Raw genomic sequence first — 55389 nt, 5'->3', positions numbered from 1 at the left:
CGATCGACTTCGTGCAAGGCCTGGGCTGGGACGCGATCGCCGCACACGAACGCGCGCTGCTCGAACTGGCGCAGGAGGAGCTCTCGCACATCCCCGGGCTTCGCATCTATGGCACGGTGGCGGGCAAGATCGGCGTCGTCTCGTTCAACGTCGACGGCCTTCACGCCCACGACCTCGGCACCATCGTCGACACCGAGGGTGTCGCGATACGCGCCGGCCACCACTGCGCGATGCCGCTGATGCAACGCTACGGCGTGGCGGCGATGGCGCGGGCGTCGCTCGGCGTCTACAACACCGAGGACGACGTGCACGCGCTGGCGCGCGCGGTGCGCAAGGCCCACGCCATGTTCTCAGCTTGAACACGAAAGCGATCGAGCCATGTCCGAAACTCCATCCAGCGACGCCACGCCTGACTTGCGCGATCTGTATCAGGACGTGATCTTCGACCATTACCGCAGACCGCGCCACTTCGGCCATCTGCCGCATCCCAACCGCAGCGCCGCGGGCCACAACCCGCTGTGCGGCGACCGCCTCGAACTCGAATTGCAGGTGGGCGACGACGGCTGCATCGAGGACGTGGCCTTCACCGGCGAGGGTTGCGCGATTTCCACCGCGTCGGCCTCGCTGCTGACCGAAGCGGTCAAGGGCAAGCGCGTGCGCGAGGCACTGGCCTTGTTCGAACAGATGCACGGCGCCCTGGTCGAGAGCCGCGCCGTGCCTGCCGATGCACTCGGCAAGCTGCACGTGCTCGAAGGCGTCAGGCAGTTCCCGGCGCGGGTGAAATGCGCCATGCTGGCCTGGCACACCCTGCGCAATGCCTTGACCCAGATCGGCACGGTCGCCAACACCGAAGAGCAGAACGAAACGGGTGCGCGGCCATGAGTGACGCCAGCACCGGTGCGACTTTGACTCTCGAGCGGGACACGCCAGCGACCCTCGTTCCGATCGGCACCGCCGGCGTTCTGCGCAAAGGCAGCGAAGTGCGCATCACCCAGCGCCTGGGCAGCCACATCACCGTGGTGTCGGATGGCTGCATGTACCGCATCGACGGCCGCCATGCCGACGCGCTGGGCCTGAACGACGGGCCGTCCGAAGCGATGACCGCGCCGACCACGCGCGAGGAAGCGGAGAAGGCGGTCATCGAGCAGCTCGCGACCTGTTACGACCCTGAAATCCCGGTCAACATCGTCGAGCTCGGCCTTGTCTACCGCTGCGAGGTCCGGCGCACCGACGACAGCGACATCGGCTGGACGGTCGACATCGACATGACGCTCACCGCGCCCGGCTGCGGCATGGGTTCGATTCTGACCCAGGAAGTGCATGACAAGCTCAGCCGCATTCCGGGTATCAGTCAGGTGAACGTGGAACTCGTGTGGGATCCACCGTGGAGCCTGGAGCGCATGTCTGACGCAGCCAAGCTGCAGGCGGGGCTGTGGTGAGCGCGTGATCCGGCGCGGCGAAGCGGGTCGCCGCACCGGGGCTGCGGGGCCGGTCCCGCGGCTCAGGCTCCGTTTTGCACGTGGAAGTCGATGCGCACGCCTTCGTGCGAGCGGGTCACGTATTCGATGCGCACCTTGTCGCCGAAATGCTGCTCGATCTGCGCCAGTAGGGGCAAGGGATCGTGGTCGTTGAAAAACGCCATGGTTTCGCCGGGCTCCAGCGCGCTGAGCGCGCCGAAAATCGCGGCGTGGCGGAAGCGCTTGGCGATGCCGCTGGCATCGAAGGGATAGGTGCTGTCGGCACGGCGGTGGGAATGCGGTTGGTTGACGACGTTCAGGGGTTCCATGGTCGGCTCCTTGGGTTGGTGTGGTGGGAAAGATGGCCCCGCGGCGCGAAGGCTTCAGCCCCGGCCTTCGAATTGCGGGAAAAGAATGTTGTTTTCGGTGTGGACGTGCTGCATGAAGTCGGCGACGAATTTGTCCAGGCCGGCATACAGCGCGCGCCAGGTGTTGCATGCCTCGGCGGGCAAGCGCAGATCGTGGGTGAGGTCCTGCACGCGCCGCAGCATGAGGCCGTGGTCGTCGTGTTCTTCGCGCATGCGCGCGATCGGCGGCGCGAGAAAGCCGCCCGGATTGCGGCGCATCATCGGAAACAGAATCTGCTCCTCCTTTTGCATATGCGCCTGCAATTCGTCCTGCATCTTTTGCAGCAACGCGGCCAGGCCCGCGGGGACGTCGGGATGGCTTTGGTGCACGCGCTCGACCTTGGCGGCGAGGGTGATCAGTTCGGGAAGCTCGCGCCGGTGCACGTCGTGGAAGCGGCTGACGATGAGGTCGATCAGGGTGTTCGGATCATGCGGCGTCTCGGCCGGCGCTTGAACATCCAGAGCGAGAAGCTCGCGCTCGATCTCGGCGATGTCGAGTTGCAGCGCGCGCGCTGCGGCTTCGAGGGTGGTCTCGCCGCCGCAGCAGAAATCCAGGCGATGGCGGCGAAACACGGCGGTGGCGCCTGGCAAATCACGCGCCAGATGGCCCAAGGGGCGGGTGGCAAGGGGCAAGCTCGGGCTGGCCTGGCGATCGGGGTTCGGCATGGTGGGCTCTCCTATCCGGAGGATGTGGGGGGAAACGCTTAAACAGGTATGGTGGATTCCACTATAAAATTCTTTAGTGGCATTTGCAATACCCATTTTGTCGTCCCCTCGCGAACAGGCCCCATCATGCGACTGACATCCTTCTCCGATTTCGGCTTGCGCGCCCTGCTCGTGCTGGCCGGCAGCGAGCGCGAAACCTGGTCGAGCGTGGATCTCGCGGCCAAGCTCGACATTTCGCGCGATCACCTCATCAAGGTGCTGCAACGCCTCGCCGTGGGCGGCTACGTGCAGGCCACGCGCGGCGTGGGCGGCGGCGTCAAGCTGGCGAAACGCGCAACGGCGATCCGGCTTGGCGACGCGCTGGAATGGCTGGAAGACGATCCCGCGCTGGCCGAGTGCTTTCGCGACGACGGCGGCCGGTGCCTGCTCACCGGCTTTTGCGCCTTGCGCCCGAAACTCGAGCGCGCGCGCCGCGCGTTCTATGCCGAACTCAACGCCACGACCCTGGCGGACTGCTTGAATCCCGCGCTGCGCGAGTTCGTCGCCGCGCCACTTTCCGCGGCTTGAGCACACCTCAGCGCCGGGTTTCGATCAACAAGCCCTTTTCTTCGCGCTCTAAATGATGTTCGAGCAGGTGCTGCATGAGCAAAGAGGCATCGAGCAACGCCAGGCGCTGTTCGGGCTGGTCGAGTCGGGCTGGCTGGCGGGCCAATGTGTCGCGCCACTCACCGAGCATCGCCGCCAGCTTGGCATGCTCGGCCAGATAGACCTTTGCCGGCCAGCGCGCGGCGGCAGGCAGCTGCGGAATCAGCTCTGTCTCCTCGATCGCGATATGCGCCGCGTGCAGGCCTTGCAGCACGTCGCGCGCGGCACGCGCTTCGGTCACGTCGCCGGCGAGCAGACCCAGGCGCATGCGCTGCATCGCCGCCAGCATCGCGACATGCTGGGCGGGTAAATCGTCATCCAGATTCCGGGCCATGTTCAGGCTCCTCCTGTGCATGCGTGTTGCGAATCGAGGTGGCCGGCGTCTTTGAGCCGCTTGAGCAGAATGTGGAAATACACCATCCCGGCATAGGGCTGCCAGCGCGCCATCAGCGCTTGGGTGGACTGCGCATCCAGCCGTTCGGGCAAGCCCAGCCACAAGGCCAGATGTTTATGCGCGCCGACATCGTCCACCGGAAACACCGTCAAGCGGCCGAGCCCGCGCAAGGCCACGTATTGGGCACTCCAGCGCTTGATGCCGTGCAGTCGCGACAGCAGCCGCAGCACTTGCGCATCGTCGGTCTGCGCGAGTTGCGCGTCACACAACGCGCCATTCTCGATCGCGGCGGCGGCTGCAAGCAGGTAATCGGTTTTCTGCCGGCTCCAGCCCAGATCGCGCAGGAATTCGGGACCTGCAGCCAGCACCGCCCGCGGTTGCGGGAACGCAAGCACGCCCGCGTCGCATTGGGTCTGCGGGGCCAATGCCGACGCCAGCTTGCCGAGCATGGCGATGCCACTGGCCAGACTCACTTGTTGGCAGGCGATGGCATTGGCCAGCGCCTCGAACAAAGCGGGAAAACGTGGCGGCTTCATGCCGCGGAAACGCGCCGCCAGCGGCGCGAGTGCAGCGTCGCTGGCGGCGAAACGGTAAAAACCTTCGAGATCGATGTCCAACCCCAGCGCGCGGCGCAGCAGACCGGATACCAGCTCCTGCGCCACGTCGCGCCGGCCTTCCGGGCCCTGGACCGCGACCAAGAGTCTGGGTGCCGCGGGCACTCCACCCTGCTCGACCGCGATACGCAAGACCGAAGCGCCCAACGCCACGCCGCGCGCATAGCGCCTGCCGTCCCAGGCGTCGATGCGGTTGCCCTGCTGCCTGCGCAAAGCCCAGACAGTTAGGTCCAGCCTGAACGGCGGGCGAGGCGTCAGTTCGAACTCGAATGTCATGCCGCACGCTTGCGCCGCAGACACGCCTTGTCCAGGCCGAAGTCCCGCACCGCGAGTCGATCGGCGCGCAGGCGAAAGCCCTCGCTTGCCTCCACAGCTTCTTCGACGCGCTTGACAGCGGGACGTGCAGTCATGATGCTTTTCGGGTTGAAGCGATCCGCCTCCGGAATCAAACATGCATTGTGCATGCTTCTTTAATGCTCTAGGCTGCCATGACTTGCATGCCAGTGCGCACGTCACGCGCCAACTTCTGTGCTGGTGACAGCGGAACTGCCCTGGCCATGGGTAGAGCCCGCGCCAGTGAGCGTCGCCTTTTCAACGAGATTCGACATGGATATCAGCCTTCTTCCCGGAACGTCCCCTGCCGCGGGATTCGACGCGCCGCTGGACATGCTTTCGGCCTGCCACGGACGCATCGAAAAACAATGCTCGACGCTGCGGCGCCTGGCGCCTCACTTGGCGGAACACGGGGCCGATGCGGACGCCAGACAAGCCGCCGCCAACGTGATGCGCTATTTCGACACGGCGGGGCGCGATCACCACGCGGACGAAGAGCAAGATCTGTTCCCCGCGCTGCTGGAATCGATGGCGGGATCCGACGCCGTGTGCCTGCGCGACATCACCATGGCCTTGACAGGCGAGCATCGCGAACTCCATGCCGCCTGGGCGGCGTTGCGCACGCAGTTGGACAGCGTGGCGCGGGGCGATGCGAGCGCGCTCGACGCCGCCGCCGTGGACGATTTCATCGTTCGTCATCTGCGCCACATCGCGCGAGAAGAAAACGAACTCATCCCGATGGCCAAACGGCTCTTGAGCGAGGTGCAACTCCAAGACCTCGGCAAAGCCATGCGCGCGCGGCGCGGGGTGTGAGTGCGTGCCATGACGATGCGCTTGACGGTTCCCCCGCGCGGGGAATTGTCGTGCCGTCAAGAAGAGCCTCCGCCTCACGCGCCCAGGCCCCCGCCGCGGGCAAGAAAAAACCCCTAGGCTGTTGAATTCCTAGGGGTTTTTTCACTGCTGCGCACAGGGACGCACACGGATCTGGTAGGCGGTATTGGAATCGAACCAACGACCTCTTGCATGTCAAGCAAGCGCTCTAACCATCTGAGCTAACCGCCTGCGAACCCGCAATCTTAGCATCACGCGCTAGCGGCGCGCAGCCTTGCGTACGCCTTTGACTTCACGCAGCATGTTCAGCGCGTGCTGCAGCTTCTCGAGACCGCGCAGCTCCACGGTAAAAAGCATGTGCGCGGCGTCGCCTCGGCTTTGGGTCTGGACGCCGATGACGTTGATTTTTTCCTTGGAGAACACCTCGGAAATATCGCGCAGCAAGCCTTGCCGGTCGGCTGCCTCGACAAACAGATCGACCGGGTAAGCGGTTTCACCCGGCTGGCCCCAGGTCACCGGGATGACGCGCTCGGCATGCTGCAAGGCCAGGTTGCGCGCGTTCGGGCAATCGGCCCGGTGCACCGATACGCCGCGCCCGCGGGTGATGAAACCGCGAATCGAATCCGGCGGCGCGGGTTTGCAGCACTTGGCCAGTTGAGTCAGCAGGGCATCGACACCGACGACGAGAACGCCGCCCGACTGCTGGGTTTTGGCCGCTTTGAGTGGCATGCCAAGCTCGGCGTCCATGCCCGCGGCCGGGTCCTGACCGCGCAAATGGGCTTCGATCTGCCGCAACGACAGCGCATCGCTGCCGACGCGCTCGAACAGTTGCTCGGCGCTTCGAAAACCGAGACCGCCGGCCAGTTCCTGCAGGCTCAGGCCGGTCTTGCCCTCGCGCTGCAGCAGTTTCTCCACCTGGGCGCGGCCGTTGGCCAGCGTTTGCTCGAGGTGCTGGGCGTTGAACCAGGCGCGGACCTTGGCGCGCGCGCGCTGGGTGCGCAAAAAGCCGAGCTCGGGATTGAGCCAGTCGCGCGAGGGACCTCCCTGCTTGGCGGCGACGATCTCCACCGTCTGGCCGTTGCGCAGCGGCGTGTTGAGCGGGACCAGCACGCCTTCCACGCGCGCGCCGCGGCAGTGATGCCCGAGCTCGGTATGCAGGGCGTAAGCGAAGTCCACCGGCGTGGACCCGCTGGCCAGCTCGACGATGCGGGCCTGGGGCGTGAGCACGTAGATGCGGTCGTCGAAAGGGCTGGCCTCGTCGGGCGCGGGGGCCGTCGGGCGGCGCGGCGCGCCCTGGCCCACCAGTTCGCCGTGCAGGGTAAGAAGCTGCCTGGCCAGGGCGATTTTCGCGTCGTAGTCGGATGCCGCGCTGACGCCCTTGTACCCCTGCGTGCCGGCCTCCTTGTAGGCCCAGTGCGCGGCAATGCCCTGCTCGGCGTGGTCGTGCATGGCCTGGGTGCGGATCTGGATCTCGATCGGCACGCCCCTGGGGCCGCGCACCACGGTATGCAAGGACTGGTAGCCGTTGGGCTTGGGTTTGGCGATGTAGTCGTCGTACTCCGCGTCCAGCGGAACCCACAACGCATGCACGGCGCTGAGCGCGGCATAGCAGGCGTCGACCGACGGCACGATGAGACGCAGCGCCAGCAGGTCCATGACCTCGTCCACGTCGAGCGATTTGCCCTGCATCTTGCGCCAGATGCTGTAGATGTGCTTGCTGCGGCCGCTGATGCCCGCCTCGATGCCTTGCAGCGCCAACGCGTTGCGCAGCTGCTCGATGGCCTGCGTGATCAGCGCCTCGCGCTGGGCGCCGTGCTGGTTGAGCCATTGCGCAATGCGCGCATAGGCCTCGGGCTGGGCGAAACGAAAGGCCAGATCCTCGATTTCCCATTTGATCGGCCAAAGGCCAAGGCGGTTGGCGAGCGGCGCGTACACCTGCAGGGATTCGTGGGTAAACGCCGGCTCGGGCCGGCCGCCGGTTTGCGCGTAGTGGCGCAGCGATTGCAGGCGCGATGCCAGGCGCAGCAGCACGACGCGCAGGTCCTGCGAAAACGCCAGCAGCAGGCGCCGCATCAATTCCAGGTGGCGCGCGGACTCCTGCTCGCCCATGCCGCGCGCGGCGCGAAACACGTCGACCAGCTTGCGATTCTCCATGGCCAGCATGGTCATCTCGCGGCCGAAAGCCTTCGTGAGCTGCTCCTCGGGTTTGGCGAGCTGGGTTGCCGCCTGGCTGAGGTAGGCGGCGGCGCAGGTGGGTGCATCGGCGCCGATGGAGGCCAGAATGGCGCTTGCGCCGTCGGCATGGCGCAGCGCGGGCTCGCCGGTTTCCATCGCGATGCCTTCGAGCAAGGCGGCGGCGAAAGCGCGGGCCTTGGCCTGCAGACTGCCGGCCTGGGGTTCGCCAGCTGCCGGAAGATGGGCTGGAGACGTCATAGTGCGGGCAGCCGGGACGTGAGGAATGCGACGACCGGCTCGATCTGATCGGCGTGCACAAGCATCGGCGCATGGCCGACGCCGCCGAACTCGACCAGCTGCGCCCCGGGTCCGCGCGTCGTCATGGCCTGGGCTGTGGCGGGCGCCAGGATGTCGGATTCGGCACCGCGCAGCACCAGGGTCGGCGCCTTGATCCCATCGTAAAGCGCCCACAGCGCCTGCTCGCCCGTCTGCGCCGCCTCGGGGGTGACTTGCGCCAGGGCCACGCCGATGCGCGGGTCGTAGTGGAGGCGCCAGCCGGCGCCGTCGGGCACCAGCATGGGCCGGCTGAATTCCAGCCATTCCTGCGGCGTGCGGGGCCCGAAGCCCGCAGAAATGGAGGCGAGGTAATCGGCACCTTCCTGGACCGTGCCAAAGCGCAGCGGCTGGCCGACGTAGCCGCCGATGCGTTGCAGGCCGCTGGGCGCGACGGACGGGCCGATGTCGTTGAGCACGAGCGCGTCGATCGGGCTGTTGCGCAAGCCCGCCAGCCCCATGCCGATGAGCCCGCCCATGGACGTTCCGACCCAGCCCAGCCGACGTGCATCGAGCCGCGCCAGCAGCGTGACCATGTCGGCGCCGTACTGCGGGAGCTGGTAGTGCAGCGGCTGCTCCAGCCAGTCGGAACGGCCGCGGCCAGCCACGTCCGGGCAGACGACGCGGAAGCGCCCCTGCAAGGCCCGCGCGAGATGGTCGAAATCGCGCCCTTGCCGGGACAGGCCGTGCACGCAGACGACCACGTCGGGGTTGTCGGCGACGCCCCACTCCCAATAGGCCATGCGATGCAATCCGCCCGGATGCAGGCATTGCACAAAGCGGAGCCGGGGCTGGGTCGTATCGAGCATGGCTTGGTCATCCATCGTGGGGTTGGCGAGGTCTGATCTTAGGTCGCCGCGCCGCGTCCCGCCCAACATCAATACACTGCATGGCTTGCGCATCCGCGCGCCGTCGAACCCGCGCGCCGGCATGACCGGCGCGCTCCAGAGGCGACCAGCCCATCATGTCCAGTTCCATCATTCCGAGTCCCTACGAAGACCTGCTGCGCCAAGTCCTGAGCCACGGGGCCGACAAGGCCGACCGCACCGGCACCGGAACGCGCAGCGTGTTCGGCGCGCAGTTGCGTTTCGACCTGCGCCAGGGCTTCCCCCTCGTCACGACCAAGAAGGTGCACCTCAAGAGCATCATCGTCGAGTTGCTGTGGTTCCTGCGCGGCGACAGCAATGTGGGCTTCCTGCGCGAGCACGGCGTGACCATCTGGGACGAATGGGCACGCCCCGACGGGGAACTCGGGCCGGTTTACGGCGTGCAATGGCGCGCCTGGCCGACCCCGGACGGGCGGCATATCGACCAGATCGCCCTGCTGCTGGACGGCCTCAAGCGCAACCCCGACTCGCGCCGCCACATCGTCAGCGCCTGGAACGTGGGCCAGCTCGAGCAGATGGCCCTGCCGCCTTGCCACCTGCTGTTCCAGTTCTATGTCGGCCCGCCCGCGAGACCCGGCGGCCGGCCGCTGCTGAGTTGCCAGCTCTACCAGCGCAGCGCCGACCTGTTCCTCGGCGTGCCGTTCAATATCGCCAGCTACGCCCTGCTCACCCACATGGTGGCGCAGCAATGCGACATGGACGTGGCCGACTTCATCTGGACCGGGGGCGACTGCCACATCTATCACAATCACTTCGAGCAGGTGCGCCTGCAGCTCTCACGCCCCCCCTATCCCGCGCCCACGCTGCGTTTCAAGCGCCGGCCGGACAGCCTGTTCAGCTACACCCTGGACGACATCGAAGTCGCCGGCTACCAGCATCACGCGCCGATCAAGGCGCCCGTGGCTGTCTGAAGGTTCCACCATGAATGCAATGCAAACCCAGGCGAAGCAAGCACTGCCGCGCGTCGCGGTCATCGCCGCGGTGGCCGGCAACGGCGTGATCGGTCGCGGCAACGGCCTGATCTGGCATCTTCCCGCCGATCTGGCCCACTTCAAGCGCGTCACCCTGGGCCATCCCATCCTCATGGGCCGCAAGACCTGGGAGTCCATCGGCAGGCCGCTTCCTGGCCGGCGCAACATCGTCATCAGCCGCGACCCGGGTTATGTCGCGCGCGGCGCCGAATCAGCCGGGTCGCTGCAGGAAGCGCTGGCCCTGTGCACCGACGTCCCCGAGGTCTTCGTCGTCGGCGGAGCGCAGATTTACGCCGAAGCCCTGCCCCTGGCCCAACAGCTCTGGCTGACCGAAATCCACGCCGAACCGCAGGGCGACGCGCGCTTCCCGGCCTGGAACCGGGCCGACTTCATCGAGGCCAGCCGCGACCCGCATCCGGCCCAGGGCGACCTTCCGGCGTTCGACTTCGTCCTCTACGAGCGCAGCGTGCGAACCGCATGAAAAAGCCGCCCGCAGGGGCGGCTCGGGTCGTGCGCGCTGGCCGCGTTTTTACAGCTTGCGCGTCATCATGAAGCGGTCGAACTCGTTTTCGGCGACACGGAACCAGAGAATGTCGTCGTTGCGGAACTTGGCCCAGTCGGTATAGACCTTTCTCCAGTTCGGATTGGATGCCGACAACTCGCCGTAGATGTCGCTTGCCGCCTTGTACGACGCTTCCATGACCGCCTTGGGAAAAGGCTGCAGTTTGGTGCCCTTGCCGACCAGTTCGCGCAGCGCGTCGGGGTTCTTCGCATCGTAAGTCGCCTGCATGTTCACATGGGCATGCGACGCGGCCACCTCGACCACGGCCTTGTATTCGGCAGGCAGTGCGTTCCAAGCCTTGGTGTTGACGAACAGGTCGAGTTCCGGGCCGCCTTCCCACCAGCCGGGATAGAGGTAGTTCTTGGCCACCTTGTAGAAACCCAGTTTGAGGTCGTCGTAGGGGCCGACCCATTCCGCGGCGTCGATCGTGCCTTTTTCCAGGGACGGATAGATATCGCCGCCCGGGATGTTCTGCGGAATCACGCCGATGCGCTCCATCACCTTGCCGGCAAAGCCGCCGATTCGCATCTTCAGGCCTTTCATGTCGGCCAGGCTCGTGATGGGCTTGCGGAACCAGCCGCCCATCTGCGCCCCCGTGTTGCCCATCGGGAAACTGATGATGTTGTAACCGGCATAGAACTCGCGCATGAGCTTCAAGCCGTTGCCCTGGTACATCCAGGCGGTCATCTGGCGTGAGTTCATGCCGAAGGGCACGGCGCAGCCGAGAGCGAAGGTCGGATCCTTGCCGAAGAAGTAGTAAGGCGCGGTGTGGCAGCATTCGACCGTGCCTTGCTGGACGGCGTCGACCACGCCGAACGGCGGCACCAGTTCTCCGCCCGCATGCACGGAAATCTCGAACTTGCCGTTCGTGGCTTCCTTGACCTTCTGCGCGAACACGTGGGCCGCGCCGAAAATCGTGTCCAGGGAATTCGGAAAACTCGACGCCAGGCGCCAACGGATGGCCTGTTGTGCCATGACGGCTGGCGCGGCGCCAGCGGCGAGGATGCCGGCCAGGCCGGCATTTTTGACGAATGAACGACGTTTCATGAGGTCTCCCGTGATGTTTGTGTGAAATGGCAACCTGCTTTGACACCAGCAGCGTCGAATCCGGTGCAGGTTGAAACGTATTGTAGATATTGGTTACACGCGATCCACAGGAGTTTCCCGGGCACCGCTGGCGGCCGATGGCGATCAGCGGTGCGCGTTCATCTCAATGACCGGCCACGGTCATCGAGTCGATCAGCACCGAACCGGTCGAACGGCTTCCGCTTTGGTACACGTCCGCGCCCACGGCGGCCATGCCGAGCAGCATGCTGCGCAGATTTCCCGCGATGGTGATTTCCTGCACCGGGTATTGGATGACGCCGCCGTCGACCCAGAAGCCCATGACCCCGCGGGAATAGTCGCCGGTGACGTAGTTGACGCCATGGCCCATGAGTTCGATGACGAACAGGCCGCGATGCATCTTGCGCAACATCGCCGGGAGGTCGTCCCCCGGGCGGGTGAGCCGGCTGCTCAGCGTGAGGTTGTGCGGTCCGCCCGCGTTGCCCGTGGTGGGCATGCCGAGCTTGCGGCCCGAATAGGTGGACAGGAAATAGCCTTCGAGCCGCCCTGCCCTGACCACGCGGCGCGCGCGCGTGCGCACGCCCTCGTCGTCGAACGGCGCCGTGCCCATGCCATCGGGCACCTTGGGGTCTTCCAGCAGGTCGATGTGGCCGGGCATGATCTGCTTGCCCAGATGGTCGACCAGGAAGGATGCCTTGCGATACAGCGTGCCGCCACTGGCTGCATGCACAAGCGACCCGATCAGCCCGGCGGCGAGCGGCGCCTCGAACAGCACCGGGTATTGCCCGGTCGGCATCTTGCGTGCGCGCAGACGCGACAGCGCACGTTCGGCCGCATAGCGCCCCACCGCCTCCGGCGCAGCCAAATCATCCGCGCTGCGCTTGCTGCTGTACCAGTAGTCGCGCTGCATGTCGTTGCCTCGGCCGGCGATCGGAACGCACGACAGGCTGTGGCGCGACGTGGCGTAGCCGTTCGAAAATCCTCGCGAATTCGCCAGCACGAAGTGCATATGCTGCGCCGACACGCTGGCGCCTTCGCTGTTGCGGATGCGCGGATCCGTGGCGAAAGCGGCGTCCTCGGCCCGGCGCGCCAGTTCGGCCGCGGCCTCCACGCTCACATCCCAGGGGTGGTAGAGAAGCGGATCACGCGCCGACTTGGCCAACAGTTCGGGTTCGGGAAGACCCGCGCAATCGTCCTCGGCCGTGTAACGGGCAATATCGAATGCGGCGAGCACGGTGCGGCGTATGGCTTCGGGCGAGAAGTCGGATGTGCTGGCATGCCCCTTGCGTTGACCGGCGTAGACCGTGATGTCCAGCCCCTTGTCCGTGTTGTGCTCGACCTGCTCGATCTTGCCGCGGCGCACGTTGACGCTCAGGCCCTGGCCCTCGGAAATCTCCACGGCCGCGTCGCTGGCGCCGGCCTGGCGCGCTTCCTTGAGCGCCAGAGCGGCGAGGTCTTGGAATTGGGTTTTGGTGTATGCGAATTGACCCACGTTGAACCTTTATTCGTATCGAGAAGGGAGATAAGCGCCCGGGAACCGCGGCAAACCGGGCTCCGAACCGAGAACCCGGGGTGCGGACGATAATACGGGCCGATGAAATCCCCCTCCCACCTTGCCGCCGCGCCGCATGACGCCGACGCCCGGTCGCTTGCCGACCTGCCGCCCAGCAAGAGCCAGCTCAAACGCGACATGCAAGCCTTGCAGGATCTCGGCGAGCAGCTTGCCGCCCTGCCCGCGCACCGCATCGACGTGCTCGACGCGCCCGACCCCCTGCGCCAGGCCCTGCGCGAGATGCAGCGCATCCGCTCCCACGAGGGCCGCAGGCGCCATGCCCAGTACATCGGCAAGCTCATGCGCAAGATTGATCCCGCGCCACTGCGCCAGGCGCTGGCCGATGCCACCGGCGAAAGCCGCGAGGCGGTGGCTCGCATGCATGCGCTCGAAGACTGGCGCACCCGGCTCCTGCAGGACGACGCGGCGCTGACCGCGTTCCTGCACGACCACCCGCACGCCGATGCCCTCTCCTTGCGCCAACTGGTGCGGGCCGCGCGCGCAGAGCAGGCCGCCGGCAAGCCGCCACGCCAATACAGGGCGCTCTACCAACATCTCAAGACCTTCCTCGACCCGTCCGACCATGACCCAGACAAATCCTGACCCCCGGCAAGGCGCCGAGTTCGATCCCGTCCACATCGGTCTGGTGTCCATCAGCGACCGCGCCTCCAGCGGCGTCTACGCCGACCAGGGTCTTCCCGCGCTGCGCGAATGGCTCGACCGCGCCCTGCTCAACCCCGTGCGCTACACCGAACGGCTGATTCCGGACGTGCGCGCCACCATCGCCGAAACCCTGCGCGAGCTGGTGGACGTGGCCGGCTGTCAACTCGTGCTGACCACCGGCGGCACGGGCCCCGCCCCGCGCGACGTGACGCCGGAGGCGACCATCGACGTGGCGGACAAGCTCATGCCCGGCTTCGGCGAGGAAATGCGACGCATCAGCCTGAACTTCGTGCCGACGGCCATTTTGTCGCGCCAGGTGGCCGTGATCCGCAAGACCTGCCTGATCATCAATCTGCCCGGTCAACCCAAATCGATACGCGAAACCCTGGAGGGCGTGCGCGACGGCGCAGGGGCCGTCACGGTCAGGGGCGTGTTTGCCGCCGTGCCGTACTGCATCGACCTGATCGGCGGGCCTTACCTGGAAAGCGACCCGGCGGTCTGCGCCGCGTTCCGCCCGAAGTCGGCCCTGCGTCCGCAGCGCTGAGCTTGACGGCAGGCACGTAGGCAGGTCGATTTCGGTCTACGATATGCAGCAAACGTTCATCGCCGTGGCATCCATGGCGCGAATCGCGATCGCGACGAAAACTTGAGAATGATCCGCCTCACCACAAGGAGACTCCGCATGCGCGCCCACCGTTGGAATCAACCCCTCGCCGCCCTTGCGTTCAGCGCCGTGGCCCTGGCCGCATGCGGCGCCCAGGCGCAAGCCGAAACCCTCACGGTCTTCGCCGCCGGAACCCTGGGCAAGACCTTCACGGAGTTGGCGCGCAGCTTCGAGAAGGACCACCCAGGCGTGACGGTGCAGCCGCAATTTGGCGGCAGCGTGAAAATGGTCAAACAGGTTACGCAGTTGCACATGCCGGCCGACGTGGTGGCCGTGGCCGACTACTCGGTCATTCCGAAGTACATGTACGCCGAGCAAGGCCAAGCCGCCACCGCGGACTGGTCGATCGGCTTCCTGCGCAATGCCATCACCTTCGTCTACACGCCGAAGAGCAAGGACGCGTCAAAGATCGACGCGAGCAACTGGTACAAGGTGCTGAGCGAGCCTGGCGTGCAAATCGGCCGCTCCAACCCCGACACCGATCCGTCCGGCTACCAGACCCTGCAAATGCTCGATCTGGCGTCGGGCTACTACCACGATCCGCAGCTGGCGCAGAAGGTGCTGGCCAACGCGCCCAAAACCAATATCCGCGACACCGAAACCGATCTGATCTCCGCGCTTCAACTCGGCCAGATCGACTATCTCGCCATCTATCGGTCGGACGCGCTGCAGCATCACCTGCGCTACATCCCGCTCCCCCCCCAAATCAACCTGAGCGATCCAAAATTCGCCGCGAGCTACGCCAAGGCCGTCGCCCATACGGCCAACGGATCGCTGCCGGGCAAGCCCATCGTGTACGCGCTCACGATCCCCAAGGGCGCGCCACACCCCAAACTCGCTGCCGAGTTCATTGCCTATCTTCTGGGTCCGAAAGGCCAGGCCCTGATCGAGAAGAACGGCTTTGCCCCGGTGCACCCCGCCTACGCCCAGCATGCCGACAAGATGCCGGAGGCCCTGCGCAAGCTCACCGTGCCCTGGCCGGGGCAGTGATGGCGCATGCCTCTTCTGATCACATCTGCCACGCCACGGTCTGAGCCACGATGCGCACCCAGCGCGGCCTGATGTTCTGGGTCTTCTGGCTGGCCGCCTGCCTGGTGCTGGCCTTCATCACCCTGCCGCTGTTGGCCCTCGTGCTGCACCCTTCCCTCGGGCAGTTGCGTGAAGCGGCCATGCACGTGGGCGTTCGCGACGCCTTCCTCGTCAGCCTCGAGGGCGCGGCGCTGTCCACCGCCTTGTCCATGCTGTTTGGCGTGCCGCTGGCCTATCTGCTGGCGCGGCAGCAGTTCCGCGGCAAGACCGCCATCGAAACCATCGTCGACCTGCCGCTCACCGTGCCGCACACCATCGCGGGCATTGCGCTGCTGCTCGTGTTCTCGCGCCATGGCTGGCTCGGCCCTGCAGCCGCGCACCTTGGTCTGTCGTTCTGGGGCACTTTCGCCGGAGTGGTCCTCGCCATGGCCTATGTGGGCCTGCCCTACGCCGTGAACGCGGCGCGCGTGGGATTCGAGGCCGTCGATCCCCGCCTGGAGAAGGCCGCGCGCAGCCTTGGAGCCGGACCGTGGGCGACTTTCACCGGCGTCAGCCTGCCGCTGGCCTGGCGAGGCGTGATGACGGGGCTGACCTTGTGCTTCGCCCGCGCCATCGGCGAGTTTGCCGCCGTGGTCCTGCTGGCCTACTACCCGATGAGCGCACCGGTGAAAATCTACGAACTCTTCCTCCAGGCCGGCCTGAACCAGTCCGTCGCGGCCTCCGTCCTGTTCCTGACCATCGTGCTCGGTCTGTTCTGTGCGCTGCGCTTGCTGGCCTATGGACGCCGCGTCGAACGCGTTGCCCAAGCCTGACGTTGCGCAGCCCCTGACCATGGGGCCATACGCACTGGCGCTGCAGGGGCTCGTCACCGCCGTAGGTCGGTATCGCAGCCAACCCATCGCGCTGCGCCTGCTGCCGGGGCAGACCCTGGCGCTTCTGGGTGGCAATGGCGCCGGCAAGACCACCCTCCTCGACACCATAGCCGGTTTCCTGCGCCCTCTGGCCGGCGCAGTGTGGCTGGCGGGTCGCGACTGCACGGAGGAGCCCCCCGAAAAGCGCCGGATCGGGTATCTGCTTCAAACCGATGCCCTGTTTCCCCACCGCACGGTAGCCGAGAATCTGCAGTTCGGCCGGCTCGCGGCCGAAAACCTGGATGCGCTGCTGGATCGTTTCGATTTGCGCGCCCTGGCTTTGCGCCGCCCGGGTCAACTCAGTGGTGGCGAGCGCCAACGCGTCGCGCTGGCCCGCGCGCTGGCCGGCGAGCCCGACCTTGTCCTGCTCGACGAGCCGCTCTCCGCCATCGACCCGGCAACCCGCCCGGCGCTGCGCGATGAACTCGCCCGCCACCTGCGCGACTGCCGGGCGCCGTCGATCATGGTCACGCACGACCCTGCCGACGCCCTGGCGCTGGGACAACTCGTGGGCGTGATGGACGCCGGCGAATTGCTGCAAGTCGGCCCCGCCGCGGACGTCTTCAAACGCCCGAACCGGCTGCGCACGGCGCGCCTGCTCGGCGTGGAAAACATCTGGCCGGGGATTGTGAACGAGCATCCGGACGAAACGCTCGTGCGCATCGGCCTGAGCCCGGACGACGCAAACTGTTTCGTGGACGCCGCGAGGCCGCACAACGGCATGCCGTTGCTTGCGGGCATGCGCGTGCGCGTGTGCGTGCGCGCTGCCAACCTGATCGCCGCACCGTGCCAGCAGCCCCCCCCGGCCGGATACAGCCGCCTGCCGATACGCCTGCTTGACGCGATGCCCCTGTCGACCGCCATCCAGTTGCGCGGCCGCTTCGGGCCGAATCTCGATGCGCTGGCTTATGCGCCGCCATGGCAAATGCGCGGCTGGACACTGACGCCGGATGAGCGCCTGGCGCTGCATCTGCATGCGGAGGACGTGCACATCCTCCAGGACGACGACGCGCCGGATCCCGCCCCGCCGCAGCGTCGGCCGGCACGATAGACTCGGGGACCGCCACACTCTCGCAGATCCGGCCCATGCGTCTCATCGGCAACATCGTCTGGTTGATTTTCGGCGGCCTCTACATGGGGCTGGCTTGGTGGCTTGCCGCGCTGCTCTGCGCGTTATCCATCGTCGGCATTCCTTGGGCGATTGCCGCGTTTCGCATCGGGGCCTTCAGTTTCTGGCCCTTCGGCAGGCGCATCGCCGACAAGCCGGGCGGCGCCATGGCCGCGACCTTCGGCGCCCTGGGCAATCTCGTCTGGGCCCTGCTGTTCGGCTGGTGGCTGGCGCTTGGCCATTTGCTCTCGGCCGCGCTCTGCGCCATCACCATCATCGGCATCCCGTTCGCCTTGCAGCACATCAAGCTGGCCGGCTTGTCATTCCTGCCCTACGGCAAGGACATCGTGCCCATCATGCCCTGAGTCAGCAGGACTCAGACCAGCCCGAGCTGCAAGAACTCGAGAGGCTCGTCGAGCACGTAACGCGCGCCCCACCGCCTGGGCTCCCGATGGCCGCAATAGCCGTACGCCGCTGCCGCCGCATCCATGCCGGCGGCATGCGCCGCCTGCATATCACGCAGGTCGTCCCCGATGTAGATGCAGTCGCTCGCGGGTAGCTCGAGCAGGGTTGCGGCATGCAAAAGCGGATCGGGCGAAGGCTTGGGCCGCGCTGTCGTGTCGCCGCTGACCACGCAAGCCGGCACGCCGGGCATGGGCAGGTTTGCCAGCAATTGAAGCGTCAGATTGGAAACTTTGTTGGTCACGATGCCCCACGGCAGCGCACGGCTGCCAAGGTGCTCGAGGATTTCGCCGACCCCCGGGAACAAACGCGTGTGCACGCAGATGGAGTTGGCATAGTTGCGCAGGAACTCGTCGCGCAACACGGGGTATTCGGGATCGTCGGGCGAGCGTTCGAACCCCACCTGGATCAGTCCCCGCGCGCCGTGCGAAGCCATGGGACGCAATTGCGCCAATGGCAATGCGTCCATCCCCCGCTCCAGGCGCATCCGGTTGAGGGCGGCGGCCAGATCCGGCGCCGTATCGGCAAGCGTGCCATCCAGATCGAACAAGACAGCCTTGTAAGGCGGCGTCATGGCAGGCGACGGCAGGCGAGAAAGTAGTTCACGTCGACGTCGGAGCCGAGCCGGAACCGACGATCCAGCAGCCCGAACTCCAAGCCCTTGAACTCCACGGGTTCGAGCCCGGCCGCGCGAGCCCAGCCGGCCAACTCGCTGGGTCGGATGAACTTCGCGTACTCGTGCGTGCCTTTCGGCAGCAGGCGCAACAGATATTCCGCGCCGAGTATGGCCAGCGCAAAGGCCTTGGCATTGCGGTTGATCGTGGAGAAGAACACCCAGCCGCCAGGGCGCACGAGACGTGCCGCGGCCTCCACGATGGACGCAGGCTTGGGCACGTGCTCCAGCATTTCCATGCAGCACACCACATCGAAATGCGCAGGTTGCTCGGCGGCGAGCTGCTCGGCCGAGACCAAGCGGTAATCCACCGCGACGCCGGTTTGCAGGGCGTGCAGGCCGGCGACCTTGAGCGCCTTGTCGGCCAAATCGATGCCCGTCACCTGGGCGCCTTCGGCGGCCATGGATTCGCTCAGAATGCCGCCCCCGCACCCGATATCCAGAATGCGTGCTCCTCGCAGCGCAGTGTGACGCGCCATCCACTCCATCCGCAAAGGATTGATGTCGTGCAAAGGCTTGAACTCGCCATCCAGGTCCCACCAGCGATGGGCGACATCGGCAAATTTTTTCAGCTCGGCGGGTTCCGCGTTGAGGTTCACGATCGGCTCTCGAAAAACAGGCGTGCAAAGGCTTGGAGTATGCCACCGCGCGTTTGATGCAAGACCATGACGGCCATGAAAAAGCCCCGCCAAAGCGGGGCTTTTTCAGGTTGGCAAGCGATTCGCTTACTTGGTCACCATGTGCGAGCCCACGATCTCGACCACGGCGCGGCGGTTCGGAGCCTGGCACTCGACTTGTTGCTTGAAGGTGCCCTTGCAGCTCTTGGGATCGACACGGAAATCGGTCTTGCCCTTGCCTTCGATGTAGATCTTGTCAGCCGGGATGCCCTTGCTGACCAGATAGGCCTTCACGGCTTCGGCACGGCGCAGCGACAGTTTCTGGTTGTAGGCCACGCTGCCGAAGCTGTCGGTGTAGCCGGTGGAAACCACGGTCTCGAGGTTCACGGCCTTGATTTTCTCGGCCAAGTCATCGAGCGCTTCCTTGCCGGCTGGCTGCAGAACCGCCTTGTCGAACTGGAAGAAAGTATCGGCCGAATAAGTCACCTTCTCGCTCACGGGAACCGGAGCGGGCGCAGGCGCAGGCGCAGGAGCGGGTGCCGGAGCAGGAGCGGGTTCTGGCGCGGGAGCCGGGGCCTCGACCTTGGCGACGATCGCGCCATCACACCCCTTGGCAGCAGTCGCCGGCGTCCAGAAGCCGTCGCGCCAGCAAAGTTGGTTATCTCCGCTCCTCCACACCAAGCCGTACGGATCCTGCCAATTGTTGATGCTCGTGGCATCTTGCGCAAAGGCAACCGTGCCCACAGTGGCCGTCACAGCGGCGACTGCCATAAGCTTGACAAATTTATGTACTTTATTCATCGTTTTTCCTTTCAAGAATAAGGACAGCAACGGCTTGCAACTTACAAGCTCATCAAAGTGAGCGCGAGCCGTGCCACACAGGGCCAGGCCCAAAGGAATCTCCAGTCCTCGCATTTTGCCACAGGATTTGTAGGACGTGGATGACAAATCGTCAGCCTTCGCCCAGCGCAAGCCTGTCGACAGCGGCTGGGGAGGGTCGCGCGGATGGGCCGGCGGCATCCCGTGCACCCCGCGCTGCTACCATTAAAAGCTTGATTTTTGATGGTGCCGCGCGTGTAAATCCGCAGCGGCGCCTCGTACTGGGTCCCGAATGTCCGCCTACGCCAAAGAAACCCTTCCAGTCAGCCTGGAAGAAGAAATGCGCCGTTCCTACCTGGATTACGCCATGAGCGTGATCGTGGGCCGTGCCCTGCCCGACGTGCGGGATGGCTTGAAGCCGGTGCACCGCCGCGTGCTGTTCGCCATGCACGAACTGAGCAATTCATGGAACCGCCCCTACAAGAAATCCGCCCGTATCGTCGGCGACGTCATCGGTAAATACCACCCCCACGGCGATCAATCGGTCTATGACACCATCGTGCGCATGGCGCAGGATTTTTCCCTGCGCTACATGCTCGTCGACGGTCAGGGCAACTTCGGCTCCGTGGACGGCGACAACGCCGCGGCGATGCGCTACACCGAAATCCGCCTGGCCAAGATCGCCCACGAGATGCTGGCCGATATCGACAAGGAAACGGTCAATTTCGGCCCCAACTACGACGGCTCGGAGCAAGAGCCGCTGGTCCTGCCCGCGCGCATCCCCAACCTGCTGCTCAATGGTTCGGCCGGCATCGCCGTCGGCATGGCGACCAACATCCCGCCGCACAACCTGGGCGAGATCATCAACGGCTGCCAGCACCTGCTGCGGCATCCCGAAGCGGACGTCGAGGAACTGATGCAGCACATCCCGGCGCCGGACTTTCCCACCGCCGGCATCATCTACGGTCTCACCGGTGTGCGCGACGCCTACCGCACGGGGCGTGGACGCGTGGTGATGCGCGCGCGCTGCCACTTCGAGGACATCGACCGCAGCCAGCGCCAAGCCATCATCATCGACGAGTTGCCCTACCAGGTGAACAAGCGCACGCTGCTCGAGCGCATCGCCGAACTCGTGCAGGAGAAAAAGCTCGACGGCATCAGCCACATCCAGGACGAGTCGGACAAATCCGGCATGCGCGTGGTGATCGAGCTCAAGCGCGGCGAGCTGGCCGAAGTCGTGCTCAACAAGCTGTACAAGCAGACCCAGTTGCAAGACACCTTCGGCGTCAATATGGTGTGCCTGGTGGACGGCCAGCCGCGCCTGCTCAACCTCAAGCAGATGCTCGACGCCTTCCTGCAGCATCGGCGCGAGGTCATCACGCGACGCAGCGTGTTCGAGTTGCGCAAGGCGCGCGAGCGCGGTCATGTGCTCGAAGGCCTTGCCGTGGCGCTGGCCAATCTGGACCGGATGATCGAGTTGATCAAGGCCGCGCCCACGCCGCCGATCGCGAAAGAGCGGCTGCTCGAAGAGATCTGGGCGCCGGGCGAAGCCCGCGCGATGCTGGCGCGCGTCGAAGGCAATCCCGAAGATTTCCAACCCGACGACCTGGATCCGCGTTACGGCCTCAAGACAGACGGCTACCGCCTGTCGGACGTGCAGGCGCAAGAAATCCTGCAGATGCGCCTGCAGCGGCTCACCGGGCTGGAACAGGACAAGATCGTCCAGGAGTACAAGGATGTCATGGCGCAGATCGCCGATCTGCTCGACATCCTGGCCAAACCCGAGCGCATCACCCAGATCATCGCCGACGAGTTGACCGCCCTCAAAGCCGAGTTCAACGACGCACGCCGCTCGACCATCGAGCCCAACGCCACCGAACTCGACATCGAGGACCTGATCGCGCCGCAGGACATGGTGGTCACCATCTCGCACGTGGGCTACGTCAAGAGCCAGCCGATGGACGAATACCGCGCCCAGCGCCGCGGTGGCCGCGGCAAGCAGGCCACCGGAACCAAGGAAGACGACTGGATCGACCAGCTCTTCGTTGCCAACACCCACGACATGCTGCTGTGCTTTTCGAATCGCGGCCGCGTGTACTGGATGAAGGTGTACGAGGCGCCCCAGGGTGGACGCGGCTCGCGTGGCAGGCCGCTGGTGAATCTGTTCCCGCTGGCCGAGGGTGAGAAGATCACGGCGGTCCTGCCGGTGAAGGCCTTCGACGAGGATCATTTCGTGTTCATGGCCACGGCCCGCGGCACGGTCAAGAAGACTCCGCTCTCGGCATTCGCCAATCGGCGCACCGCGGGCATCATCGCCTGCGGGCTGGACGACGACGACTACCTCGTCGGCGTGGCGATCACGGACGGCAAGCATGACGTCATGCTGTTCTCCGACTCCGGCAAAGCCGTTCGCTTCGACGAGAACGACGTGCGCCCGATGGGCCGCGAGGCGCGCGGCGTGCGCGGCATGCATCTGGAGGACGGCCAGAACGTCATCGCCATGCTGGTGGCAGAAGACGAAAGCCAGAGCGTGCTGACGGCCACCGAAAACGGCTACGGCAAGCGCACCTCCATCGTGGAATACACGCGCCACGGCCGCGGCACCAAGGGCATGATCGCCATTCAGACCAGCGAGCGCAACGGCAAGGTCGTGGCGGCCTGCCTGGTACGCCCGGAGGACGAGATCATGCTCATCACCGACACCGGCGTGTTGGTGCGCACCCGTGTCGCCGAGATCCGCGAACTCGGCAGGGCCACACAAGGCGTCACGCTCATCGCCCTGGACGACAAGGCGCAGCTCATCGGCGTGCAGCGCGTGGCTGAATCCGACGCGTCGGCGGAGGACGCCGAGCCCGGAGCTCAGACTGGCAGCCCAGCCAATGCCTGACCCCACACCGAGCGCCATGCAGACCCGCCCCTACAACTTCTCGGCCGGGCCGGCGGCCATGCCTGATGACGTGCTGCGACAGGCCGCGGCGGAAATGCTCGACTGGCATGGCAGCGGCATGAGCGTGATGGAAATGAGCCATCGCGGCGTGCATTTCGGGCGCATCATCGAGCAGGCCGAGACCGATCTGCGCGAGCTCCTCGGCGTGCCCGCCGATTATCACGTGCTGTTCATGCAGGGCGGCGCGCTGGCCGAAAACGCCATCGTTCCGCTCAACCTCTCGCGCGCAGCCAAGGCCGACTACGTGGTGACCGGCGCCTGGTCGCAAAAGAGCCAGCTGGAAGCGCGCAAATACTGCGACGTGCACCTGGCCGCGCAGGTCGATGCCTCGCACGGTTACGACCGGATCCCGCCGCTGCACACCTGGCAGCCGCGACCGGATGCCCAATACCTGCACTACTGCGCCAATGAAACCATCGACGGCGTGGAGTTCCACGACGTGCCCGGCCGCTTCGGCCTGCCGCTGGTGGCCGACATGTCGTCCACCATCCTGTCGCGGCCCGTCGACGTGGCCGCCCACACCTGCATCTATGCCGGAGCGCAAAAGAACATCGGCCCTGCCGGCCTGACGCTGGTCATCGTCCATCGCGACGCCGTCGGCCACGCCATCCCCGCCTGCCCGAGCGCCTTCGACTACGCCGTGGCCGCCAGGAACGGCTCGATGTACAACACGCCGCCGACCTACGCCATCTATATCGCCGGGCTGGTCTTCCAGTGGCTCAAGCGCCAGACCGAGGGAAGCCTGCAAGGCATCGCGGCCATCGCCGAGCGCAACCGCAAGAAGGCCGAACTGCTTTATCGATGCATCGACGCCTCGGCCCTGTACTACAACCGCGTAGCGAAACCCGACCGCTCACGCATGAACGTGCCGTTCTTCCTGCGCGACGAAACCCTGAACGAGGCCTTCCTCCAGGGCGCGCAAAGCCGCGGCCTGCTGCAACTCAAGGGCCACAAGTCGGTAGGCGGCATGCGCGCCAGCATCTACAACGCCATGCCCCTGGCCGGCGTGCAGGCGCTGGTGGACTACATGCAAGCCTTTGAACGCGACCATTGACACCGTCTGTTTGCCATGGATGCCGACCTCAAGCCTTTGCGCGCACAAATCGATGCGCTGGACCGCCAATTGCTCGACCTGCTGAACCAACGCGCAAAGCTGGCCCAGCAGATCGGCGAGCACAAGCAACGCCTGGACATGCCGGTGTTCCGCCCCGAACGCGAGCGGGAGGTCATCGCCAAGGTACAGCAGGCCAATACTGGGCCGTTGCACGGCACCGGCATCGCAGCGATCTGGCGCGAGATCATGTCGGCCTGCCGCGCCCTCGAAGCCAGGCAGCAAATCGCTTTCCTCGGGCCGGAAGGAACCTACAGCGAACAGGCGGCGCGCCAATTCTTCGGCTCGAGTTGCGCGTTCCTGCCTTGCGCCGACCTCGATGAGGTCTTTCGCAGCCAGCTCTCGGGGGCCAGCGCGTATGCCGTGGTCGCGATCGAGAACTCGACCGAGGGCGCCGTGGCGCGCACCCTCGACCTCCTGCTTGCGCACCCGGTGCTGATCAGCGGCGAAATCAGTCTCGCCATCCACCACAACCTTCTGCGCAAACGTCCCGGGACCGATGGGATTCGCGCCGTGCTGGCGCATCCGCAGGCGCTGGCGCAGTGCCGGCAATGGCTGGACGCGCACTTGCCGGCGATCGAGCGTCGCGCCGTGGCGAGCAACGCCGAAGGGGCGCGCCTGGCGGCGCAAGACGAAACGCTCGCGGCCATCGCCGGTGAACAAGCCGCCAGCCAATACCTGCTGCACATCGCGGCGGCGCGCATTCAGGATGAGGCGCAGAACCGCACCCGTTTCGTGGTCCTGGGCACGCAGACGCCCCAACCCACCGGACACGACCGCACGAGCTTGATTCTGTCCGTCCCCAACCGCGCCGGCGCGGTGTTTGAAATGCTCAAGCCGCTGGCCGAGCATGGCGTGAGCATGAGCCGGTTCGAGTCCCGCCCGGCCCGCTCCGGCGCCTGGGAATATTTCTATTACATCGACCTCGAAGGCCACCAGGACGATCCTCCGGTGCGCCAGGCGCTCGACGAACTGCGCCGCGCCTGCGCCTTCTTCAAGAATCTCGGCTCCTATCCGATCTGGCAAGAATAAGGTCGCGCCACACACACGACCACGATCCGACCTGCACACCATGACAACAGCCAAAGCCGCAGCGCCCCAGTGGGGAACCGGTTATATCCGCACGATCTCGCCTTATGTGGGAGGTCGCCCGATCGCCGAGGTCGCGCGCGAAATCGGCATGGACGAGTCCCGCATCGTCAAACTCGCATCCAACGAGAACCCCTTGGGCATGTCGCCCGCTGCGCGCAGGGCCGTCATGGACGCCCTGACCGAAACGCCGCGCTATCCGGACAACGACGGCTATGCGCTGCGCCAGGCCCTGGCGGCGCACCTGGGTCTGCCGGCCGACTGGATCGTGCTCGGCCACGGCTCCAGCGACATTCTGGAAATGGCCGCGCGCGCCCTGCTGAGCGAAAGCGATTCCTGCGTCTACTCCCAATACGGCTTCATCGTCTACCAACTCGCGGTCCAGCAAGCCGGCGCCCGGCACATCGTCGTGCCGGCGCGCGACTACGGCCACGATCTGCAGGCCATGGCCGCCGCCATCGAGCCGTCGACGCGGCTGGTGTATCTGGCCAACCCGAACAATCCGACCGGAACCCTGGCTTGCGCCGCGGACATCGCGGCCTTCATGGAGCAGGTTCCGCCCGATGTGGTCGTGATGCTGGACGAGGCCTATGTGGAATACCTCGACCCCGGTCTGCGCACCGACAGCCTCGCGCTGCTGCGCAAGCACCCCAACCTGGTCGTGTCGCGCACCTTCTCCAAGGCCTACGGGCTGGCAGGCCTGCGCATCGGCTATGCCGCGGCGCATCCGGCCCTGGCCGACGTCCTCAACCGCGTGCGATCGGCCTTCAACACCAGCACCGTGGCGCAGGCTGCGGCATTGGCCGCGCTGGGCGATGAGGACTTTCTGCGCCGCGCGGTGGACGTCAACCGCGCCGGAATGGCCCAATTCGTCGCCGCCTTCGATGCCCTCGGCCTGCGCCACCTGCCCTCGCACGGCAATTTCGTGCTGGTGCGCATGGGCGACGACGAGCAGGCGGGGAACCGGATCAACGCCGCGCTGGTCAAGCAAGGCGTGATCGTGCGCCCGGTCGGCAACTACGGCCTCGGCCCCTGGCTGCGCATCTCGGTGGGCACCGAAGCCGAAAACGCGCGCTGCATCGACGCGCTGCGCGCCGCGCTGGCCGCCTGAGGCATGGACACCCTCATCGGCGCCTACGCCGACACCCCGTCGCAACCCCAGTTCAAGCGCCTGGCCGTGCTCGGCGTCGGCCTGCTGGGTGGCTCGTTCGCCCTGGCCGCCAAGCATGCCGGCTTGGCCCAGGAAGTGGTGGGCTACAGCAAATCGCCGTCCACCATCAACGCCGCGAAGGCCGCCGGAGTCATCGACCACGGCGCCGACTCCGCCCTGCACGCGGCCACCGGCGCCGATCTTGTGCTGCTGGCCGTTCCCGTGTCGGCCATCGGCCCTCTGCTCAAGCAAATCCGCATCGGGCTGTCGCAGCACGCGCTGGTGATGGACGTGGGCAGCACCAAGAGCGACGTGGTCGCCGCAGCGCAAGAATGCCTGGGCGAACGCAGCCGCCAGTTCGTGCCCTGCCACCCGATCGCGGGCGGCGAGCACAGCGGCGTGCACTATGCGCGCTCGGCGCTGTTCGACGGCCGTCGGGTGGTCATCACGCCGATGGAGAACAACCCTGACCGCTTCGTCGAGGTCGCCACCCAGATCTGGGAAGCCGTGGGCGCCGTGGTCTCGATCATGGAGCCGAAGGAGCATGACGCCGCTTTCGCCGCCGTCAGCCACCTGCCGCATCTGGTCGCCTTCGCCTATGTCTACGCCATGACGCGCCAACCCAAGGGAAGCGGCTATCTCCAGCTCGCCGGCCCCGGTTTTCGCGACTTCACGCGCATCGCGGCGAGCGACCCGACGATGTGGCGCGACATCTTCCAGGCCAACGGCAGCGAAGTGCTGCAGCAACTGCAACTGTTCAAGCAGGCCATTGCCGGATTCGAGGCGCAGATGCGCCAGGGCAACTGGACCGTCTTGGAATCCCTGATCCGCCAAGCCAGCCAGTCCCGCAAGGACTGGGCTTCACCCTCTCCCGCCGATGACATCGCCTGATTTTCTCGACCTGCCCCCGCTGATCGGCGCGGGCGGTACGGTTCGCCTGCCCGGCTCCAAGAGCATTTCCAACCGCGTGCTGCTGCTGGCTGCCCTGTCGAGCGGCTCCACCCAGGTCACGGGCCTGCTCGACTCGGACGACACCCGCGTGATGCTCGCCGCGCTTCATGCCCTGGGCGTGAAGGTCGAGCAACAGGGCGCCGCCACCCTGGTTCACGGCTGCGGCGGCCGATTCCCCGCCCGCGAGGCCAAGCTGTTCATGGGCAATGCGGGAACCGCGATCCGGCCGCTGACCGCGGCGCTGGCACTGCTGGGCGGCAGCTACGCCCTGGCTGGCGTGCCGCGCATGCACGAGCGCCCGATCGGCGATCTGGTCGATGCCCTGCGCTCCATCGGCTGCGACATCGGCTATGGCGGCCAACCCGGCTTCCCGCCGCTGAACATCGGCGTCGGCACCCTGCGCATCGACGCCCCCATACGCGTGCGCGGCGACGTATCGAGCCAATTTCTCAGCGCACTGCTGTTGGCGCTGCCGCTGGCTGCCGCCGCGCGCGACATCGTCATCGAAGTCGCCGGCACGCTGATTTCCCGGCCCTATGTCGAAATGACGTGCAAGCTGCTCGCCCGCTTCGGCGTGCACATCGAGCACCAGGGCTGGCAGCGCTTCATCATTCCGGCCGGCAGCCGCTTCGTCAGCCCGGGTCGCATCGCCGTCGAAGGCGACGCCTCGTCGGCCTCGTATTTCCTCGCCGCCGGTGTGCTGGGTACCCTGCACGGCCAGGGCCAGGCGGTGCGCGTCGAGGGTGTCGATGCGAACAGCATCCAGGGCGACGTGCAGTTCGCCCGCGTGCTGGAGCAACTGGGCGCGCGGGTCGAATGGGGTGAAGGATTCATCGCCACGCACGGTCTGCGCGAAGGGCGGCAACGTCTGGCCGGGGGGACCATCGACTGCGTCGCCATCCCCGATGCGGCCATGACCCTGGCCATCACCGCGCTGTTTGCCGAAGCGCCGACCACGCTCACCGGCATCGGCAGCTGGCGGGTGAAGGAAACCGACCGCATCGCCGCGATGGCGGCCGAGCTGACCAAGCTCGGCGCGCAGGTGGAGGCCGGTTCCGACTGGCTGCGCGTGCATCCCCTGCCGGCCGAACACTGGCGCAGTGCGGCCATCGCCACCTACGACGACCACCGCATGGCCATGTGCTTCTCCCTGGCCAGCTTCGGCCCGGCCGACATTCGCATCCTCGAACCCGGTTGCGTATCCAAAACGTTTCCGAGCTATTTCCAGGCCTTCGCCGCCGTCGCACGCCCCGTACCCGTCATCGCCATCGACGGCCCCACCGCCTCGGGCAAGGGCACGGTCGCCGCGCATCTGGCCCAGGCGCTGGGCTTCCACTATCTGGACTCTGGCGTGATGTACCGCGCCACGGCCCTGCTCGCGCAGCGTCAGGGCATCGCCCTCGACGACGAAGCCGCGCTGGCGGCTCTGGCGCGCCACCTGCCGATCCGCTGCGAAGGCGGCACGGTGTGGCTGGGGCCGGAAAATGCCAGCGACGCGATCCGCACCGAGGCCGTGGGCCAGGCGGCGTCCACGCTTTCCGCGCTGCCTGCCGTGCGACGCGCCCTGCTTGACCTGCAGCGCAGCCTGCGCCGCGCTCCCGGACTGGTCGCCGACGGCCGCGACATGGGCACCGTGGTGTTTCCGGACGCCCGGCTGAAGGTGTTCTTGACCGCCGATGCGCAGGCCCGTGCCGAGCGTCGGCATAAGCAATTGATTTCTAAAGGCATTTCAACTACACTTACACAAGTTTTGCACGAGCTTGAGCAGCGGGACGCGCGCGACACCCAGCGCAGCGTTGCGGCCCTCAAGCCCGCGCAGGACGCGCTACCCCTCAATACCTCCGCGCTCGACGTCGATCAGACCGTGCATCAGGTGTTGCAGTGGTGGCGACAACGTTCCTGAAGACGCGCCCCTTCGGGGCCGGCGAGTCCGCGCCCAGGCCCAGCCAAAGCGCGGATTTCCGCCCGACGCCGGGCCGTATTCAGGCTGTGCAACCAACCCCGCGGGGTTTCCTGCGGGTCCGAGAGTCTGTCCATGTCCGTCAACCCTAGCGCCAGCACGTCTGGCGAATCCTTCGCCGCCCTTTTCGAAGAGTCGCTCAAGACGCGCGATATGCGCACCGGTGAAGTCATCACCGCGGAAGTCGTCGGCGTCGATCCCAATTTCGTGATCGTCAACGCCGGCCTGAAATCCGACGCCTACATCCCCATTGAAGAATTCAAGAACGACCATGGCGAAGTCGAAGCCAAGGTCGGCGATTTCGTCTCGGTGGCCATCGACGCGCTCGAAAACGGCTACGGCGACACCATGCTGTCGCGCGACAAGGCCAAACGCCTGGCCTCCTGGATGTCCCTGGAAAAAGCGCTTGAATCGGGCGAGTTCGCCCAAGGCACCGTGACCGGCAAGGTCAAGGGCGGCCTGACCGTGATGATCAACGGCATTCGCGCCTTCCTGCCCGGCTCCCTGCTCGACACCCGCCCGGTGAAGGACACCACGCCCTTCGAAGGCAAGACCATGGAGTTCAAGGTCATCAAGCTCGACCGCAAGCGCAACAACGTCGTGCTGTCGCGCCGTGCCGTGGTCGAAGCCAGCCAGGGCGAAGAGCGCGCCAAGCTGCTGGAGAACCTCAAGGAAGGCCAGATCGTCACCGGCGTGGTCAAGAACATCACCGATTACGGCGCGTTCGTCGATCTCGGCGGTATCGACGGCCTGTTGCACATCACCGACCTGGCCTGGCGCCGCGTGCGTCATCCCAGCGAAGTCGTCACCCCCGGCCAGGAAGTCACGGCCAAAGTGCTCAAGTACGACGCCGAGAAGAACCGCGTTTCGCTGGGCCTCAAGCAAATGGGCGACGACCCCTGGGTCGGCGTGGCGCGCCGCTACCCGGCCGGCACCCGCCTGTTCGGCAAGATCACCAACCTCACCGACTACGGCGCCTTCGTCGAGATCGAGCCCGGCATCGAAGGCCTGGTGCACGTCTCCGAAATGGACTGGACCAACAAGAACGTGGCCCCCAGCAAGATCGTCCAACTCGGCGACGAGGTGGAAGTGCAAGTGCTGGAAATCGACGAAGACCGTCGCCGCATCAGCCTGGGCATGAAGCAGTGCCGCCCGAACCCCTGGGACGAGTTCGCCGCCAACCACAAGCGTGGCGACAAGGTCAGCGGCCCGGTCAAGTCCATCACCGACTTCGGCGTGTTCATTGGCCTGCCCGGTGGAATCGACGGCCTGGTCCACATGTCCGACCTGTCCTGGAACGAACCCGGCGAAGCCGCGGTGCGCAACTACAAGAAGGGCCAGGAGGTCGAAGCCCTGGTGCTGGGCATCGACATCGAGCGCGAGCGCATCTCCCTGGGCATCAAGCAGATGGAAGGCGATCCGTTCATGAACTTCGCCGCCATCAACGACAAGGGCAAGGTCGTCGAGGGCACCGTCAAGTCCGTGGACGCCAAGGGCGCCATCATCGACCTGGGCGACGAGATCGAGGGCTATCTGCGCGCCTCCGAAATCTCGCGCGACCGCGTCGAAGACGCGCGCAATCTGCTCAAGGATGGCGACCAGGTTTCGGCCATGGTCATCAACATCGACCGCAAGAATCGCAGCATCCAGCTGTCGATCAAGGCCAAGGACAGCGTGGACCAGCAGGAAGCCATGAACCGCCTGGCCAACGAGCAGCGCGAAGCCACCGGCACCACCAACCTCGGTGCCCTGCTGCGCGCCAAGCTCGACAACCAAAACCAAGAATAAGCAACTCCGCCACGACGCCCGCCGGCCAAAAGCTTGGCGGGCGTTTTTTTCGGTGCGGCTGCGCAAGGCACACCCCCAATTCCCACATTCCCCGCCTCGACTTTCCCATGACCCGTTCCGATCTGGTGGATCAGCTCGCCGAGCGCTTCACCCAACTCACCCACCGCGACGCGGAATTGGCCGTCAAGACCATTCTCGACGCGCTTTCGGAAGCCCTGGAGAACGGTCATCGCGTCGAAATTCGCGGCTTCGGCAGTTTTTCGGTCAGTCATCGCCCGGCCCGCGTCGGCCGCAACCCGCGCTCGGGCGAGCAGGTCATGGTCCCCGAAAAGCGCCTGCCGCACTTCAAACCCGGCAAATCGCTGCGCATGCAGGTCGACCAGAGCCCAGGCTCCGGCGAAAAGGATCTCGCCGTCGAGCCGGCCTCCAAGCCCTGAGCCTCGTCTGCGGCCCTGGCCGCATCGCATTCGCCGTCGTGGACCCGACCGCGGCCGGCGCACAAACCCTCGCCGAGGCCGCTCCGCCAGAGACGCACATTCCAGTCCGGCTTCCCGCCTAAAATGCCGCCTCGCAGCGCCTTTGCCGCGCTGCCTTCATCGACACAACCATGCGCGCCTTCAACTGGTTCGTCCGTCTCATTCTTTTCCTGCTGTTCTTCGGCCTCGCGCTGAACAACCTGGAACCCACGGTGCTGCACCTGCTGTTCGGGACGCAGTGGAAGGCCCCGCTGTTCGTGCTCCTGCTCGCCGCGTTCACCTTGGGCGCGGTGCTTGGCGCCCTGGCCATGCTGCCGGGTTGGATGCGGGCGCGCCGGCAGCGGGCAACCCCGCCCCCGGCCGCCAAGCCTGCCACCGCGCCCAGCGAGCCCGTGCGCACCGCCCCGGCCGTGATCGACGGAACGCCCGATGGAGTTTGAGCTGTGGTGGCTGCTCGCGCTGCCCATCACCTTCGGTCTCGGGTGGCTGGCCTCCAGGCTGGATTTGCGGCAATGGCGGCGTGAGAGCGAACTCAAGCGCGATGCGCCGCTGTCCTATTTTCGCGGCCTGAACTTCCTGCTGAGCGAGCAGCAGGACAAGGCCATCGACGCCTTCATCGAGGCGGTGACGGCCGACCCCAATACCGTGGATCTGCATTTCGCCCTCGGCAATCTGTTTCGCCGGCGCGGGGAATACGAGCGCGCCGTGCGCGTGCACCAGAACCTGCTGGCGCGCGGCGACCTTCCGTCCGCCGAGCGCCAACGTGCCCAGATCGCCCTCGCGCAGGACTTTTTCAAGGCCGGGCTGCTCGATCGCGCCGAGTCGGTCTACACCGCCCTGGCCACCTCGCCCTACCAGTCGGAAGCGCTGGCGGCCCTGCTCCAAATCCACGAGCGCACCAAGGAATGGCCACGGGCCATCGACATCGCCGGCCAGCTCGAGCGTCTGGGCGCCGGCAGCTACGGGCGCCAGATCGCGCACTACTGGTGCGAAGTCGCCATGCAGTGCCAGCAAAGCCATGACCTGACCGGCGCCCTGGACGCGCTCGACAAGGCTGTGCGCGTGCATCCGCAGGCCGTGCGCCCCTGGCAGCTGCGCGCCGGCATCGCCCAGCAACAGGGCGATGCCGCCCAGGCGCTGGAGCACTTGCGCCACATCGCGCAGATCCAGCCGGATTTCACCGCGCTGGCGGCGCTGGACATGGCGCGGCTCTTCCGCGAGACGGGTCAGGCGCAGGCCGGACGCGACTGGCTGCTCGCAAAGTTGCAGGACTACCCGGCCATCGACCTGCTCGACGCCGTCCTGCAGCTCGAGGCCGACGCCAGCGAGCGCTACCACCTCGCCCTGACCTATCTGCAGACCCACAAGAGCCTGCTGGCCGCGCGCCGCGTGCTCGACCAGACCAGCACCGCGCTGTCGCCCGAGCCCGCCCGGCTGGCTCTCGCCCAGGCGCTCGATGGCGCGCTGAAGAATCGCCAGCGCTACCGCTGCGCCGCCTGCGGCTTCGAGGCGCGCAACTACACCTGGCATTGCCCTGCCTGCCAAGGCTGGGAGACCTACCCCCCCCGCCGCACCGAAGAACTTCAATTGCTTGCCGTATGAACGTCGATCAACTCGCCAAGGCCCGCGTGCTCGTCGTGGGCGATGTCATGCTCGACCGCTACTGGTTCAGCGCGGTCGAGCGCATCTCGCCCGAGGCGCCGGTGCCGGTGGCGCTGGTGCAGCGCGAGGAGGACCGCATGGGCGGCGCTGCCAACGTCGCCCTGAACGCCGCCGCGCTCGGGGCGCAGACCACGCTGCTGTCGGTGGTCGGCTCGGACGACGCCGGCCGCCGTCTGGCGCATCTCGTCACCGACTCCCCCATCCGCAGCGCCATGCGCCAGGTCGTGGGGATGCAAACCACGATGAAGCTGCGCGTGGTCTCGCGCCAGCAGCAGCTCATCCGCATGGACTTCGAGTCCAAGCCCGACCACGAGGTGCTGCTCGACCTGATGGACCGCTATGCGCAGGAGCTGGACCTGCACGACGTGGTGCTGCTGTCCGACTACGGCAAGGGCGGCCTCACCCACGTGACCCGCATGCTCGAGCTGGCGCGCCTGCGCGGCATGCCGGTGCTGGTCGACCCCAAGGGCCGCGACTACTCCCGCTACCGCGGCGCCACGCTCATCACTCCCAACCGCGCCGAGTTCACCCTCGCCGCAGGCGACTGGAGCGGCGAGGCCGAACTGCGCCAGCGCGCCGACGCGCTGCGCGCCAGCCTCGACCTGCAAGCCGTGCTCGTGACCCGCGCCGAGGACGGCATGAGCCTGTTCACCGCGGGCGAGCCGCTGCACGTGAAGGCCGAGGCCAAGGAGGTGTTCGATGTCTCCGGCGCGGGCGACACCGTCATCGCCACCCTGGCCGTGATGCTCGGCGCAGGCAGCAGTCTGGCCGATGCCGTGCGCGTCGCCAACCGCGCCGCCGGCATCGTCGTCGGCAAGCTGGGCACGGCGAGCGTGACGCCTGCCGAACTCTGGCCACAGACCTGAACACCACCATGCACCCACGCATCGTCGTCACCGGCGCCGCCGGCTTCATCGGCAGCAATCTCGTGCGCGGCCTGAACGCGCGCGGCATCACCGACATCATCGCGGTCGACAACCTCACCCAGGCCGACAAATTCCACAACCTGGTCGATCTGCGCATCAGCGACTATGTCGACAAGACCGCGTTCTACGAGGCCTTCGCCCGCGGCCAGTTCGGCCATGTCGACGCCGTGTTCCACGAAGGCGCCTGCTCCGACACCATGGAGCACGACGGCCGCTACATGCTGGACAACAACTACGTCGCCAGCAAACGTCTGCTCGACACCTGCCTGGCGCAGGGCATCCGCCTGCTCTACGCCTCCAGCGCCGCCACCTATGGCGGCTCGGCAAGCTTCGTCGAGCAACCCCGGTTCGAGCGCCCGCTCAACGTCTACGGCTATTCCAAGCTCTTGTTCGATCAGGTCGTACGGCGCCATCTGCCGGCAGCGGACAGCCAGATCGCGGGGTTTCGCTACTTCAACGTCTACGGCCCCGGTGAACAGCACAAGGGCCGCATGGCCTCGGTCGCCTTCCACCACTTCAACCAGTACCGCGCCGAAGGCAAGGTGAGGCTGTTCGGCGCCTACGGCGGCTACGGCCCGGGGGAGCAGATGCGCGACTTCGTCTGGATCGACGACGTGGTGGCGGTCAATCTCTGGTTCTTCGACCACCCCGCGCACAGCGGCGTGTTCAACCTCGGCAGCGGGCGCGCACAGCCTTTCAACGACGTGGCCCATGGCGTGATCAATGCGCTGCGGGCGTCGCACGGGCTCGACGGCCTGAGCCTGGAGCAGATGGTGGCCGATCGCCTGATCGAGTACATCGACTTCCCCGCCGCCCTGGTCGGCAAATACCAATGCTTCACCGAAGCCGATCTGCAGAACCTGCGCGCGACAGGCTGCGACCACGCGTTCGCCGACGTGGCCACGGGCGTAAGCGCCTATGTGCAACGCCTGCTGCAGCCCGCGGCCGGCCATTGAACGCGACCTGCCGCCGCGCTCAACCCTGCCATAACCAGGCCGCCCCGCGCACGCCCGATGAATCGCCGTGCGCGGCGCCGCACAAGCGGGTCTGCACGCTGTCCGAGAACACCCAGGCGCCCCAGCGCCGCGGCACCTCGTCGTAGAGTTCGCGCACATTGCTCATCCCGCCCCCGAGCACGATCACCTCGGGATCGAGCAGGTTGACCACATGCGCCAGGCCCCGGGCCAGGCGGTCGCAGTAGCGGATGAAACTGGCGCGCGCCGCCGCGTCGCCCGCGCGCATCGCCGCGACGACGTCCTGGGCCGCGATGCGCCGCCCGGTATGCGCGGCATGATCCGCGGCGAATCCGGGTCCGCTGAGCCAGGTCTCGAGGCAACCCTGCCGGCCGCACCAGCACAGCGGGCCGGGCGCCTCGCGCCACGCGACTGAAGCACGCTGCCAGGGCAGCGGATTGTGACCCCACTCGCCGGCCACGGCGTTGCGGCCGAGCCAGTCCTTGCCGTCGATGGCGATGCCGGCGCCCACGCCGGTGCCGAGAATCACGCCGAACACCACCCGCGCCCCCGCCCCCGCGCCGTCCACCGCCTCGCTTACCGCCAGGCAATTGGCGTCGTTGTGGACGCGAACCGGCCGGCCGAGCCGGCGTTCCAGATCGGCATGCAGCGGCATGCCGTTGAGCACGGTGGAATTGGCATTGCGGATCAATCCGCTGACGGGCGACGCCGAGCCGGGAATGCCCACGCCCAGCGGCAGGCGTGCAGAACCCTCGGCCCGCCCTAGCCGCGCCTCGGCGCGGCGCACCAGTTCGGCGATGGCCTCCAGGGTGGCCGCGTAGTCGCCGCGCGGCGTGGGCAGGCGCTCGCGCAACAGGAAGCGGCCCTGCGCGTCGAGCGCGGCGATTTCGATCTTCGTGCCGCCGAGATCGACGCCGAGCAGGATGTCCGAAGCCACGCCCCGCACCATCCGACCGGCCTATGCGCCTGCCAGCAAGGCCAGCAAGCCGGCCTCGTCGAGCACGCGCACGCCGAGTTCGCGCGCCTTGTCCAGCTTGCTGCCGGGCTCGGCGCCGGCCACGACGTAGTCGGTCTTTTTCGACACCGAGCCCGTCACCTTGCCCCCCGCCGCCTCGATGCGTGCGCGGGCCTGGTCGCGGCTCATCTCGGGCAGGGTGCCGGTGAGCACGAAGGTCTTGCCGGCCAGGGGCCGCGCCGAAGCCGGGCCAACCTCCAGGTCATCCCAGCGGATGCCGGCCTCGAGCAGACGTTCGATCACGCGCTGGTTGTGCGGCTCGCTGCCGAAGCGGGTGATGCGCTCGGCGACTTCCGGCCCCACGTCGGGAACCTGCTGCAGCGCCTGCCCTTGCAGGCGGCGCGCGCGCGCTGCCTTGGTGGCGTCGCCTTGCACCGCGAGCGCGTCGGCGTAGGCGTCGATCGCGTCGCGCAAGGCGGCGAGACTGCCGAAGTGCCGGGCCAGCGCGGCGGCCGTCGCCTCGCCGACCTCCGGGATGCCGAGCGCGAACAAAAAGCGGGACAGCGTGGTCTTGCGGCTCCTGGCGAGTTCGGCGACGAGGTTCTCGGCGGATTTCGGGCCCATCCGTTCCAGCCCGGCGAGCTGCTCGACCGTCAAGGCGTAGAGGTCGGCGATATCCGCGACCAGGCCGCGCTCCACCAGCTGTTCGACGAGCTTGTCGCCCAGCCCCTCGATGTTCATCGCGCGGCGCGAGGCGAAATGCCTGATGGCCTCCTTGCGCTGCGCGGCGCAGTACAGCCCTGCGGTGCAGCGCCAGTCCGCCTCGCCCTCCTCGCGCGCGATGGCCGAGCCGCACACCGGGCAGCGGCCGCCCAGGCGCTTGTAGAGATCGAACGGCGGGCCGGCATCGGCCGGTCGGGCGTCGGTCACGACGCCGACCACTTCCGGAATCACGTCGCCGGCGCGCCGCACGATGACGGTGTCGCCCACCCGCACATCCTTGCGGCGCACCTCGCCCTCGTTGTGCAGGGTGGCGTTGGTGACGGTGACGCCGCCGACGAACACCGGCTCGAGCTTGGCCACCGGGGTGAGCTTGCCGGTGCGCCCGACCTGCACGTCGATGGCCAGGACGCGCGTCTTGCGCTCCTGCGCCGGGTATTTGTGCGCCACCGCCCAGACCGGCTCGCGGTTGCGAAAACCCAAGCGAGCCTGCAGCGCCAGGCTGTCCACCTTGTAGACCACGCCGTCGATGTCGAACGGGAGCGCGTCGCGCTCGGCGGCGATGCGGGCGTGAAATGCGACCAGGGTCTGCGCCCCCGGTCCGTGGGTGCGCTGCGCCGCCACCGGCAGGCCGAGCGCCGCCAGCGCATCGAGCATGGCGTGGTGGGTGTCGGGCTGCTCGGGCCAGTCCTGGATCTCGCCCCAGCCATAGGCGTAGAACGACAGCGGGCGCTGCGCGGCGATGGCCGGATCGAGCTGGCGCACGCTGCCCGCCGCGCCGTTGCGCGGGTTGACCAGGGTGGGCAGATCGCGCGCGCGCTGCCGGGCGTTGTAACGCTCGAAGTCGGCCCGTTTCATGATGACCTCGCCGCGCACCTCCAGCACCGCGGGCGGCCTGGGCGCGGTCAACCGCAGCGGCAGGCTGCGGATGGTGCGGATGTTCTGGGTGACGTCCTCGCCCGTCTCGCCGTCGCCGCGCGTGGCGGCCTGCACCAGCACGCCATGCTCGTAGCGCAGGTTGATGGCCAGGCCGTCGAATTTGAGTTCGGCCGCGTAATGCACCGGCGGATCGCCCGGCCCCAGACCCAGCTTGTTGCGCACCCGGGTGTCGAACGCCTGCGCCCCGGCCGGCGTGGTGTCGGTCTCGGTCTGGATCGACAGCATGGGAACCTTGTGGCGCACCGCGGCGAATTCCGGCAGCGGCGCCCCGCCCACGCGCTGCGTGGGCGAGTCGGGCGTGCGCAGTTCGGGATGCTCGCGCTCCAGCGCCTGCAATTCGTGGAACAGCGCGTCGTAGTCGGCGTCGGGAATCAGCGGTGCATCGAGCACGTAGTAGGCATGGTCGTGGCGGGCCAGCTCGGCGCGCAGCCACGCCATGCGGGACGCGGCATCGGTTCGCTGCGCCGCTGGCTTGGAATCTTCGGAATCGGACATCTGGCCTTGCAAGGTTTCGGGGTGCCGCGGCGCAGCGGTAAGGCGCGGCGGCACGAGGCCGGCGCGCCGACGCTCGCCTAGCTGAACAGCCGTTGCGTGGTGCTCGAGCCCGCCGGCAGGCCGCGCGCCTCCAGCGCCAGGTAGAGCTGCTGCAGCTGCTGCTCGATCTGGTCCAGCGCCGCGTGCGACAGCGGAGCGCCGTTGTCGTCCACCTGCTTGGCGTCGAGGGCCTGCTCGAGCCGGCGGGCGGCCTCGCGCATGCGTGCGAAGGGTTGCAGCGCCTGCGGCACCTGCGGCACGTCGAGCAGCAGGGTCGCCCGGCTCACCGGCATCTCGGGGTTATCGGCCAGATCGGCCTGGGTGTCGTAATGCAGCTGCACCAGTGGAATCGGGCGGCCAGGCTCGCCGGGCGCGCCATCCCCGGCCTCGCTGGCGGAGCCGGACGCTGCCTCCACCAGCGCCAGCCTGCCGGCGGCGAGCATGGTGTCGAACCCGGCGGCACGCGCCTGCCGGCGCAGATAGTCGACGCCCCAGGCCACGCCCTGCGCCTGCAGGTTGATGGACAGCTGGGCGTCGTTGGCGGCGGCGAAACTGTCCAGGTCGCGCGCCTGCTCGAGGACGTCGGCCATGTCGGGCACGTCCGGCGCGGCGCCCAGGGCCTCGCCCAGCGCATGGCACTTGGTCACGAACTCGGAGTATTCGATGGCATTGAGGGCGCCGCTGCGGCTGACCAGCTGCACGGCGGCCTGCAACTCCGCATAGCGCTCGCCGGGCTGCATGCCCTCCCACAGGCCTGTGCGTGCATTGCGCCCTTCGAACAGCATGGGCTTGGTGCCGGCGCGCGCCGCGCGCGGCAGGCGCTGCAGCAGGCTCTCGCCGGGCACGGGGTGGTCGAACAGAAAACTGACGATCGCATCGATCAGCGGGTCGATGCGCGGAGCCGGTGGACGCAGCCGCGCCGGTTCCGCGGCGTCGAGGCCGGGTTCGACGCGCGCAGGCGCATCCTCGAATTCGGGCTCGCGCTGGCGGTTCTGCCGGAAGTCGCCGGAGTCGCCTTCGGCCGCCGCCGCAGCGCCTTCCTGGCGCGGATGGCGACGACGCAATTGCCAGGACTGCCAGAGGTTGAATGCGGCCACGGCGACGATGATCAGCGCCCCCACCACCAGCAAGGCCTGCTGCAATTGACCCATCGGATTTCGTCCTCGTTCGTGTTCGTTGGTGATCCGGCGCGGCGTCGGGACAAGGCTTCGAGCCGTGCGTCCGCCAACCCGGAGCGCGTCATCAGGCCGCCGCTTCGGCCAGGCGTGCCGCGGTATCCATGTCCACCGCGACGATGCGTGACACGCCCTGCTCCTGCATGGTCACGCCCACCAGCTGCTCGGCCATTTCCATCGCAATCTTATTGTGCGAGATGAACAGGAACTGCGTGGCGCCGGACATGGCCTTGACCAGCGAGGCGTAACGCTCGGTGTTGGCGTCGTCCAGCGGCGCGTCCACCTCGTCGAGCAGGCAAAACGGCGCCGGGTTGAGGTGGAAGATGCCGAACACCAGGGCGATGGCGGTGAGCGCCTTCTCGCCGCCCGACAGCAGGTGAATGGTGCTGTTGCGCTTGCCCGGCGGCTGCGCCATGACCTGCACGCCGGCGTCGAGGATTTCGTCGCCGGTCATGATCAGCCTGGCCGCGCCGCCACCGAACAATTGCGGGAACATGCGGCCGAAATGCCCGTTGACCTGCTCGAAGGTCTGGCGCAGCTGCTCGCGCGTCTCGGCGTCGATCTTGCGGATGGCGTCTTCCAGCGTGGCGGAGGCCTGCTCCAGGTCGGCGAGCTGGGCGTCGAGAAATGCCTTCCGCTCGCGCGCCTGCCCCAGCTCGTCCAGCGCGGCCAGGTTCACCGCGCCCAGCGCCGCGATCTCGCGCTGCAGGCGCTGGGTGTCGCGGTTGAGCTGGTCCGGCTGGGCGCCCGTGGGCAGGCGCGCGGCGAGCTGCTCCACGTCCACCCCGGCCTCGGCCAGCATCTGACGGAACTGCTCGCCCTGCAGCCTGGCCTCCTGTTCCTCCAGCTGGCGGGCGGTGATGGCCGCGCGCAGCGGCTCGGCGTCGCGCTCCAGGCGCAGGCGGGTTTCCTCCAGTGCGCGCAACCGGGCGGCAACCTCGTCGTGCTCGGCGCGACGCGCGGCGAGCCGCTCCTGGGCGGCCTCCTGCGCCGCCAATGCATCCTGCAAACCGGCGCGCGCGGTCTGATCGCTCAGCCGCCCCAGTTCCTCGCCCGCCGCCTGCAGCCGCGTGGCCAGCTCGGCCATCTGCTGCTGCGCGGTGTCGGCCATGCGCTGCGCATCCGTCTGGCGCTGCTGCAGGCTGCGGATGGCATAGGCCGCCTCGGCCTGCTGCTGCTCCAGCGCGCGCAGCCGGGCGCGGGCGTCGCCCAGTTGGGCCTGCTCGCGCAGGGCCAGGCTGTCGAGATCGGCCTGGTCCTGCTGGAGTTGTGCGAGTTCCATGTCGAGCTGCTCGAAACGCGCCTCGCACTCGGCCTGCGCGGCGGCCAGTTCCTCGCCTTGCGCGCCCAGCTCGGCCAGATCGGTGTCGAGGCGCCCGGCGCGCGCCGCTGACTCCTGGTCCTGCTGCTGCAGCTTGAGCCACTCCACCTGCACGCCATGGAATTGCTGGGTCAAGGCCTGCAGGCGGCGGCCCTCTGCCGCGGCCTGTTCCTGGGTCTGGGTCCACAGGGCCTCGGCCTGCAAGGCGCCGTTGCGCGCGTCGTCCGCCAGCAATTGCTGGGCCTTGGCCTGGCGCTCCAGGTTCTCGATCTCCTGCTGCCGCGCCAGCATGCCGGCCTGCTCGCTGTCGGCGGCGTAGAGGCTGACGCTATGGCGCGCGACGGCATGCCCCTCGCGCGTGACCAGCATCGTCCCCACTGGTAGCTCGCCGCGGCGCTGCATGGCCTGGGCGAGGGAATCGGCGGTGAACACACCGGCCAGCCAGTCGTCCAGCACGGCGCGCAGGCCGGGGTCCACATGCCGCAGCAGCGCGGCCAGCGGCTGCTGGCCCGGCACTGCGGGCAGCGGCACGGCGGCCTGTGGCGCGGCGTAGAACGTCAGCTTGGCCGGCGGCGGGTCGGCGGCAAACCCCGCCATGGCGTCCAGGGCGCGCACTTCCAGCGCGGCCAGGCGCTCGCGCAGGGCCGCTTCCAGCGCGCTTTCCCAGCCGGGTTCGACATGAATGCGGGTCCACAGCCGTGCCAGGCTGTCCAGCCCATGCCGCGCCAGCCAGGGCTGGATGCGGCCTTCGGTCATCACCTTGTCCTGCAGCGCCTTGAGCGCGTGCAGGCGCGCCGTGGTGGAGGCCAGATCCGACGCGGCCTGCTGCGCCTCGGCCTGGCGCTGCTGGCGCGCGTCCTGCAACTCGGGAAGCTGCTCCTGCAGCGCGTGCAGCCGGGCCTGGGCCTCGTCGCGCTCGGCGCCGAGGCGGGCTTGCTGCTGCTGCAGGTCAGCCAGGCGCGCGCCGTCAGGCCGCTGCACCGCCCGGCGCTCGGCCTGCAGACGCTGGATGCGCTGCTCGATCTGCTGCGCCTGCTGGCCCAGGGTGCGCTGGCGCTCGGCCTCGCCGTGCAGGCGCTGCTGGGCGGCCGCCGCGCGCGCGCGTTGCTCGGCAGCCTGCATCTGGGCATCGTTCAGGCGTGCTTCGAGCGCCGGAATCTGCTCGGCCTGCTCGATCACGCGTGCCTCGGCCTCGGCTTGCAGCAACTCGGACTCGGCCATCTCGGCGACGGCCGCCTCGGCGTCGCGCACGGCGTCCTGCCGGCGCGCCAGCCACTGCGCCTGCTGGGCCTGCAATTCGCCTTGGCTGCGCAGGGCGCGGTCGCGCGCCTCGACCACGAACCGGATTTCCGCCTCCAGGCGCGCCACCTGGGCCTGCGCCGCGTACAACTCGGCCTGCGCGGCGTTGAGCGCGTCGCTCGCCGCGTACTGGGCCTGGCGCAGGGTCTCCAACTCGGCCTCGGCGGCGCGCAACTGCGCGGTCTGCGCCTCCAGCGCATTCACGGCCTGCGCGGCATCCGAGGCGATGCGCGCCTGGCGCGCCTGCGCCTCCTGCAGGCGCAGCAGCCACAGGCCATGCTGGCTGCTTTCCAACTGCTCCTGCAACTGGCGATACTGTTGGGCCACGGCCGCCTGCTGCTCCAGCTTGTCGAGCTGGCCGTTGAGTTCGCGCAGGATGTCGTTCACCCGCAGCAGGTTCTCGCGGGTGCCGTGCAAGCGATTCTCGGTTTCGCGCCGGCGCTCCTTGTACTTGGACACCCCGGCCGCTTCCTCGAGCAGCACGCGCAATTCCTCCGGGCGCGATTCGATGATGCGCGAGATCGTGCCCTGGCCGATGATGGCGTAGGCGCGGGGCCCCAAGCCCGTGCCGAGGAAGATGTCCTGCACGTCGCGTCGCCGCACGACCTGGCCGTTGATGAAATAGCTCGAGGTGCCGTCGCGCGTGAGCACGCGCTTGACCGCGATCTCGGTGTACTGCCCGAAACTGCCCGTGATGCGGTGATCGCTGTTGTCGAACACCAGTTCCACGCTGCAGCGTCCGGCCGGCTTGCGCGTGGCGCTGCCGCTGAAGATCACGTCCTGCATGGACTCGCCGCGCAGTTCCGAAGCCTTCGACTCGCCCAGCACCCAGCGCACGGCGTCGATGATGTTGGATTTGCCGCAGCCGTTGGGGCCGACCACGCCCACGCGCTGGCCCGGCAGCTGAAAGGCCACGAGGTCGGCAAAGGACTTGAATCCGGCAAGCTTGATCCAGGACAGGCGCACTTGAGTAAGTTATTGATTCAGAAAGAAAAATAGCCGTTTTTTCGGCTTGCTTCGGATGATAGCACCCGCCTGCGGGCCAAGCCCCCGGCCACGCCCCGGCGCAGGCGCCCGGATAATTCCCGTCTTTCCCCGCAGCATGCACACCCGACGACCATGAGCACCCAGCCCAGCAAGACCTTGCAGACCTTCCCGAACCCCGCACCGGAGCGCGACTATCACATCCACATGCAGGTGCCCGAGTTCACCTGTCTGTGCCCGCTCACCGGCCAGCCCGATTTCGCGCGCATCGTGCTGGACATCATTCCCGACAAGAAGTGCGTCGAGCTCAAGAGCCTCAAGCTCTACATGTGGAGCTACCGCAACGAGGGCGCCTTCCACGAAAAGGTGACCAACACCATTCTGGACGACCTGGTCAAGGCGCTGTCACCCCGCTTCGCGCGCGTCACGGCCCAGTGGTATGTGCGCGGCGGCATCTACACCAATGTCGTGGTCGAGCACCACAAGCGCGGCTGGAAACCCAAGCCCCGTGTCGACCTCGGCCAGTTCGATCCGGCCCAGCCGGCGGCGATGGGCGGGTGACGCCTCGCCGCGCGGACAAGACCGGCACGCCCGCGCCTGCCGTGCGGGCCGCAAGGCGCGCTCATCGCGGCGCCGGCTTGTTTCGCCGCGGCGGCACCCAGTGCCACAAGGCCAGCACATAGAGCCAGACCAGCACGTAGAGCGCGGTGAAAAACGCCATGGGCAGATTCCAGAACATCAGCCGGTCGACCCAGGTTTGAATCAAGGGAGCGGTGTAGCCCCGGCGCCCGGCGGCCGCCATGAGGTCGCTCTGCCACACCGTCAGAAAGCAGGCGCGGCCCCAGACGGCCTGGATCGCCACCAGGCTCAAGGCCGCGAGATGCGCAACCCGCCATCCCGGTAGCCGCACCCAGGCCCAGCCCCGCCAAGCGCCCAGGGGAATGAGCACCAAGCCGAACACATTGAAGGCGATGACCACGAGATGCAGTCCCAGGATGATCTGGGCGAGGTGCAGGGCCAGGCTGGGGGACAGGGATGAGGCCATGGCGTCAATTCTGCCCCCGCGCCGGCGGCGTGTGCGCACCGGGCCTTGCGCAGGCGCCGCGCTTCGGGCAGGTGCCGGGGCGTCCCGATTTCGACGGGTTCGGGGCCAAACGGATGTGCGGCCAGGCCTTGAATTCCAGTCCACGGCGCACAGATAAAGGCCGAACGGCAAGCCCCCTCGCCGTGTGCGGGGATGTCGCAGGGGTTCGTCAGAAAAAGCAAGGCAGGCCCGCTGCGATGCCAGGTTTGCCGGAACTGTCGTGTCGAACCCGGCCGTTTGGCGCGAGCCACGGCCACCTGGAACAAGGAGCATGCATCATGGTTGCAACCCTGCTGAGAACCCCGGCGAGTTGGTTCGCCGACCTGGATCGCCTCCAGCGCGAGGTGGAGCGCGCCTTCGGCGGCTTCGGCCTGCCGGTGAGCATTCGGGCCGCGGGAGGTGCCGCGTTTCCCGCCATCAACATCGGCTCCACGCCGACGGCGGTGGAGGTCTACGCCTTCGCCCCCGGACTGGACGCCGCGAAGCTGGAGGTGACGGTGGACAACAACCTGCTCACCCTGGCGGGCGAGCGCAAGATCGACGCGCCGGACGCCAAGAGCACGGTGTACGCCGAAGAACGCTTCAACGGCAGCTTCCGCCGCGTCGTCAGCCTGCCCGAGGACGTGGACCCGAACCAGGTCGAGGCGCATTACAAGGACGGCGTGCTGCATGTGCGCATCGGGCGCCGCGAATCGGTGCAGCCGCGCCGCATCACCGTGAACTGATTCATGCCGCGCACAGCGGCTCAGCCTTATGGAGATCGACACCATGAACACCGAAGTCGTGCAACGCCGGCAAGGCGAAACCCAAGTCCAGAACCCCGGCCGCCAGGCCCAGCCCATGGCGCCGGCGGTGGACATCATCGAGGATGCCGATGGCATCACCCTGCGCGCCGACATGCCCGGCGTGCCGCGCGAAGCCCTGCACGTGCAGGTGGAGGGCGACACCCTCACCCTGCGCGGCGAGGTCGCCATCGCACTGCCGGAAGGACTCGATCCGTTCTACGCCGAAATGCGCAGCGCGAGCTGGGAACGCAGTTTCACGCTGTCGCGCGAACTGGACGCCGACCACGTCGACGCCAACCTGAAGGACGGCGTGCTGACCCTGCGCATCCCGAAGGCGGAACACGCCAAGCCGCGCAAGGTGGACGTGAAGCTGGCTTGACCGAAGCGATGCCGCTGCAGCCGGCGCGGCGCTTGGCGCCCAGCGGCGAAAGCGCTGCCGTCAGGCCCGCAAGGTCGCCAGCAGACGCTTGGGATGGAGCAGCAGGTCGAGCGCGTCGGTGATCGAGCGGGCCAGCACGTCGGCCGCCGCCAGGGCCTGGGCGGCGCAACCCTCCTCGCCCAGCACGGCAATGCCCAGGGCGGCGCTGTGGAGCATGCGTGCGTCGTTGCGCCCGTTGCCGATGGCGGCCACGCCGGCCGCGCCCAGCGCCAGAACGTAGTCGCGCTTGAGGCGCGCCTGCTCGGCATGCGGCAGCACGAACAGCTTGCAGTCCACGCCGTGCAGTTGCGCCCCGGCCGTGCCATTGGTGTCGCCGCTCACCACATGCAGGGTCATGTCCGCGGCGAGCGCGGCAAGCCGCTCGGCCACGCCAGGCAGCAGCAAACCGTCGACGGCCAGGGTGCCGTTGAAATCCAGCACCAGGTGGTCCAGGTGCAGGGTGCCGAAATCGGGAATCTCGCAGGTGCGCATCGTGTCGACGACTCATGGAAAACCTGCGGAGTTTAGGTGCACGGACCATCCATAATCCGCGGATGGCATTTCCCCCGATCCGGCCGATTCCCCTGCGCAGGCACGAAGCCTGGCGTCATCGCCACGGCTTGCGCGGCGGCGCGCGCTTGTTTGCGCGCGTTCCCGCCGCAGCCCTGGCAGCGGCCCCGCTGCGCGCGGCGCCCGCCTTGGTCGCGGCTTCGGCGACTTCCCCCGACGCGGCGATCTTCGTCACCGTGGGGTTCTACGCCTGCTTCTGGTGCCACGAGATGGGCCGCGCGGTGTTCAGCGATCCGGGCGTCGCCGCGCCCATGCCATGAAAGCCGGCGCCGCCCTCGGGCTGGACTTCGGCACCAGCGGTGCGCGCGCCTGCGTCATCGACCACACCGAGCAGGTGCTGTTCGAGGCCCAGGTGGATTTCCCCCGCCCTCGCGAGCAGAGCCCGCATGACTGGGCCGACGCGCTCGACACCCTGCTCGGCGCCCTGCCTGCGGATCTGCGTTCCAGGCTGGCCTTCTGCGCCGTGGACGCCACCTCGGGCACCGTGCTGCTGACGGATGCCGGCCTGCGACCAGTCGGCCCCGCGCTGGCGTATTTCGATGCCCGCGCCCATGCCCTGGCGCTGGAACTCGAGCGCAGCCTGCCGCGTCCGCTGCAACTGGACGCGCTGGCCCGGCTGCTGTGGCTGTGGCGCGAGCACGGCGGCCCGCGCGTGGTCCACGCCATGCACCAGGCGGACTGGATCACCGCCCGGCTGCTCGGCCGCGCCCCGCCCACGGACTGGCACAACGCGCTCAAAACCGGCGCCGACGCCGCCTCGGCGAGCTGGCCCGACGCGGTGCGCGCCCTGCCCCCCGGCGCCTTGCTGCCGGCGATCGTCGCCCCCGGAACCGAGCTCGGCCGCGTCGGCCGCGCGGCCGCGCGGCGCTTCGACCTGCCGCCGGCGCTCGTGCTGCGCGCCGGCACCACGGACGGCAACGCCGGTTTCATCGCCACCGGCGCCACCCGCCCCGGCCAGGCCGTCACCACCCTGGGCAGCACGCTCAGCCTCAAGCTGCTATCGTCCACCCGCGTGGACGCGCCCGAGTACGGCGTGTATTCGCACCGTTTCGGTCCGCTGTGGCTGGCCAGCGGCGCGAGCAATGCCGGCGGCGCCGTGCTGCGCCAGCTGTTCACCGACGCGCGACTGCAGGAGCTGAGCAGCCGCATCGACGCCGAAACCGACAGCCCGCTCGACCTCTACCCGCTGCCCGCCCCCGGCGAACGCTTTCCCGTACGCGACCCGCTGCTGCTGCCGCGCCTGCAGCCGCGCCCCGCCGACGATGCCGCCTACCTGCACGGCCTGCTGCAGGCGCTTGCCGGCATCGAGGCCGCCGGCTACCGCAAGCTCGCCGAACTCGGCGCCACGCCAGCTGCCGCGGTTTTCACCACGGGTGGCGGCGCCCGCAACCCGGCATGGACCCGGCTGCGCGAGCGCGCACTCGGCCTGCCCGTCCACCTCGTTCCACACACCCAGGCCGCCTTCGGCGCGGCGCGGCTGGCGTTGCGGGGAACGCGGCTGCTGCCATCGCCTGACCCTGGCGCTTTCCACGGCGACTGAACTTCAGACCCGGGCGGCAAATCGCAGGCCCAGGCTCTTATTTGGGGGCCGCGATCTCGGCCTTGAGTCTCGCCAGATCGGCATCGACGCCGGTGGTGCTGCGCAGCTTGTCGAGCTCCTTTTCGGTACTGTCGCGCGCGTCCAGCGGGTCGCTGAGGATGCCGGCCTCGGCCATGCCTTCCATCGCCTCGGCCTTGGACTGCATTTGGGCCGTTTTGTCCTGCGCGCGACGCATGGCGTCGCCTGCATCGGCGAGGCCCGTGCCGAGGCCGGAGAGCGATTCGGACACGCCGACTTCGGCTGCAGCCGCGGCCATCTGGGTTTTCATCACCTCTTTCTGGGTACGGAATTGCTCGATGTGATCCTGCAGTTTGGTCTCGTAAGCGGTGAGTTTTTCCGCCTGTGTCGCAATGCTGTCGTGCGCCTGTTGCAGCGCGGCGATTTTCTGCTGCGCGGTCTGCTTCTCAGTCAGCGCGGCACGCGCCAGATCTTCGCGCTGGGCCTGCAACGCCATGCGGGCATCGGCCTCGGCCTTGTCGCTGTCGCGCTTGGCCGCAGCCATCTGGTTTTCCAGCGAGATGCGCTCGGTGATCACGTCGGCCAGCTGGCGCTTGGTGTCCTGCAACGTGGTGATCATTTTTTCGTAAGACAGGTCCAGGGTCTGCGCCGGATCGTCGGCGCGGTTGAGGAAGGTGTTGACCCTGGCTTCCAGGATTTCGGCGGCGTGCTTGAACATGGACATGGTGATTTCTCCTGAGCGGTTGAACGGGCTTCAGTCGTTGACTGGCATGACGAGTTGGGGGTTGAGCGCATCCACCATGGCGTCGGCCTTGTCCATCGCCTTCACCGCGGTGCCGATGGCGAAGAACTCGATGACATGCGGCTGCCAGTTATGCGAGCCTTCGTGCAGTTGCACCCCGGTCACGCCATCGGCCTGCGCCGCCGCAGCCTCGTGCTGCATACGCTCCATCGCCAGTTCGCGGGCGTCGTACATGGCCTGGGTGAACTGCACCAGTTCGACGTTGTTGCCGATATTGCCGAGCGAGCGCAGTGCGCCCTGGTGGGCGACGTGGTAGACGCAGGAGCCCATCACCATTTCCATCGGCCGGTAGCCGGACTTCAGCAGCATCCAGAAGTCCTGGCCCGACAGGTCGGAGGTGAAAGGTTTGCCGCCGACGCCTTTGAAACCGGGATCGCCGGTGCGGTGCGCAATGGCCGTGCCGATGGCCATGAACTCCAGAATGTCCTTGTCCCATTCCATGCGCTTGACCTCCAGCCGCAGGCCGACCACGCCGTCGGCCCGCAGCAGGATCGCCTCTTGCTCCATGCGACTCATGGCCAGTTCGCGCGCCTGGTACATGGCCTGCGACAGCACGTCCATTTCCATATTCGTCGACCATTGGCCGTACTGGATGCCGAGGTGGTAGACGCAGGAACCGACCACCAGGCCCAGCGGCTCGAAGCCGGCCTGGCGCACCATGACGAATTCATTCACCGACAAGTCGGAGGTGAAAATGCCTTCGTGGCTGCCCTGCGAGCGCAAGCCCTTGAGACGTTCCACGGCATGCGGAGCGAGCTGCTCGGCGGCTTGTTCTAGGTGTTCGGTCGTAGCTGTCATGATGGGTCGTCCGGCTGGGATGAAGGCTGGGGTGGAGGCTGGATTCAAGGCTGAGTCGGCGGGACTTCGAGTTGGCGGTCGGCCAGACTGAACGTCGGCCTCAGGCTGACCTTGGGCAGGCGGCCGCGGTCGTAAGCCACGGCCGTGCCGATGGCGATGTGACGGCAGAGGTAGCGCGGCGGCTCCTCGTTGCCGCCCTCTTCGCGGAACAGCTCGGAATACTGCGTGTGCGCCAGCACCGAGGCCTGCAGGCGCTGGCCGTCGCTGCGCAAATGCTCCAGCGCTGCGCCGCACATGCTGCTGAAAGGCCGAAAGGTCGGTGAGTTCCGCATTCATCCACGGATTGCCGACGCCAGCGTTGCCATAACCGCCGCCATAGCCAAGCCCGGGCCTGAAGCCCTGCCGGCCATAAGGGGCAAGGCTTGCATAGGACTGCGCCCCGGCGATGTACCAGTCGAAGTGGGCGCCGATGGCGATGCCCACCGGCACCGCGCCGTCGTCCAGCAGGCGCACGAAATGCAGCGCCGACACCGTGGCCAGCGCCGGCTCGATCGACGGCGGCAGGCCGCGGATGCGCACCGCGGTGCCGCTCAGGGCATAGTCCATGTCGGTCGGGTTCTGCCCGCGCTGCCCGTGGAGCTGCACGTCCACCACGGCATTCGCACCCAGGAATGTGGCTTCCAGGCGCAGGCGGTCGATGGCCCGGTGCCAGCCGTCGTACTGCCCGTCGGACCAGGAATAGCCGAAGTGATACCAGCAATTGCCCGTGACCGTGCCCACGGGCTCGATGCCGTGGCTGCGTTGCGCCAGCATCTCGGCTGGGGTCGCGGTACTGATCCAGGGCAGCTCGCGCCGCGCCGTGGCACCCAACCTCGCCCTGACGAAAGCGGGCAGGTCGGCATGCGGCAGGGCCTCGGCCCAGGCCTGTTGCCGCGCCACTTCGTCGGGCGTGAGGCCGCGCGGAGCCGCCAGATTGCGGGCGGTGGATGTCAGCCCGTCCACCGCATGCCGCGCGTCCTGCGCCACATCCTCGAGGCGTTGCTTGAGTTGATCCCAGATCGACATGCGGCTCTCCTGTGGTGTGCGGGTTCAGTTCATCAAAAAATCGTGCAGCGACTGGCTGGCATGCTGCAACTCGCCGGACTGCGAGAACAAGGCGGCAAGCAGGTTTTCCATCCATGCCGCCAGACTCAGGTCCTCGCGCTTGAGGATGACGCCGCCCACCACCCTGGCCCGCTGCGTGCGCACGCCTGAGGGCTGTTTGTCGAGCAGGTAATGGAAGTCCTCGGTCCGCACCACGATGCTCTGCACATGGCTGGCCTTGGCGAACAGGCCGTCGCGCTTGCGCACGACATCCACCTGCCCCGGAAGGTCGCCCTCCAGGCGCGCGGCCAGGCCTTCGACGAAGGCCTGGATGTCGGCCGTGGAACGACGGATCCAGGCGGCTTGCAGATCGATCTTGCTGGCGTCGTTCGCCCCGGAGTCATTGGCATTTGCGGTGTCGGTCATGGGCTGGTGCAGTGGTTGAGCTTGCGGGAAATGGGGATTCGTCTGGCGAGGCGACAGCGGCGGGAGCCATCACGGGGTTGCGCCGACGGCAGCGCCCTCCCCCTTCTCGCCCAGGCGCTGCGACATTGCCGCACGCGCCGCGTCGCGCAGCGCCACGGCGGCGGTGAAGGGTTCGACCGGCGCTTGGGCGGCGCGGATCGGTGCGTCGAAATCGAGCTGGACCGGGTGGTGATGCGGCAGGCGCTCACCATCGCCCAATACCTTGCGGGTATCCTGCAGGGTGGCGGGAACCACGGCGATGCGCGCCTGCACCGCGGCCTCAAAGGGACCGAGGTGAAAGCCCAGCAGACCCGGCTCGGGCCGGAACGTCCCTTCCGGAAACACGCACAGCGACACGCCCCGCGTTGCCAGCTCGGTCAGGTGGTGAGCATCGGCCACGCTGCGTTGCGCGTCGAAGCGCTCGACGAACACCGTGCCGAGCCTCTGCAGAAAAATGCGCACCGCGGGATTGCGCAGCAATTCGCGCTTGGCGACGAAGCGGTGCGGCGCCGGCAGCGCCGCCAGCAGCATCAGCGCGTCGAGGTCGCTGGCATGGTTGGCGACGACGATATGCGCTTGCAGCGGCACGGCCTCCAACCCGCGCACGCGCAGCTTCAGCCCGGCGCCGCGCAGCAGCAGGCGTGCCGCAACCCGCGCCCGCGCCCAGGCGCGCGCCGGGTCCGGGGCCAGCGCCACGGCCAGCCAGGCTGGTGGCGCCACCAGCGCGAACACCAGCCAGAACCAGGCGGCGTAAGCCATGTGGCCGGCCTGCGAGGCGGCTTGGCGGCCGCGCAGCGCCGCGGCATTCCAGCCCAGGCTGGCGAACTGCCGCCACACTGGACGCGAATGGGCGCCGATGTCGCCGCGCTCGAACAGCTCGCGCGTGGCGGCGCGACGCAGCTTGCCGCTGGAGGTTTTGCGCACCGTATGCGGCGGCGCCAGCACCACGGTGTCGGCCGGTTCGCCGAGCACGTCAACGACGCGCCGCTGCACTGCCTCGCGCAGCCGCGCGCGTGCCTGCGAGCCGCTTTCGCGGGTTTCGGCCAGCAGCACCAGGCGCTCGGTGCCGCTGATGGGGTCGGCGCTGCCGAAGGCCACCACACAGCCCTTGCGCACGCCCGGCAACTCGCCCACGGCCTGCTCGATCTCGTGGGGGTAGAGGTTGCGACCGCCGCGGATGATGATGTCTTTCACACGCCCGGTGATGTAGATCTCGCCCTCGGCACGGTAAGCGCGGTCGCCGCTGTCGAGCCAGCCGTCGTGAATCAGCCTGCGGGATTCGTCAGGCCTGCGGTAGTAGCCGGCCATGGTCGATGGGCCCTGGAATTCCAGCCGGCCCTCGATGCGATCGGGTACCTCGACGCCAGCGGCGTCCACAAGGCGCACGCGGTGACCGGGCAGCGGATGGCCGCAGGAAATGAAGCGCAATGCGTGCGGGTCGTGGTAGACGGCGGGCTGGGCGCGGTGCTCGCGCTCGAACACGACGCGGTCGACGAAGTCCACCTGCGGCATGTTCTCCGGCCTTGAAATCAGCAGCGCCACGGTGGACTCCGCCAGGCCGTACACCGGGGTCATGGCCTGAGGCTGCAGACCATGCGCGGCGAAGCGCTCGGTGAACCGGGTGACGGTTTCCGGGCCCACGGGCTCGGCGCCGTTGGCGGCCACGCGCAGGCTGCTCAGATCGAGCCCGTCGATGTCCTGCTCGCGTATATGGCGCAGGCACAGTTCATAGCCGAAATTGGGCGCCGCGGTGTGGGTGCCGTGGTGGCGATGGATGGCCCACAGCCAGTCCTGCGGGCGCAGCAAAAACGCCAGCGGCGACATCACCACCAGGCGGTTGCCGGTGTACAGGCTGCACAGCCAGGCGCCGATCAAACCCATGTCGTGGTACAGCGGCAGCCAGCTGACGAACACGTCGTCGGTGGTGAGTTGCAGCACTTCGCCGATGGCGCGGATATTCGCCAGCAGATTGGCATGGGTCAGCGCCACGCCCTTCGGGTCGCCGGTACTGCCGGAGGTGTACTGGATGAAGGCGATGTCACCCGCCAGCACCGGCACCGGCTGCCACGCCGCAAGCCCCTGCGTCGCGTGCTGCGGCGTGATGACACCGCGCAGACCGGGCACCAGGGCTTCGAGCAAATGCGCCACGGGCATCGCCTCGGCCACCGTGATCAGCACCTGGGCGCGGGCATTGGCCAGGATGCGCGCATGACGCCTGACATGGTCTTCGATTTGCGACAAGCGCGTGGGCGGATAAATCGGCACCGGCACCGCTCCGGCCAGCAGGATGCCGAAGTAGCTGAAAAAGTAATCGGCGCAGGTCGGCAGCATGATGGCCACGGTCTGCTGCGGCGTCACCCCCAGCTGCTGCAGCCGCGCCGCGACCGTGCGGGCACCGCGCAGCAGCTCGGTATAGGTGAACGGGGTTTCACCCATGTCGGACAGCAGTACCAGTTGGATGCGGTCGGGGTGGCGCCGGACATGCCAGTCCAGCATCTCGAGCAGTGTCGTGGCGTGGACCGGGCGGTCCGCTGGGTCGTGCATTGCCTCTTGCGTTGCCGAATGGGCACGGGCCAGGGGCGCAGCCTGATCGGGGGCCAACTGCAGGGCGGCCAGCAAATCACGCGGAGTTTGCGCCTGGGCGAGCAGCGCCTCGGGCAGGCGGCGGCCGAAGGCACGCTCGATGCGCATCAGCAACTCCACCCGCGCCAGGCTGTCGAGGCCCAGGTCGCGGTCGAGCGCCGTATCGAGGTCCACCGCCACCGGCCTGGCCGACTGCCGGTTCAACTCCAGATAGGTTTCGCGCACCAGACCCAGCAACCGGGCCGGCACATCCACGCCGCCGGCGGTCGGTAAGGCCCCGGTGGCCATCAGCGTGTGGTTCATGGCCGTCTCCCGCTCGTGTCGCTCCCGCACAGGCTTGCGGGAACCCACCTGCCGGGCGCAAGGCTGGCAGGTCTACGTGGATGAGATCAACACCCGCGAATAAAGTGCTGGGCCTTAAGCTTGGCGCAAGAATGCGGGTTCATGGCAGGGAACTGTCGGTCACGACGCGCGTACGCGTCAGTTCAGCGCACGCGCATGATGAAATCGATGCGCGCCACGGCCGGCAGCAACCAGGCACCAATGCCAAGAATGCCCAGCCGTCGGATGGAACGACCTTGGCTCTCAAGGAAACGCCGGGCCGCCCCAAGTTTCGTTGACCCCCACGGGGAGCGGGCTGGACGCAGCCCGGCCCTGGGGGCGCTCAGAAGCCCTACGTCATCCAGCCCCAGCGCTTGAAGATGGCCGCGCCCTGCTTGCCCTGCAGAAAGTCGATGAACTGCCGCGCCGCGGGTAGCTGCTTGCCGCGCGTGGTGGGGGCAATGCCGGTGTCGCGGTAGATGCGGTAGGGTGCCTCCACCGCCACCTGCTCCGCGAGCGTCGGGTTGGAAACCTGCCAGATGTTCCAGATCAGCCAGGCGTCGATGTCGGGCTGATCGATCCACTGCTGGCGGGCCAGTGCGCTGTTGCCGGGGTAGGCGACGATGTTCCTGCGCAATGCGCGCACGGTACGGATGTCGCCCAGGCGGCCGGCGGCGTCTTCCCACACGCCGTTCTGCCCGGCGCCGTTGACCACCAGCACTTTCACGCCGGGCTTGAGCAGATCCTTGAAGCCGCGGATACGGCGCGGGTTGCCCGGACGCACCAGGATGGACAGCGGCCGCAGGTAAAGGGGGATGACGTCGGCGCTGTCGATCTGCCCGTTCATCGCGGCGACAAAGTCGCTCATCATGGTTTCGGAGCCGGAGTAAACGAGGTCGGCATCGGCGCGGGCGGCGTCGATCCACTTGGGCGTGGGGCCGGCCGTGACGTCCACCTTGACCCCGGTGGCCTTCTCGAACGCGGCCGCGGCTTCCTTCATGGCCGGCGCGGGGCCGCCGGGACCGTAGACCTTGAGCACGGCCGGCGTCTGCGCCAGCGCGGCGGGGACGAAGCCTGCGAGCGCAAGGCCGACGCCGGCCTGCAAGGCCAGGCGGCGGGAGGGAACCGGGCGCGAAGGCATGGATTGGATCTTGTGCATGGTCGGTGAGATCGGTGAGTGGGTGGGAAAAAGACGCGTCAACACGCCAGAAAAATCGGGGCTTCCGGGACGGTTGCGCCGCGCGCGACCCCTATCAGGACAGGGGACGCTTCGCCGCCGCCGGAGCCTCGACGCCCGCCGGTTCGTGCGTCGCGTGCGGCGCATAGCGCAGGTAGAGGGCGCGCGCGGCGTCGAGCATCTGGGCGCGGGAAAGCTCGCCGGTGAGGGCGTAGCCCCAGTTGTGATCCACCCAGTAGAAGGTGGTGGTGCCATGGTTGTCGACGATGCGAAACGCTGTCTCCGCCGTGGGCTTGGCCATGGCGCGCAGAAACACAGTGATGCGCCGGCCCTGGGCGTCCTGATACATGAGCTGGGCCGCCGGCTTGCCCGGCATGCCCGGCAGCAGGCGCCCGCCCATGAGCACCAGGCCGCCAGGCAGCGCGTCGGGCGCGACGATGGGGCGCTGCAGTCGGCGCGACAGCCAGGTGGTGAGGTCGGCGCCGTTGCGAACCTCCACGGGCCGGCGCACATCGGGCGTATAGACCGCGTAGGCCAGTTCGGCCTGGCGCACGAAGTTCATCGTGCCTTCGCCCTGGGCCTGCGCCACGACGTTTTCCTGGCCGAGCATGACGGCGCGCGTGGCCAGGCTCCCCGCGAGCGCGCTGGCGCCCAGCCACAAGGCCATGGACGCCACCCTCGCCCAGGACCGCGCCGGTCGTTCCCGCTGCAACAGCAGGCGCGCGGGAACGGGCTCGTCGAGCAAAGGATCGAGCGCATTGCGCAAGGCCTGGTTCTGGGCCCGCAAGGCAACGATTTCGGCGGCGAACGCCGAATCCTGCGCAGCCCAGCGCTCGACCTCGGCGCAGCGCGCCGGCGCAAGCTGGCCATCCACATAGGCCATGAGGGTGTCGCGGTCGGGGCGGGCCGGGTTCATCGCAAGCTCCTTTGACCCTCGATCACGCGC

The 55389-nt window shown here is 67.6% G+C and carries 55 protein-coding genes and 1 tRNA gene (2 of these 56 only partly in view); 30 read left to right on the top strand and 26 right to left on the bottom strand.

The genetic code is table 11. The features are described 5' to 3' along the window. The 3 genes in view from THIARS_RS14595 to sufT are tightly spaced (at most 19 nt apart) and all read left to right on the top strand, a layout consistent with a single transcriptional unit that may run on beyond the window. A protein-coding gene (locus THIARS_RS14595) for an aminotransferase class V-fold PLP-dependent enzyme (RefSeq protein WP_094161525.1) crosses the window boundary here: on the top strand, positions 1-359 show its 3' end. 892 nt of this gene lie to the left of the window's left edge; only the last 359 of its 1251 coding nucleotides appear in the window; its start codon lies beyond the left edge, outside the window; the stop codon is at positions 357-359. Positions 360-378: 19 nt separating this feature from the next. Continuing rightward, a complete protein-coding gene (gene sufU / locus THIARS_RS14590; protein ID WP_094161524.1) occupies positions 379-882 on the top strand; it encodes a Fe-S cluster assembly sulfur transfer protein SufU in 504 nt (167 codons plus the stop codon). Beyond that, entirely contained in the window at positions 879-1439 is a 561-nt protein-coding gene (sufT, locus tag THIARS_RS14585) for a putative Fe-S cluster assembly protein SufT (RefSeq protein WP_094161523.1), read from the top strand. The genes sufU and sufT overlap by 4 nt, the downstream gene beginning before the upstream one ends. Before the next feature lie 62 nt (positions 1440-1501). On the opposite strand, the gene THIARS_RS14580 is transcribed toward sufT, so the two are convergent. Next, complete coding sequence (locus tag THIARS_RS14580; protein ID WP_094161522.1) at positions 1502-1786, bottom strand: DUF2249 domain-containing protein; 285 nt, start codon at positions 1784-1786, stop codon at positions 1502-1504. 54 nt (positions 1787-1840) lie between these two features. After that, positions 1841-2530 carry an iron-sulfur cluster repair protein YtfE gene (ytfE, locus tag THIARS_RS14575; RefSeq protein WP_094161521.1) on the bottom strand — a complete coding sequence of 230 codons (690 nt, stop codon included), beginning with the start codon at positions 2528-2530 and terminating at the stop codon, positions 1841-1843. Between the two features lie 126 nt (positions 2531-2656). Between ytfE and THIARS_RS14570 the strand changes: the two genes are divergently transcribed. Continuing rightward, entirely contained in the window at positions 2657-3097 is a 441-nt protein-coding gene (locus THIARS_RS14570; RefSeq protein ID WP_094161520.1) for an RrF2 family transcriptional regulator, read from the top strand. 7 nt (positions 3098-3104) lie between these two features. Here the strand turns inward: THIARS_RS14570 and THIARS_RS14565 are convergent, their stop codons facing one another. Genes THIARS_RS14565 through THIARS_RS18685 form a run of 3 tightly spaced genes read right to left on the bottom strand, consistent with a single transcriptional unit; the run spans position 3105 to position 4593 of the window. Further along, complete coding sequence (locus THIARS_RS14565) at positions 3105-3509, bottom strand: hemerythrin domain-containing protein (RefSeq protein WP_094161519.1); 405 nt, start codon at positions 3507-3509, stop codon at positions 3105-3107. Between the two features lie 2 nt (positions 3510-3511). After that, a complete protein-coding gene (locus THIARS_RS14560; RefSeq protein WP_186436694.1) occupies positions 3512-4459 on the bottom strand; it encodes a DNA-3-methyladenine glycosylase family protein in 948 nt (315 codons plus the stop codon). Continuing rightward, complete coding sequence (locus THIARS_RS18685) at positions 4456-4593, bottom strand: hypothetical protein (RefSeq protein ID WP_186436693.1); 138 nt, start codon at positions 4591-4593, stop codon at positions 4456-4458. Before THIARS_RS18685 ends, THIARS_RS14560 begins: the two co-directional genes overlap by 4 nt. Before the next feature lie 196 nt (positions 4594-4789). On the opposite strand from THIARS_RS18685, the gene THIARS_RS14555 reads away from it, so the two are divergent. Then, entirely contained in the window at positions 4790-5329 is a 540-nt protein-coding gene (locus THIARS_RS14555) for a hemerythrin domain-containing protein (RefSeq protein ID WP_094161517.1), read from the top strand. A gap of 172 nt (positions 5330-5501) precedes the next feature. On the opposite strand, the gene THIARS_RS14550 is transcribed toward THIARS_RS14555, so the two are convergent. From THIARS_RS14550 to THIARS_RS14540, 3 genes are all read right to left on the bottom strand, one after another. Continuing rightward, a tRNA-Val gene (locus tag THIARS_RS14550) sits at positions 5502-5578 on the bottom strand. A 27-nt stretch (positions 5579-5605) separates the two neighbouring features. Continuing rightward, positions 5606-7780: a RelA/SpoT family protein gene (locus THIARS_RS14545; protein ID WP_094161516.1), complete on the bottom strand. Its 2175-nt coding sequence runs from the start codon at positions 7778-7780 to the stop codon at positions 5606-5608. Further along, positions 7777-8664, bottom strand: coding sequence for an alpha/beta fold hydrolase (locus tag THIARS_RS14540; RefSeq protein ID WP_094162157.1), 888 nt, complete (start codon positions 8662-8664; stop codon positions 7777-7779). The genes THIARS_RS14545 and THIARS_RS14540 overlap by 4 nt, the downstream gene beginning before the upstream one ends. Before the next feature lie 155 nt (positions 8665-8819). Here THIARS_RS14540 and THIARS_RS14535 point away from each other — a divergent pair, with 155 nt between their 5' ends. Beyond that, positions 8820-9653, top strand: a complete 834-nt coding sequence (locus THIARS_RS14535; RefSeq protein ID WP_094161515.1) for a thymidylate synthase — start codon at positions 8820-8822, stop codon at positions 9651-9653. A 10-nt stretch (positions 9654-9663) separates the two neighbouring features. Continuing rightward, positions 9664-10194 carry a dihydrofolate reductase gene (locus THIARS_RS14530; protein WP_245845934.1) on the top strand — a complete coding sequence of 177 codons (531 nt, stop codon included), beginning with the start codon at positions 9664-9666 and terminating at the stop codon, positions 10192-10194. 48 nt (positions 10195-10242) lie between these two features. On the opposite strand, the gene THIARS_RS14525 is transcribed toward THIARS_RS14530, so the two are convergent. Together THIARS_RS14525 and pmbA are read right to left on the bottom strand one after the other, a co-directional pair. After that, positions 10243-11322 carry a TRAP transporter substrate-binding protein gene (locus THIARS_RS14525; RefSeq protein ID WP_094161513.1) on the bottom strand — a complete coding sequence of 360 codons (1080 nt, stop codon included), beginning with the start codon at positions 11320-11322 and terminating at the stop codon, positions 10243-10245. 163 nt (positions 11323-11485) lie between these two features. Beyond that, complete coding sequence (gene pmbA / locus THIARS_RS14520) at positions 11486-12832, bottom strand: metalloprotease PmbA (RefSeq protein WP_094161512.1); 1347 nt, start codon at positions 12830-12832, stop codon at positions 11486-11488. 102 nt (positions 12833-12934) lie between these two features. On the opposite strand from pmbA, the gene yjgA reads away from it, so the two are divergent. The 6 genes from yjgA (at position 12935) to THIARS_RS14490 (ending at position 17632) form a co-directional block, all read left to right on the top strand. Continuing rightward, positions 12935-13495 carry a ribosome biogenesis factor YjgA gene (gene yjgA / locus THIARS_RS14515; protein WP_094161511.1) on the top strand — a complete coding sequence of 187 codons (561 nt, stop codon included), beginning with the start codon at positions 12935-12937 and terminating at the stop codon, positions 13493-13495. Beyond that, complete coding sequence (gene mog, locus THIARS_RS14510; RefSeq protein ID WP_094161510.1) at positions 13476-14099, top strand: molybdopterin adenylyltransferase; 624 nt, start codon at positions 13476-13478, stop codon at positions 14097-14099. The genes yjgA and mog overlap by 20 nt, the downstream gene beginning before the upstream one ends. A gap of 138 nt (positions 14100-14237) precedes the next feature. After that, a complete protein-coding gene (locus THIARS_RS14505) occupies positions 14238-15209 on the top strand; it encodes an extracellular solute-binding protein (RefSeq protein WP_094161509.1) in 972 nt (323 codons plus the stop codon). Between the two features lie 50 nt (positions 15210-15259). Beyond that, a complete protein-coding gene (locus THIARS_RS14500; RefSeq protein WP_094161508.1) occupies positions 15260-16060 on the top strand; it encodes an ABC transporter permease in 801 nt (266 codons plus the stop codon). 19 nt (positions 16061-16079) lie between these two features. Continuing rightward, positions 16080-17210 carry an ABC transporter ATP-binding protein gene (locus tag THIARS_RS14495; RefSeq protein WP_186436692.1) on the top strand — a complete coding sequence of 377 codons (1131 nt, stop codon included), beginning with the start codon at positions 16080-16082 and terminating at the stop codon, positions 17208-17210. Between the two features lie 35 nt (positions 17211-17245). Beyond that, entirely contained in the window at positions 17246-17632 is a 387-nt protein-coding gene (locus tag THIARS_RS14490; RefSeq protein ID WP_094161506.1) for a YccF domain-containing protein, read from the top strand. Positions 17633-17643: 11 nt separating this feature from the next. Here THIARS_RS14490 and THIARS_RS14485 read toward each other — a convergent pair whose 3' ends face one another. The 3 genes from THIARS_RS14485 to ompA all read right to left on the bottom strand — a co-directional run bounded on the left by THIARS_RS14485 (position 17644) and on the right by ompA (position 19820). Next, positions 17644-18303: an HAD family hydrolase gene (locus THIARS_RS14485; protein WP_094161505.1), complete on the bottom strand. Its 660-nt coding sequence runs from the start codon at positions 18301-18303 to the stop codon at positions 17644-17646. Next, positions 18300-19001, bottom strand: coding sequence for a bifunctional 2-polyprenyl-6-hydroxyphenol methylase/3-demethylubiquinol 3-O-methyltransferase UbiG (gene ubiG, locus THIARS_RS14480; protein ID WP_094161504.1), 702 nt, complete (start codon positions 18999-19001; stop codon positions 18300-18302). The genes THIARS_RS14485 and ubiG overlap by 4 nt, the downstream gene beginning before the upstream one ends. Before the next feature lie 126 nt (positions 19002-19127). After that, the gene (gene ompA, locus THIARS_RS14475; protein ID WP_094161503.1) at positions 19128-19820 is read right to left on the bottom strand and encodes an outer membrane protein OmpA; all 693 of its coding nucleotides are present in this window, start codon (positions 19818-19820) and stop codon (positions 19128-19130) included. A 310-nt stretch (positions 19821-20130) separates the two neighbouring features. Here ompA and gyrA point away from each other — a divergent pair, with 310 nt between their 5' ends. The 12 genes from gyrA (at position 20131) to rfaD (ending at position 34854) form a co-directional block, all read left to right on the top strand. Beyond that, positions 20131-22725 carry a DNA gyrase subunit A gene (gene gyrA / locus THIARS_RS14470; protein WP_094161502.1) on the top strand — a complete coding sequence of 865 codons (2595 nt, stop codon included), beginning with the start codon at positions 20131-20133 and terminating at the stop codon, positions 22723-22725. 16 nt (positions 22726-22741) lie between these two features. Next, on the top strand, positions 22742-23839 hold the full coding sequence (gene serC, locus THIARS_RS14465) for a 3-phosphoserine/phosphohydroxythreonine transaminase (protein WP_094161501.1): 1098 nt from the start codon (positions 22742-22744) through the stop codon (positions 23837-23839). Between the two features lie 15 nt (positions 23840-23854). After that, on the top strand, positions 23855-24928 hold the full coding sequence (pheA, locus tag THIARS_RS14460) for a prephenate dehydratase (protein WP_094161500.1): 1074 nt from the start codon (positions 23855-23857) through the stop codon (positions 24926-24928). A 40-nt stretch (positions 24929-24968) separates the two neighbouring features. Next, on the top strand, positions 24969-26096 hold the full coding sequence (gene hisC, locus THIARS_RS14455; RefSeq protein WP_094161499.1) for a histidinol-phosphate transaminase: 1128 nt from the start codon (positions 24969-24971) through the stop codon (positions 26094-26096). A gap of 3 nt (positions 26097-26099) precedes the next feature. Beyond that, positions 26100-27026 carry a prephenate dehydrogenase gene (locus tag THIARS_RS14450; protein WP_094161498.1) on the top strand — a complete coding sequence of 309 codons (927 nt, stop codon included), beginning with the start codon at positions 26100-26102 and terminating at the stop codon, positions 27024-27026. Continuing rightward, positions 27013-28989 (top strand): bifunctional 3-phosphoshikimate 1-carboxyvinyltransferase/cytidylate kinase, encoded by a 1977-nt coding sequence (locus tag THIARS_RS14445; protein ID WP_094161497.1) that lies wholly within the window; start codon positions 27013-27015, stop codon positions 28987-28989. Before THIARS_RS14450 ends, THIARS_RS14445 begins: the two co-directional genes overlap by 14 nt. Positions 28990-29121: 132 nt before the next feature. Next, a complete protein-coding gene (gene rpsA, locus THIARS_RS14440; protein WP_094161496.1) occupies positions 29122-30834 on the top strand; it encodes a 30S ribosomal protein S1 in 1713 nt (570 codons plus the stop codon). Between the two features lie 107 nt (positions 30835-30941). After that, positions 30942-31271 carry an integration host factor subunit beta gene (locus tag THIARS_RS14435; protein WP_094161495.1) on the top strand — a complete coding sequence of 110 codons (330 nt, stop codon included), beginning with the start codon at positions 30942-30944 and terminating at the stop codon, positions 31269-31271. 170 nt (positions 31272-31441) lie between these two features. Then, positions 31442-31750, top strand: a complete 309-nt coding sequence (locus THIARS_RS14430; protein ID WP_094161494.1) for a lipopolysaccharide assembly protein LapA domain-containing protein — start codon at positions 31442-31444, stop codon at positions 31748-31750. After that, on the top strand, positions 31740-32912 hold the full coding sequence (lapB, locus tag THIARS_RS14425) for a lipopolysaccharide assembly protein LapB (protein WP_094161493.1): 1173 nt from the start codon (positions 31740-31742) through the stop codon (positions 32910-32912). Before THIARS_RS14430 ends, lapB begins: the two co-directional genes overlap by 11 nt. Beyond that, entirely contained in the window at positions 32909-33838 is a 930-nt protein-coding gene (gene rfaE1, locus THIARS_RS14420; RefSeq protein ID WP_094161492.1) for a D-glycero-beta-D-manno-heptose-7-phosphate kinase, read from the top strand. Before lapB ends, rfaE1 begins: the two co-directional genes overlap by 4 nt. An 8-nt stretch (positions 33839-33846) precedes the next feature. Continuing rightward, the gene (gene rfaD, locus THIARS_RS14415; RefSeq protein ID WP_094161491.1) at positions 33847-34854 is read left to right on the top strand and encodes an ADP-glyceromanno-heptose 6-epimerase; all 1008 of its coding nucleotides are present in this window, start codon (positions 33847-33849) and stop codon (positions 34852-34854) included. 19 nt (positions 34855-34873) lie between these two features. Here rfaD and THIARS_RS14410 read toward each other — a convergent pair whose 3' ends face one another. The 4 genes from THIARS_RS14410 to smc all read right to left on the bottom strand — a co-directional run bounded on the left by THIARS_RS14410 (position 34874) and on the right by smc (position 42781). Beyond that, complete coding sequence (locus THIARS_RS14410) at positions 34874-35809, bottom strand: ROK family protein (RefSeq protein WP_245845933.1); 936 nt, start codon at positions 35807-35809, stop codon at positions 34874-34876. Between the two features lie 21 nt (positions 35810-35830). After that, entirely contained in the window at positions 35831-37981 is a 2151-nt protein-coding gene (gene ligA / locus THIARS_RS14405; RefSeq protein ID WP_094161489.1) for an NAD-dependent DNA ligase LigA, read from the bottom strand. 77 nt (positions 37982-38058) lie between these two features. Then, positions 38059-39171, bottom strand: coding sequence for a cell division protein ZipA C-terminal FtsZ-binding domain-containing protein (locus THIARS_RS14400; protein ID WP_094161488.1), 1113 nt, complete (start codon positions 39169-39171; stop codon positions 38059-38061). Positions 39172-39262: 91 nt separating this feature from the next. Further along, a complete protein-coding gene (smc, locus tag THIARS_RS14395; RefSeq protein ID WP_094161487.1) occupies positions 39263-42781 on the bottom strand; it encodes a chromosome segregation protein SMC in 3519 nt (1172 codons plus the stop codon). A 153-nt stretch (positions 42782-42934) separates the two neighbouring features. On the opposite strand from smc, the gene queF reads away from it, so the two are divergent. Next, on the top strand, positions 42935-43360 hold the full coding sequence (queF, locus tag THIARS_RS14390; RefSeq protein ID WP_094161486.1) for a preQ(1) synthase: 426 nt from the start codon (positions 42935-42937) through the stop codon (positions 43358-43360). Between the two features lie 61 nt (positions 43361-43421). On the opposite strand, the gene THIARS_RS14385 is transcribed toward queF, so the two are convergent. Continuing rightward, positions 43422-43844: a DUF2784 domain-containing protein gene (locus tag THIARS_RS14385; protein WP_094161485.1), complete on the bottom strand. Its 423-nt coding sequence runs from the start codon at positions 43842-43844 to the stop codon at positions 43422-43424. A 317-nt stretch (positions 43845-44161) separates the two neighbouring features. Between THIARS_RS14385 and THIARS_RS14380 the strand changes: the two genes are divergently transcribed. Together THIARS_RS14380 and THIARS_RS14375 are read left to right on the top strand one after the other, a co-directional pair. Further along, entirely contained in the window at positions 44162-44608 is a 447-nt protein-coding gene (locus tag THIARS_RS14380; protein ID WP_094161484.1) for an Hsp20/alpha crystallin family protein, read from the top strand. Between the two features lie 43 nt (positions 44609-44651). Further along, the gene (locus THIARS_RS14375) at positions 44652-45047 is read left to right on the top strand and encodes an Hsp20/alpha crystallin family protein (protein WP_186436691.1); all 396 of its coding nucleotides are present in this window, start codon (positions 44652-44654) and stop codon (positions 45045-45047) included. Between the two features lie 60 nt (positions 45048-45107). On the opposite strand, the gene THIARS_RS14370 is transcribed toward THIARS_RS14375, so the two are convergent. Further along, complete coding sequence (locus tag THIARS_RS14370) at positions 45108-45578, bottom strand: HAD family hydrolase (protein WP_094161483.1); 471 nt, start codon at positions 45576-45578, stop codon at positions 45108-45110. A 62-nt stretch (positions 45579-45640) separates the two neighbouring features. Here THIARS_RS14370 and THIARS_RS14365 point away from each other — a divergent pair, with 62 nt between their 5' ends. Further along, positions 45641-45916 (top strand): DUF255 domain-containing protein, encoded by a 276-nt coding sequence (locus THIARS_RS14365; protein WP_186436690.1) that lies wholly within the window; start codon positions 45641-45643, stop codon positions 45914-45916. Next, on the top strand, positions 45913-47196 hold the full coding sequence (locus tag THIARS_RS14360; RefSeq protein WP_094161481.1) for an FGGY-family carbohydrate kinase: 1284 nt from the start codon (positions 45913-45915) through the stop codon (positions 47194-47196). Before THIARS_RS14365 ends, THIARS_RS14360 begins: the two co-directional genes overlap by 4 nt. 37 nt (positions 47197-47233) lie before the next feature. Here THIARS_RS14360 and THIARS_RS14355 read toward each other — a convergent pair whose 3' ends face one another. The 7 genes from THIARS_RS14355 to THIARS_RS14315 form a co-directional block, all read right to left on the bottom strand. After that, positions 47234-47938, bottom strand: a complete 705-nt coding sequence (locus THIARS_RS14355; RefSeq protein WP_094161480.1) for a PspA/IM30 family protein — start codon at positions 47936-47938, stop codon at positions 47234-47236. Positions 47939-47968: 30 nt separating this feature from the next. Next, the gene (locus tag THIARS_RS18985; protein WP_245845932.1) at positions 47969-49879 is read right to left on the bottom strand and encodes a heavy metal-binding domain-containing protein; all 1911 of its coding nucleotides are present in this window, start codon (positions 49877-49879) and stop codon (positions 47969-47971) included. A gap of 24 nt (positions 49880-49903) precedes the next feature. Further along, positions 49904-50323, bottom strand: a complete 420-nt coding sequence (locus tag THIARS_RS14340; protein ID WP_094161478.1) for a hypothetical protein — start codon at positions 50321-50323, stop codon at positions 49904-49906. A 69-nt stretch (positions 50324-50392) separates the two neighbouring features. Then, positions 50393-53248 (bottom strand): AMP-binding protein, encoded by a 2856-nt coding sequence (locus tag THIARS_RS14335; protein ID WP_222423078.1) that lies wholly within the window; start codon positions 53246-53248, stop codon positions 50393-50395. Between the two features lie 370 nt (positions 53249-53618). Then, positions 53619-54407, bottom strand: a complete 789-nt coding sequence (locus THIARS_RS14325; RefSeq protein ID WP_094162154.1) for an extracellular solute-binding protein — start codon at positions 54405-54407, stop codon at positions 53619-53621. Positions 54408-54519: 112 nt separating this feature from the next. Next, positions 54520-55359 carry an anti-sigma factor family protein gene (locus THIARS_RS14320; protein WP_245845930.1) on the bottom strand — a complete coding sequence of 280 codons (840 nt, stop codon included), beginning with the start codon at positions 55357-55359 and terminating at the stop codon, positions 54520-54522. Then, positions 55356-55389: the end of a sigma-70 family RNA polymerase sigma factor gene (locus tag THIARS_RS14315; RefSeq protein ID WP_094161476.1), read on the bottom strand. Its footprint extends 500 nt past the window's final position; only the last 34 of its 534 coding nucleotides appear in the window; the start codon falls outside the window, past its right edge; the stop codon is at positions 55356-55358. Before THIARS_RS14315 ends, THIARS_RS14320 begins: the two co-directional genes overlap by 4 nt.

It is taken from the genome of Thiomonas delicata, from assembly GCF_900088825.1.
In the GTDB taxonomy this organism is placed as follows: domain Bacteria; phylum Pseudomonadota; class Gammaproteobacteria; order Burkholderiales; family Burkholderiaceae_C; genus Thiomonas_A; species Thiomonas_A delicata.
Note: the sequence above shows the minus strand (reverse complement) of the source record. Positions and strands in the feature narration are given on the sequence as shown.

Excerpts from the sequence above, each read along its gene's own strand:
- sufU (WP_094161524.1), top strand. The coding sequence starts at position 379 with ATGTCCGAAACTCCATCCAGCGACGCCACGCCTGACTTGCGCGATCTG.
- sufT (WP_094161523.1), top strand. The coding sequence starts at position 879 with ATGAGTGACGCCAGCACCGGTGCGACTTTGACTCTCGAGCGGGACACG.
- THIARS_RS14580 (WP_094161522.1), bottom strand. The coding sequence starts at position 1,786 with ATGGAACCCCTGAACGTCGTCAACCAACCGCATTCCCACCGCCGTGCC.
- ytfE (WP_094161521.1), bottom strand. The coding sequence starts at position 2,530 with ATGCCGAACCCCGATCGCCAGGCCAGCCCGAGCTTGCCCCTTGCCACC.
- THIARS_RS14570 (WP_094161520.1), top strand. The coding sequence starts at position 2,657 with ATGCGACTGACATCCTTCTCCGATTTCGGCTTGCGCGCCCTGCTCGTG.
- THIARS_RS14565 (WP_094161519.1), bottom strand. The coding sequence starts at position 3,509 with ATGGCCCGGAATCTGGATGACGATTTACCCGCCCAGCATGTCGCGATG.
- THIARS_RS14560 (WP_186436694.1), bottom strand. The coding sequence starts at position 4,459 with ATGACATTCGAGTTCGAACTGACGCCTCGCCCGCCGTTCAGGCTGGAC.
- THIARS_RS18685 (WP_186436693.1), bottom strand. The coding sequence starts at position 4,593 with ATGACTGCACGTCCCGCTGTCAAGCGCGTCGAAGAAGCTGTGGAGGCA.
- THIARS_RS14555 (WP_094161517.1), top strand. The coding sequence starts at position 4,790 with ATGGATATCAGCCTTCTTCCCGGAACGTCCCCTGCCGCGGGATTCGAC.
- THIARS_RS14545 (WP_094161516.1), bottom strand. The coding sequence starts at position 7,780 with ATGACGTCTCCAGCCCATCTTCCGGCAGCTGGCGAACCCCAGGCCGGC.
- THIARS_RS14540 (WP_094162157.1), bottom strand. The coding sequence starts at position 8,664 with ATGCTCGATACGACCCAGCCCCGGCTCCGCTTTGTGCAATGCCTGCAT.
- THIARS_RS14535 (WP_094161515.1), top strand. The coding sequence starts at position 8,820 with ATGTCCAGTTCCATCATTCCGAGTCCCTACGAAGACCTGCTGCGCCAA.
- THIARS_RS14530 (WP_245845934.1), top strand. The coding sequence starts at position 9,664 with ATGAATGCAATGCAAACCCAGGCGAAGCAAGCACTGCCGCGCGTCGCG.
- THIARS_RS14525 (WP_094161513.1), bottom strand. The coding sequence starts at position 11,322 with ATGAAACGTCGTTCATTCGTCAAAAATGCCGGCCTGGCCGGCATCCTC.
- yjgA (WP_094161511.1), top strand. The coding sequence starts at position 12,935 with ATGAAATCCCCCTCCCACCTTGCCGCCGCGCCGCATGACGCCGACGCC.
- mog (WP_094161510.1), top strand. The coding sequence starts at position 13,476 with ATGACCCAGACAAATCCTGACCCCCGGCAAGGCGCCGAGTTCGATCCC.
- THIARS_RS14505 (WP_094161509.1), top strand. The coding sequence starts at position 14,238 with ATGCGCGCCCACCGTTGGAATCAACCCCTCGCCGCCCTTGCGTTCAGC.
- THIARS_RS14500 (WP_094161508.1), top strand. The coding sequence starts at position 15,260 with ATGCGCACCCAGCGCGGCCTGATGTTCTGGGTCTTCTGGCTGGCCGCC.
- THIARS_RS14495 (WP_186436692.1), top strand. The coding sequence starts at position 16,080 with ATGGGGCCATACGCACTGGCGCTGCAGGGGCTCGTCACCGCCGTAGGT.
- THIARS_RS14490 (WP_094161506.1), top strand. The coding sequence starts at position 17,246 with ATGCGTCTCATCGGCAACATCGTCTGGTTGATTTTCGGCGGCCTCTAC.
- THIARS_RS14485 (WP_094161505.1), bottom strand. The coding sequence starts at position 18,303 with ATGACGCCGCCTTACAAGGCTGTCTTGTTCGATCTGGATGGCACGCTT.
- ompA (WP_094161503.1), bottom strand. The coding sequence starts at position 19,820 with ATGAATAAAGTACATAAATTTGTCAAGCTTATGGCAGTCGCCGCTGTG.
- gyrA (WP_094161502.1), top strand. The coding sequence starts at position 20,131 with ATGTCCGCCTACGCCAAAGAAACCCTTCCAGTCAGCCTGGAAGAAGAA.
- serC (WP_094161501.1), top strand. The coding sequence starts at position 22,742 with ATGCAGACCCGCCCCTACAACTTCTCGGCCGGGCCGGCGGCCATGCCT.
- pheA (WP_094161500.1), top strand. The coding sequence starts at position 23,855 with ATGGATGCCGACCTCAAGCCTTTGCGCGCACAAATCGATGCGCTGGAC.
- hisC (WP_094161499.1), top strand. The coding sequence starts at position 24,969 with ATGACAACAGCCAAAGCCGCAGCGCCCCAGTGGGGAACCGGTTATATC.
- THIARS_RS14450 (WP_094161498.1), top strand. The coding sequence starts at position 26,100 with ATGGACACCCTCATCGGCGCCTACGCCGACACCCCGTCGCAACCCCAG.
- THIARS_RS14445 (WP_094161497.1), top strand. The coding sequence starts at position 27,013 with ATGACATCGCCTGATTTTCTCGACCTGCCCCCGCTGATCGGCGCGGGC.
- rpsA (WP_094161496.1), top strand. The coding sequence starts at position 29,122 with ATGTCCGTCAACCCTAGCGCCAGCACGTCTGGCGAATCCTTCGCCGCC.
- THIARS_RS14435 (WP_094161495.1), top strand. The coding sequence starts at position 30,942 with ATGACCCGTTCCGATCTGGTGGATCAGCTCGCCGAGCGCTTCACCCAA.
- THIARS_RS14430 (WP_094161494.1), top strand. The coding sequence starts at position 31,442 with ATGCGCGCCTTCAACTGGTTCGTCCGTCTCATTCTTTTCCTGCTGTTC.
- lapB (WP_094161493.1), top strand. The coding sequence starts at position 31,740 with ATGGAGTTTGAGCTGTGGTGGCTGCTCGCGCTGCCCATCACCTTCGGT.
- rfaE1 (WP_094161492.1), top strand. The coding sequence starts at position 32,909 with ATGAACGTCGATCAACTCGCCAAGGCCCGCGTGCTCGTCGTGGGCGAT.
- rfaD (WP_094161491.1), top strand. The coding sequence starts at position 33,847 with ATGCACCCACGCATCGTCGTCACCGGCGCCGCCGGCTTCATCGGCAGC.
- ligA (WP_094161489.1), bottom strand. The coding sequence starts at position 37,981 with ATGTCCGATTCCGAAGATTCCAAGCCAGCGGCGCAGCGAACCGATGCC.
- THIARS_RS14400 (WP_094161488.1), bottom strand. The coding sequence starts at position 39,171 with ATGGGTCAATTGCAGCAGGCCTTGCTGGTGGTGGGGGCGCTGATCATC.
- queF (WP_094161486.1), top strand. The coding sequence starts at position 42,935 with ATGAGCACCCAGCCCAGCAAGACCTTGCAGACCTTCCCGAACCCCGCA.
- THIARS_RS14385 (WP_094161485.1), bottom strand. The coding sequence starts at position 43,844 with ATGGCCTCATCCCTGTCCCCCAGCCTGGCCCTGCACCTCGCCCAGATC.
- THIARS_RS14380 (WP_094161484.1), top strand. The coding sequence starts at position 44,162 with ATGGTTGCAACCCTGCTGAGAACCCCGGCGAGTTGGTTCGCCGACCTG.
- THIARS_RS14375 (WP_186436691.1), top strand. The coding sequence starts at position 44,652 with ATGAACACCGAAGTCGTGCAACGCCGGCAAGGCGAAACCCAAGTCCAG.
- THIARS_RS14370 (WP_094161483.1), bottom strand. The coding sequence starts at position 45,578 with ATGCGCACCTGCGAGATTCCCGATTTCGGCACCCTGCACCTGGACCAC.
- THIARS_RS14365 (WP_186436690.1), top strand. The coding sequence starts at position 45,641 with ATGGCATTTCCCCCGATCCGGCCGATTCCCCTGCGCAGGCACGAAGCC.
- THIARS_RS14360 (WP_094161481.1), top strand. The coding sequence starts at position 45,913 with ATGAAAGCCGGCGCCGCCCTCGGGCTGGACTTCGGCACCAGCGGTGCG.
- THIARS_RS14355 (WP_094161480.1), bottom strand. The coding sequence starts at position 47,938 with ATGTCCATGTTCAAGCACGCCGCCGAAATCCTGGAAGCCAGGGTCAAC.
- THIARS_RS18985 (WP_245845932.1), bottom strand. The coding sequence starts at position 49,879 with ATGTCGATCTGGGATCAACTCAAGCAACGCCTCGAGGATGTGGCGCAG.
- THIARS_RS14340 (WP_094161478.1), bottom strand. The coding sequence starts at position 50,323 with ATGACCGACACCGCAAATGCCAATGACTCCGGGGCGAACGACGCCAGC.
- THIARS_RS14335 (WP_222423078.1), bottom strand. The coding sequence starts at position 53,248 with ATGAACCACACGCTGATGGCCACCGGGGCCTTACCGACCGCCGGCGGC.
- THIARS_RS14325 (WP_094162154.1), bottom strand. The coding sequence starts at position 54,407 with ATGCCTTCGCGCCCGGTTCCCTCCCGCCGCCTGGCCTTGCAGGCCGGC.
- THIARS_RS14320 (WP_245845930.1), bottom strand. The coding sequence starts at position 55,359 with ATGAACCCGGCCCGCCCCGACCGCGACACCCTCATGGCCTATGTGGAT.